Origin of the sequence: Paeniglutamicibacter psychrophenolicus (genome assembly GCF_017876575.1) — a bacterium.
GTDB classification, from domain to species: domain Bacteria; phylum Actinomycetota; class Actinomycetes; order Actinomycetales; family Micrococcaceae; genus Paeniglutamicibacter; species Paeniglutamicibacter psychrophenolicus.
Genome location: NZ_JAGIOE010000001.1, coordinates 4,225,234 through 4,282,904 on the forward strand (window position 1 = coordinate 4,225,234; position 57,671 = coordinate 4,282,904).

A 57,671-nucleotide genomic window follows, 5' to 3' on the forward strand; every position below is an offset into this window, starting at 1 on the left:
GGCTGCCCACGATGACCTGGCCGTCGCCCAGGGTGACCTTGACGGTGTCGCCGTCGCGTTCCACGGCCTCGGCGCGGGACTTGGCCACGACGTTGACGCCGTTGAGCTTGAAGGCCTCCTCGAGGACCTCGGCGGCGTCGGCGTCCTCGCCCGGAAGCACGCGGTCGCGCGAGGACACCAGGGTGACCTTGGTGCCCAAGAGGTTGTAGGCCGAGGCGAACTCGGCACCGGTGACACCGGAACCGATCACGATCAGGTGCTCGGGGATTTCCTTGAGGTTGTAGACCTGGGTCCAGTTGAAGATGCGTTCCCCGTCGGGAATCGCGGTGGGCAGCTCGCGCGGGTGGGCGCCAACGGAGACCAGCAGGGCGTCGGCCTCGATGGTCTCGGTGCTGCCGTCGGCGCGCTCGACCTCGACGGTGGAGGCGTCGAGCAGCCTGCCCTCGCCAATGACCACGCGCACCCCGACACGCTCCAGGCCCACGTGGATGTCCGAGGACTGCTCTCGGGCCAGCTCCAGCAGGCGGGAGTTCACCACGGAGAGGTCCGCGACCGTCTCGGTGTCCGCTCCGCCGACCTCGACGCCGAATTCGCGCGCCCCGGAGACCCGGCGCATGGCATCGGCCGTGGCCACCAGGGTCTTGGACGGGACGACGTCGGTCAGCACGGCGGAGCCGCCCATCCCCGCTCGTTCGACGATGGTGACCTGGGCGCCGAGCTGGGCGCCGACCATCGCGGCCTCGTAGCCACCGGGGCCACCGCCGAGAATTACCAGCCTGGGGGAATTGAAATCGCGTTGTGCACTCACGATCCCCCATTCTTCCCTACCGCGCGGTTAAGTGCACAACGCACACGCTGGGGCACGCACGGCAATCGGCATCGTGCGGGTCGGGCGCCGCGTGCCGGGGATCGGCCACCTGACAATGCGGGGTTCCGCCGGTAGGTTTAACCCTGTGATCAACAACGAATCCGCCCCCTTTGACCTGGCCACCGCCGCCGCCGCCAAGATCGCCGAACTCACCGGCGTCCCGACCCATGACATTGCCCTGGTGCTCGGCTCCGGCTGGGGCGAGGCGGCGAATCTGATCGGCGAGAGAACCCACCGCATCGACGCCACCGAACTGCCCGGCTTCCACGCCGCCGCGGTCCCCGGGCACGTGGGCACGATTTCCTCGGTGCTCACCAGTGGCGGCAAGCGCGTGCTGGTGCTCGGCGCCCGCACCCACTTCTACGAGGGCAAGGGCGTGCGCGCCGTGGTCCACGGGGTGCGCACCGCCGCCGCCGCGGGGGCCAAGACCCTGGTGCTGACCAACGGCTGCGGCGGGCTGAACCCGGCCTGGACCCCGGGCACCCCGGTGCTGATCGCCGACCACATCAACCTCACCGCCAGCTCCCCGCTGGAGGGTGCGACGTTCGTGGACCTGACCGACCTGTATTCCCCGCGCATCCGCGCCCTGGCCCGCGAGGTCGACCCGAGCCTCGATGAGGGCGTGTACGCGCAGTTCACCGGACCGCACTACGAGACCCCCGCCGAGGTGCGCTACGCCAAGGCCATCGGCGCCGATCTGGTGGGCATGTCCACCGCACTGGAGGCCATCGCCGCACGCCACGCGGGCATGGAGGTCTTCGGGATCTCGCTGGTCACCAACCTGGCCGCCGGCATCTCCGCCACCGCACTGAGCCACGAAGAGGTCATCGAGGCGGGCCAGGCCGCCGGCCCGCGGATCTCCGCCCTGCTCGCCGACATCGTCGCCAAGCTGTAGCCGCCCCCCGGGCACCCCGCACCCCAGAACCCGTCGCACAAAGGAAACCAACCACATGAGCAGCCCCGCACCGGATACCGCCTTGCTGGATCGTGCCGCCGCCTGGGCCCACCAGGATCCAGATGCCGCCACCGCCGCGCAGCTAAGGGCCCTGTGCGCGAAGGTTGCCGCCGGGGACCAGGGTGCACACGCCGAGCTGGCGGACCGCTTCGCGGGGAACCTGGCCTTCGGCACCGCGGGGCTGCGCGCGGAACTCGGCGCCGGGCCGAACCGGATGAACTCGATGGTGGTGCGCCGCACCGCCGCCGGCATCGGGCGCTTCCTGCTGGCCACCGCCGACGGCGCCTACATTCCGCGTGCGGTCATCGGCTACGACGCGAGGCACAACTCGGACGTCTTTGCCCGCGAGTCCGCCGCGGTGCTCACCGCCGCCGGGATCCAGGTGCAGCTGCTGCCCTCGGCCCTGCCCACCCCGGTGCTGGCCTGGGCCGTGCGCGAGCTGGGCACCGAGGCCGGGATCATGGTCACCGCCAGCCACAACCCGCCGGCCGACAACGGCTACAAGGTCTACCTGGGCGGTCGTGCCGAAACCGGGTGGGGGCAGGGCGCGCAGATCGTCGCTCCCGTGGATGCGCAGATCGCCGCGCGGATCAAGAACGACGAGCCCATGGCGGACATCGCGCTGGCCGCCGACGGGTGGGAGGTGCTGCCCGGCGCCGGGGAGCCCGGGGACGTGGAGGGCGCCTACCTGGAGGCCATCGCCTCCGTGGTCCCCCGGACCGGCGGCACGGCAAGCGACCCGCTGGCGGCGGCGCGTGAAAGCCTGAAGATCGTGCTGACGCCGATGCACGGGGTCGGCGGGCACACCATGGCCCAGGCCCTGGGGCAGGCGGGCTTCTCCCGGGTGCGCCTGGTCGCCGCGCAGGCCGAGCCCGACCCCGATTTCCCCACCGTCTCCTTCCCGAACCCGGAGGAACCCGGCGCCCTTGACCTCGCGCTCGCCCTGGCCGGGGCCATCGATGCCGACCTGGTCATCGCCAACGACCCCGATGCCGACCGCTGCGCCGCGGCCGTGAAGTTCGAGGGCACCGGCTGGCGGATGCTGCGCGGGGACGAGCTCGGCTGGCTGCTGGGCGACCGCGCCGCCGCGAACGCCGCGGCGGGCACGGTGCTGGCCAACTCCATCGTCTCCTCGCGCATGCTCGCCTCCATCGCCGCGGCCCACTCCCTGGCGCACGAGAACACGCTGACCGGGTTCAAGTGGATTTCCCGCGTGCCCGCCCTGGCCTTCGGCTACGAGGAGGCGCTGGGCTATTGCGTGGCCCCGGCCCTGGTGCGCGACAAGGACGGCATGTCCGCCGCGCTGCTGCTGGCCGACTACGCCGCCGAGCTCAAGGCCGCCGGGTCCTCGCTGCCGGTGGTGCTCGATGCCCTGGCGCTGGCCCACGGGCTGCACACCACCGACCAGCTCTCGGTGCGCGTGGCGGACCTGGGGTTGCTGGACACCATGATGGCCGCGTTGCGCTCGGCCCCGCCGGCCACCCTGGGCGGGGAAGAAGTCACCGGGTTCGAGGACCTGTCGCTGGGGGCGAACCTGCCGCCGACCGACGGGCTGCTCTTTGCCACCGCGGCCAACACCCGGGTGATCGTCCGCCCCTCGGGCACCGAGCCCAAGCTCAAGTGCTACCTTGAAACCATCACCCCCGTGGCCGGCCCCGCCGGGCTTCCGGCGGCCCGCGCCGCGGCCACCGAGTCGCTGGGTCGCATCAAGCAGGAACTTGCGGACCTGCTCCACGGCTGAGCCCCCGCTCCCCCACACCTTCCCCTTCCTTCATCACGACCAGGAGCCTGATACACACGCCATGAGCACCAACGACACCAATATCGCCTCGTACATCGACCACACGATCCTGAACGCCGACGCCACCGCCGCGGACATCGAGCGCATCTGCGCGGAGGCCGCCAAGTACCGGTTCTTCTCCGTGTGCGTGAACCCGATCTGGGTTGCCGCCGTGAGCGCCGCGCTTGCCGGTTCCGGGGTGCTGACCTGCTCGGTGATCGGCTTTCCGTTCGGCGCGACCCCCACCGCATCCAAGGTCTTCGAGGCCCGCGGGGCCATCGCCGACGGCGCCAACGAGATCGACATGGTCATCAACATCGCCGCGGCCAAGGCCGGGGACGAGGAGGCGCTGGTGGCAGACATTTCCGCCATTGCCGACGCCGTGCACGAGGGCGGGGCGATCCTGAAGGTCATCATCGAGACCTCGATGCTGGCCGACGACGAAAAGGTCCTGGCCTGCCGCGCCTCGGTGCGCGCGGGTGCCGACTTCGTGAAGACCTCCACGGGCTTTGGCGGCGGCGGCGCCACGCTCGAGGACGTGGCCTTGATGCGCGCAACCGTCGGCCCGGATCTGGGAGTCAAGGCCTCCGGCGGGGTCCGCTCGCTGGAAACCGCCCGTGCCATGATCGATGCCGGGGCCACGCGTCTTGGTTCCAGCTCGGGAGTTGCTATTGTGGAGGGTGAACAAGGCGCCGAGGGCTACTGATCACGTACCTTCGCACGCGCATTGAAACCAGATCATCTTAGGAGAATCGCTGTGTACTCGAACGGCAAGAACGTAGCCCACTCGGGCCAGGGCCGCTTGGCCGGAAACCTCATCGCCTTCGCGGTGTTCTTCATCCTGTTCCTTGGCTGCCTCTACTCGCTGTCGTTCTGGACGCTGGAAAACGCCTGGATCCCGGGCATCTCCTGCTTCGTGCTGGCCATCCTGGCCTTCGGCGTCCCGCAGCACATCCTGGGCATGTCGGACAAGAACCCGTCGAAGACCGCTTCGCAGCAGGACTAGTTTCCCGCACGGTTTTCCCCGAGGAGGCCGGAGCGCCACGCAGCATCAATACCCGCGCACCACCAGGTGCACGGGCGTTGGTGACAGCGGCGCCCCGGCCTCCTTTTTGCATGCGGCGCGCCGGTGCCGCCCGCGGGATCGGATTCCCGTGTTCCGGCAGCGTGGGGCAGCACCACCAGACTTCTACAGCTCGTAGAAAAACACTGGTGGGCGGGGGTATGATGAATCCAACAGGACCCTTGGGGCCCCGTTGGACCAGCCTTCCCCGATTGAGGAAATGAGCATTTCACCATGGAAAACACTGTTCGCAAGATCGTTGTCGGCATTGACGGTTCGGCGCAATCCATTTCCGCGCTGCGCTATGCTGCGTCCCTGGCAGCATCCCTGGGCCACGACCTGGTGGCCTTCTCCTCGTGGCTGCCGCGCATCGCGCTGGAGGACTACACCCCGGAGTGGGCACCGGAGCAGGACGCCCGCGACGCGCTGGAAAAGTCGATCGCCGAGGCCTTCGGCGAGGACATCCCGGCCAACCTGGAGCGCGAGGTCACCATGGGCCCGGCGGCCCCGAACCTGATCGAGGCCTCCAAGGACGCGGCCATGCTGGTGCTGGGCACGCGCGGACGCGGCGGCTTCAAGGGCCTGGTCATGGGTTCGGTGTCCAGCTCGCTGGCCGCCCACGCCAAGTGCCCGGTGCTGATCCACCACGGCGAAGCGGCCACCGCCTAGGAACCACTCCGCAGACCCATTCAGGCACCGATGCCGGGCGGCCGCCCCACCAGGGAGCGGGCCCGCCCGGCATCGGCGTGTCCGGCACCGGTCAGACCTTGGCGCGCGGCGCCTCGACCTCGAAGATGTTGGACAGCACGGACGAGACCCATTCAAGGATCTTCTCGTCCACCAGGTCCCGTCCCCCGACCGGGGAGGACTGCGGCTTCGGGATCGTGATGGCGTTCAGCGCCGGCTTGTCGGCGGCGCCCTTGTACATCCGGGCCAGGCGAAGCTGCCGCGAGTCGGGCAGGTTTGCAATGGCCGCGGGGGCGAACTTGATCGCGTTGCCCATCATCGCCACGTCGGTCAGGCCCAGGGCCCGGGCGCGGATGCGGATCCGGGCGACCTCCAGCAGGTTCACCACCGGGGCCGGCGGCTGCCCGTACCTGTCCACCAGCTCCGCCAGCACGTCGTCAAGCGCCGTGAAGTCGGTCGCCGCGGCGATCTTCCGGTAGGCCTCCAGGCGCAGCCGCTCACCGGGCACGTAGTCGTGCGGCAGGTGCGCATTGACCGGCAGCTCGATCTTCATCTCCGCGGTCTTCTCGTCGGCCTCGCCCTTGAAGTCGGCCACCGCCTCGCCGACCAGGCGCAGGTACAGGTCGAACCCGACCCCGGCGATGTGGCCCGACTGCTCCCCGCCGAGCAGGTTGCCCGCCCCGCGGATCTCCAGGTCCTTCATGGCCAGCTGGTAGCCCGAGCCCAGCTCGTTGTGCGCTGCGACCGCCTTGAGCCGCTCCAGGGCGACCTCGCCCAGCGGCTTCTCGGCGTTCCACAGGAAGTAGGCGTACGCGCGCTCCCGGCCGCGGCCCACGCGCCCGCGCAGCTGGTGGAGCTGGGACAGCCCGTAGTTGTCCGCCCGGTCCACGATCAGCGTGTTGGCGTTGGAGATGTCCAGGCCGGTCTCGATGATGGTGGTGGAGACCAAGACGTCGAACTTCTTCTCCCAGAAGTCCTGGATGATCTTCTCCAGCCGGGACTCGCTCATCTTGCCGTGGGCGACCTCCACGCGGGCCTCGGGCACCAGTTCGCGCAGCTCGGCGGCGACCTTGTCGATGGAGGAGACGCGGTTGTGCACGAAGAACACCTGGCCGTCGCGCATCAGCTCGCGGCGGATGGCAGCGGAGATCTGCTTGTCGGTGCGCGGGCCCACGTAGGTGAGCACCGGGTGGCGCTCCTCCGGCGGGGTCGCCAGCGTGGAGGTCTCGCGGATGCCGGTCAGGGACATCTCCAAGGTGCGCGGGATCGGGGTCGCGGACATCGAGAGCACGTCCACGTTGGTGCGCATCTTCTTGAGCTGTTCCTTGTGCTCGACGCCGAAGCGCTGCTCCTCGTCGACGACCACCAGCCCCAGGTCCTTGAACTGCACGGTGTCCGAGAGCAGCCGGTGGGTGCCGATGACCACGTCGACCGTGCCGTTCTTCAGCCCCTCGATGATGTCCTTGGACTCCTTCGCGGTCTGGAAGCGCGAGAGCGTCTTCACGCGCACCGGGAAACCGGAGTAGCGCTCGGTGAAGGTCTGCTGGTGTTGGGAGGCAAGCAGCGTGGTGGGCACCAGCACCGCGACCTGCTTGGAGTCCTGCACCGCCTTGAACGCGGCACGCACCGCGATCTCCGTCTTGCCGAAGCCCACGTCCCCGGAGACCAGCCGGTCCATCGGGATCTCGCGTTCCATGTCGGCCTTGACCTCGTTGATGGTGGTCAGCTGGTCCGGGGTCTCCACGTAGGCGAAGGCCTCTTCCAGCTCCGACTGCCAGGGCGTGTCGGAGGCGAAGGCGTGGCCGCGCGAGGCCATGCGCGCGGAGTAGAGCCGGATCAGGTCCCCGGCGATCTCCTTGACGGCCTTGCGCGCCTTGGACTTGGTGCTTGACCAGTCCGAGCCACCCATCTTGGACAGGGTCGGGGCCTCCCCGCCGACGTAGCGGGTGACCTGGTCCAGCTGGTCGGTGGGGACAAAGAGCTTGTCCCCCGGCGCCCCGCGCTTGGATGGCGCGTATTCCAGGACCAGGTATTCGCGCTTGGCATCTTTGCCGCCGGCGACCTTGCGGGCAATCAGCTCCACGAACCTGGCGATGCCGTGCTGTTCGTGGACGACGAAGTCGCCCTCGGTGAGCGTGAGCGGGTCCACGGCGTTGCGCCGCTTGGCCGCCAGCCGCTTGGCCCCGCGCGGGGCGTAGGCGCTGGAGCGGCCCAGGAGGTCCGCCTCGGTCAGGAAGCCGAGCTTCAGCGAATCCAGGGCGAACCCGCGCCCGGCCTCGGCGGTGGTGATTTCGATCAGCCCGCGGGTGGGCGCCTCGTCCAGCGAATTGATGCGGTGGGTGGGGATGTCGGCGTCGTGGAAGAGCTCGGCCAGGCGCTGGGCGGGGCCGGGGCCGTCGGTGGCCACCACGATGGACCAGTCGTCCTTGATGCGCCCGGAGATGAACTCGAGCATCTCGGCCACATCCCCCTGGTAGCCGCGCGGCTCGCGGGCGTTGATGCGGATCGAGTCGGCCTCGGGCAGCAGCTCCGCGTCGGATCCCAGCGAGGTCAGCGACCACCAGGACACCTCGGCTGCCTGCGCGTGCGTGCGGGTTGCGGCCAGGGAGGTGAAGTTCCCGGCTTCCAGTTCGTCCACCGCGGCCTGTGCCTGGGCCTGGGACAGGTCCAGGGGTGCCGCACCCCCGTCGGAGGCCGTGGCCCAGGCGGCGGCCAGGAATTCGGCGTTGGTGGCTTCCAGGTCGTGGGCCCGGGCCCGGACCCGTTCGGGTTCCATGACCACGGCGATTGATTCGGCCGGCAGCACCGAGAGCAGCGGGACCATGGCATCGACCAGCAGCGGGGCCAGGGACTCCATGCCTTCCACCGCGACGCCTCCGGCGATCTTGGCGAGCATGTCGCGTGCGGCGGGCATTTCGGTTTGCAGCTTCGCGGCCCGGGACATCACCGAGGGGGTGATCAGCAGCTCGCGGCAGGGAGGCGCCTGGATCCGGGTGGGTGCCTCGTGCTCCAGCGAGCGCTGGTCGGCGATGGAGAAGTAGCGCATGGCCTCGATCTCATCCCCGAAGAAGTCGATGCGCACCGGGTGGTTGGAGGTGGGTGGGAAGACATCGAGGATGCCGCCGCGCACGGCGAATTCGCCGCGGTGGGTGACCATGTCCACCCGCGCGTAGGCGGCGTCGGCCAGGGCACGGACCACGGCGGAGAACTCGTACTCGTCCCCCACCGCCAGCTGAACGGGTTCCAGCTTGCCCAGGCCCGCGACCAGCGGCTGGATGACGGCGCGGATGGGGGCGACGATGATCTGCAGGGACGGGTCCCGGGTTTCCAGCCGGCGCAGCACGTGCAGGCGCCGGCCGACGGTGTCCGAACGCGGGGAGAGCCGCTCGTGGGGCAGGGTTTCCCAGGAGGGGAACTCCGCCACGGCGTCGGCGGGCAGGAACCCGTGCAGCCCGGCCACCAGTTCCTCGGCCTCGCGCCCGGTGGCGGTCACCGCCAGCAGCAGGCCGCCGGCGACCTTGGTGCGCAGTGCCTCGACGGCCTCGGCGGTGATGACAGCGCGCATCCCGGCGGGGGCCGCGATCTCCAGTTCGTTGGCGCGGGCGGCGTAGGTCGTTGCAGCATTGGATCTGACGCGGGAAAAGGAGATGTCTTCTCGCAGGGCGGTGCGCAGGCCGTGAAGCGCCATCGACTGGGGTCCTTTCCGAAGACCGGGTACGCGCACAACACAAGTACCCGAGATCCATGCCGGGTCCCGGGGTGCGCCTTTCAAGCGTACCGCCGCGCGCGCCCATGCCCGGTACGCTGGTGGGGTTGCAAGAACATTTGGTTCGGCCAATCTATTTTACGGAGTTTTGCCCCCATGGCCCTTAACGCCACCACTGATTTGATCCACGCACCCGAAGCCGTCATTGCCACGCTGGCAGACCGCGACTTCGCCGAGCACCTGACCGGTTTGGTCGGCGGCACGCTGAAGAGCTTCGAGGTCGCCGGCGACACCGCCGCGGCATTCACCCTGACCACGGTGCGCACCGTGCCGACCGACCGGGCCCCGGAAATCGCCCGCAAGTTCGTCGGCCAGACCGTGGACATCACCCAGGTCGAGTCCTGGTCCGCCCCGTCCGCGGACGGCTCGCGCGAGGCCACCTTGAAGGTCACTGTCGGTTCGCTTCCGGTCTCGGTCGCCGGCACCGAGTCGCTGAAGGCCACCGATGCGGGCTCCGCCCTGGGCGTGGAGGCCACCGTGTCCTCCTCCATCCCGTTCGTGGGCGGCAAGATCGCCTCGGCCGCCGAGCCGTTCATCTCCAAGGCGCTGGCGCTGCAGGGCGCCAAGGTGTCCTCCTGGATCGAACGCGTCTAGGGATCGGCCCGGACCAATCCGCCGATTTCTTCGGCGGGCTGGTTCAGTCACCCGGGACCGGTGCGTGCGTGCCCGTCAGGGCACGTCAGGCACCGGTCCTGTCGTCTTTTACGACTTCCCCGGCGATGCAGCCGGAGGCCGGGGGCACCCGGTTTTCGAGGTCATGCGGTTGCCTCGGTGTGCATCGGGACACGTTTAGGCGTTAGTGTAGTTCTTGGTGTGCCGGGAAGTCTGGTCGGCGATAACTTCAGCGTCCCCGAAATGAAACGAAGTAGACCATGAGCCAAACCCCCACACCCACGCCGAAATCCAAGACGGTTTTTGGCCCCGGCAGTTACGCCGAGTCCCTGCGCATCGGGGAGATCCTCCGCAAGGAGACCGTTGGCGGACTCGTACTGATCATCGGTGCCGTCGTTGCGCTGATCTGGGCCAACTCCCCCGCATCCGACAGCTACTTTGCCCTGCGCGACTTCACCATCGGTTTCCAGGCCTTCGGCATCGACCTGAACCTCTCCCTCGGCCACTGGGCCGCAGACGGCCTGCTGGCGGTGTTCTTCTTCCTGGTCGGCTTGGAGCTGAAAAAGGAATTCGTCGCCGGGGACCTGCGCGACATGAAACGTGCCATCGTCCCGGTGACGGCGGCCTTCGGCGGAGTGCTGGTCCCGGCCCTGATCTTTGCCGCCCTGAATGCTTCCACCGGCGGGGAAACCCTGCGCGGCTGGGCCATCCCCACCGCCACCGACATCGCCTTTGCGGTTGCGGTGCTTGCGGTCATCGGGTCGAACCTGCCCTCCCCGCTGCGCATCTTCCTGCTGACGCTCGCGGTGGTCGATGACCTGATTGCCATTGTCATCATCGCCTTCGTCTTCACCGATGACCTGCGCCCGCCGTACCTCCTGATGGCGATCGCGCCCATCGGCCTCTACGCATTCCTCACGCACATGTGGCCGAGGTTCTTTGCCGCGAACCTCTGGGCACCTTGGGTCATCCTGTTGCCGCTGGGCATCGCGAGCTGGGCTCTGGTCTTCGGCTCGGGCATTCACTCGACCATTGCCGGCGTTGTCCTGGGCTTCTGTGTCCCGGTGCTGCGCAAGAACAAGCACGAAATCGACAAGCCCGGCTTGGCCGAGCAATTCGAGCACCGCTTCCGCCCGCTCTCCAGCGGTTTCTGTGTCCCGGTCTTTGCGTTCTTCTCGGCTGGCGTGGCCGTCGGTGGCGCCGAGGGCTTCGCCTCGGCCCTGGGCGACCCGGTGCTCTGGGGCATCGTCTTCGGACTGGTCTTCGGCAAGCCCATTGGCATCCTGGGCGCCACCTGGCTGGTGACCCGGTCGTCGAAGGCAAACCTGGATCCCGACACCAAGTGGGGCGACCTCTTGGGCGTGACGTTCCTTGCCGGAATCGGCTTCACCGTCTCGCTGCTGGTCTCGGAACTGTCCTTCGGCTTGGCTTCGCCACACTACGACCACGCCAAGGTCGCGATCCTGACAGGTTCCCTGCTGGCCGCGATCCTCGGCACAATCTGGCTGCGGCCACGCGACCGCCGCTACCGCCTGGTGAACGAACGCGCCGCCAGGGACGAGAACAAGGACGGCATCCCGGATGTTTTCCAGGCTCCGGAGAACAACGCCTAGCCCGACTCAGCACTAACAAGGGCCGGGTTGGCGGGCCACAGGATCTCCTGCGGCCCGCCAACCCGGCCCTTTGCCATACGGGGGTGCGCGTCCTAGACAATATGTAAGTGAGGCCGAAACCTCCGCTTCAAGCTTTCGTGGTTTGCCATGCGTTCGGGTCTTGGCCTTGCAGCCAAACCGCTGTGGAATGGTAGTGCCACATTGAAGGTTGGAGGTCCCGGCTATGTCCGAGCGTACCTATATCGGGCTCGATGTCCATGCCCGCAGCATCGTGGGATGCGCCCTGAACATCGACACCGGCGAATTGACCCGTTCACGTTTCGAGGACGACCTGCTGGGCACCGCGGAATGGGTACGGGGATTCGGCCCCGGGGTCCGGGTCGTCTACGAGGCCGGTCCCACCGGCTTCGGGCTGGCCCGGCACTTCCGGGCTGCCGGCATCGACTGCGTGATCGCCGCACCCTCGAAACTGCTGCGGGCCCCCGGAGACAAAATCAAGACGGATCGGCGCGACGCCAAAATTTTGGCGACCATGCTGGCGCTGGGCGAGGTCACCGAGGTCACGATCCCGGACCCCGGGCAGGAGGCCCTGCGGGACCTCTCCCGCGCCCGGCATGTCGCCTCGGCCGACAATGCGCATGCCAAGCAGCGGGTCAATGCGATCCTGCTGCGCCACGGCATCCTCTTCCAAGGCGGCAAGTCCCGCTGGACCCGGGAACACCTGAGGTGGCTGCACCAGCAGCACTTCGAGGACCCGGCGCTCGAGTTCGCCTTCCAGGAATCCCTGGCGCAGGAGGAGTCCATGTCCGTGCGGCTGAAGCGGATCGACAAGGAGGTGGCCCGCGTCGCCGCGGACTGCCGCTACACCGAGATCATCAATGCCCTGGCGTGCCTGCGCGGCATCAGCACCGTGGGTGCCTTCGGGCTGGCCACCGAGATCGGGGACTGGACCCGCTTCAACGGGGCCACCATCGGCTCCTATCTGGGCCTGGTTCCCTCGGAGCATTCCTCGGGCGAGACCCGCACCCAGGGGCGCATCACCAAGGCCGGAAACGCCTACGCCCGCCTCCTGCTGATCGAGGCCGCAACCGTGCACAAGCGCCCGTACCGCAGGCCCGGGATCCTGGAGCTGCGCCAGCTCGAGCTGGTGTCCCCGGCCACCGCCGCCCGCGCCCGGCAGGGCAACCAACGGCTCCATGCCCGCGCCGCGGCCCTCGAGGAACGCCACAAGATGCCGGCGAAGGCCAGGACCGCCATCGCCCGCGAACTTGCCGGCTGGTGCTGGTCCCTGGCCGCACCCCTGCAGGAAGGCCGCCCCATGGCAGGACGGTGACCCCAAGACGTGCCCCGGCGCGCGCACCCGGACGAGGCAACATGCGGAGCCAACACGAGAACCGACTATGGGCAGGCCCCCAAGCCGACGCCCGATCCTAGACGACGTCACGCTCCACTCGAATTCCTTGTCATGCGGTACCCAACCCGCGTTTGTCAGTCTGACCATGCCGTCGACCATGACCTGCCGAACCGGGCCCGACGCCACCGCCGGGGCATGGGAAAGGCGGCTCCCGGAAGCCAATGTCCCGGGAGCCGCCCACCTCTGTCACTTGACAAACCTTCTTACATATCAGTCGTTGGCGGCCAGCAGGGCGGCCTCGGCGGCCACCCAGGAGAGCATGGCGCACTTGACCCGGGCGGGGAACTTGGAGACCCCGGCAAAGGCCGCACCGTCTCCCAGGATCTCCTCGTCACCGGCACGGGATCCGCGCGAGCGCATGAGCTCGCGGAACTCGTCCAGGATGCCCATGAATTCGTCCCGTTCGATGCCTTCGGCCATCTCGCTGAGCACCGAGGCAGAGGCCATCGAGATCGAACAGCCGTCGCCCTCCCAGGAAACGTTCTTTACGATGGTGCCCTCAAGCTGGACGCGGAGGCGGATGTGGTCCCCGCACACCGGGTTGTGCTGCATGGATTCGCCGCTGGCCACGCCCTCGGGCGCCTCGACCAACCCGGCGCCGTGCCGGGCCTTGGCATGGTCCAGGATGATTTGTTGGTACAGCTGGTCCAGATCGCTCATTTGCCGACTCCGAAGTATCCGCGCACATCGGACACCGCGTTGAGCAGGCGGTCGATGTCGCTGGTGGTGTTGTAAAGGTAGGTGCTGGCCCGGGTGCTGGAGACGACGCCCAGCGCGCGGTGCAGCGGTTGGGCGCAGTGGTGCCCGACCCGCACGGCCACGCCGCGCGAGTCCAGGAACTGGCCCACGTCGTGCGGGTGCACGCCTTCGATCACAAAGGGCGCGGTGCCGATCCGGGCCGCCCCCGGGGCCGGGCCCAGGACGCGCACGCCGGGGATGGTTCCCAGCCCGGTGAGCATGCGCTCGCCCAGCAGTTCCTCCCAGGCGGCGATGCGGTCCATGCCGACCTCTTGCAGGTAGGAAACGGCGGTGGCCAGCGCGTGGGCCTGCGAGATCCGTTGGGTGCCGGCCTCGAAGCGCATCGGGGCCGGCAGGTATTCGGCCTTCTCCATGGTCACCGAGGTGATCATGGAGCCTCCCGTGAGGAAGGGCGGCATGGCGTCCAGCAGCCCGGCGCGGCCGTACAGCCCGCCGATCCCGGTGGGGCCGAGCATCTTGTGCCCGGAGAACGCCATGAAGTCCACGTCGAGCTTCTTGACGTCCACCGGCAGGTGCGGGACCGACTGGCAGCCGTCAAGGACGGTCAGCGCCCCGACGCTGCGGGCCAGGGCCACCAGCGCGGGGACATCGGTCACGGTGCCCAGGACGTTGGAGACGTGGGTGAAGGCGAGCACCTTGGTGGCCGGGGTGATGATCTTCCCGGCCAGGTCCATGCGCAGGGCGCCGGATTCGTCGACGGGAATGTACTTCAGGGTGGCACCGGTGCGCAGGGCCAGTTCCTGCCACGGGATCAGGTTTGCGTGGTGCTCGAGCTCGGTGACGACGATCTCATCCCCTGCCCCCAGGGCAAAGGCCCGGGCTGCTTCTCCCCCGAGGCCGGCGCTGGCGTTGCCAAAGGAATAGGTGATGAGGTTCAGTGCCTCGGTGGCGTTGGAGGTCCAGATGACCTCGTTGTCCTTGGCGCCGATGAAGCCGGCAACATCCGTGCGGGCCTGCTCGAAGATGTCGGTGGCCTCTACGGCCAGGGAGTGGGCCCCGCGGTGGACCGCAGCATTGAAGTTCTCGTAGAAGTGCTGTTCGGCTTCGTATACGCAACTTGGTTTTTGCGAGGTGGCCCCGGAATCCAGGTATGTCAGCGGAACACCGTTGACGCTGCGCCCCAGGATGGGGAAGTCGGCCCGCAGGCGGGAGACCTCCACGTCATCCAGGTGCCGGGGAAGGGTATCTTGCGTCGTGGGCGAAGCACTGGACACGTTGGGATCCTCCGAAGGTTGTTCCATGCCGGATGTGCCCGCGGGTGCATCCCCGCCCATCGGGCGGAGGTCTTCACGGGCCGCATCTTGATTACGGCATCATTTGCTTCGCTAATTCTCCCACGTCCGGGCCCTCAAGGCATATAAGTGGACCCTTACCACCGCACAATGGGCCCGTTTCAGGGCACAAAAAAGAGGTCGGCAGCGGGTGGGGGGTGGCCCAGTCTCGGAGGCCTCCCGCTGCCGACCCCTCGTCTTGGGGCCGAAACGGCACTAGAACAGTGTATGAGTCGCAAGATCGTTGAACAAATCGCGGAAATCACGCAAGATGCTTCACCAAGCGATTCACGTTCCCATTACGCAACATTGAACTTGCGCTGCGCCATCTCCAGGCCGTGGTTCACCAATTCCTCCACTGCGTCCGCCGCAGTGTCGGTCAGGAACGGAAGGTCCTTCTTTTCATCCTTCGAGAAGTCCTTCAACACGTAGTCCGCGGTTTCCATGCGGCCCGGGGGCCGCCCCACACCCACGCGCACCCGCAGGTAGTCCTTGGTGCCCAGGGCCTTGGAGATGTCGCGCAGCCCGTTGTGTCCGCCCTCGCCCCCGCCGAGCTTGAGCTTGACGGTGTCGAAGGGGATGTCGATCTCGTCGTGCACGGCAATGACGTGGGCGGGGTCGATGCCGAAGAACTTGGCAAGGTTGGCCACGGGGCCGCCCGAGAGGTTCATGTAGGTCATCGGCTTTGCCAGGACGAGACGGGGTCCGCCGATTCCCATGCGGCCCTCGAGGATCTGGGCGCGGGAAGCGTGCGTCTTGAACTTTCCCCCGATTCGGGAGGCCAGTTCGTCGAGGACCATTTGGCCAACATTGTGCCTGTTATGCGCGTAGCCGGGCCCGGGGTTGCCGAGCCCGGCTACAAGCCAGGTTTCTCTAGTCATGCGAGAACCAATATGAGGATGATTACTCGGCGGAAGCTGCCGACGCTGCATCCTCTTCGGACTCGACTGCTGCGGCGTCGATGGTTGCAACGACGACGTCGGCTTCGATGGCCAGTGCGGTGCCCTCCGGGAGGATCAGGTCCGAGGCGAGGACCTGGGTGCCTGCCGGCAGGCCGGCGATGTTGGCAACAACGTGCTCCGGCAGAGCAACGGCTTCTGCTTCAACGGCGATGACCGGGTGGTCAAGCGACAGGGAGGAACCGGCGGTCAGGTCGCCCTGGATGAGGACGGAAACCTCAACGATGACCTTTTCGCCCTTCTTGACGATCAGCAGGTCAAGGTGGTCGACGGTCTGGCGCAGTGCGTGGCGCTGGATGTCCTTCACCAGGGTGATGGTGTCTTCGCCCTCGACGGAGATGTTCAGCAGTGCGTTGGCGCCACGAACGGCAAGGGTGGTTGCTGCCGACGGGAGCAGGACGCGGACCGGGTCGGTGCCGTGGCCGTAGATGACTGCCGGGATCTTGCCGGCGCGGCGTGCCTGGCGTGCGGCACCCTTACCGAAGTCGGTGCGCAGTTCGCCGTCAAGCTTGATGGTGTTAGCCATGGTGTTCTCCTTGTGGAAGATGATTGATTGTTTCCTGCCCCGCTCGGGCCTAGAAGCATCATCATCCGATTCCTGCGAAGGAGAAGGACGCTAAGTGCGTTTCTAGCCTCGTCGATAACGGACCTCCATTTGCATGAAGTTCCCTCGCCTGGGCACAAGTAAATATTTTAGCAGGAGCCGGGCCCCTGACAGAAATTGGCCGCTCGCAGTCGCGCCGGGCCGCCAACGGCAGCGGGCCCCTGCGCCGCTCCGGGAAGGGAGCGGCACAGGGGCCCGGGGACAACTTGCCGTGCATGACGGCAAGGGGATGCTGGTTAGGCGTCGCCGTCAAAGAGGCTGGTGACCGAACCGTCCTCGAAGACTTCCTTGATGGCGCGGGCCAGCAGGGGTGCGATCGAAAGCACGGTCAGGGTCTCGAATCGCTTGGATTCCGGGATCGGCAGGGTGTTGGTGACCACGACCTCGCGGGCGCCGGACTCGGCCAGGCGCTGCGGGGCGGGGTCGGAGAACACCGCGTGCGTGGCGGCAATGATGACGTCCTTGGCGCCGGCGTCCTTGAGGACCTTCACGGCGCCGGCAATGGTTCCGCCGGTGTCGATCATGTCGTCGATGAGCACGCAGGTGCGGTCCTTGACCTGGCCCACGACGGTCTTGGAGACCGCCTGGTTCGGGACGGTCAGGTCGCGGGACTTGTGCACGAAGGCCAGCGGGGCGCCGCCGAGGCGCTCGGCCCACTGCTCGGCCACGCGGACGCGTCCGGTGTCCGGGGAAACCACGGTGACCGGGTCATCGCCGACGACTCCGCGGATGTAGTCCGCCAGCAGCGGGATGGCGAACAGGTGGTCGACCGGGCCGTCAAAGAAGCCCTGGATCTGTGCGGTGTGCAGGTCAACGCTCATGATGCGGTCAGCGCCGGCGACCTTGAACATGTCGGCGACCAGGCGCGCGGAGATCGGCTCGCGGCCGCGGCCCTTCTTGTCCTGGCGTGCGTAGGGGTAGAACGGGGCCACCACGGTGATGCGCCGGGCGGAGGCACGCTTCATGGAGTCGACCATGATCAGTTGTTCCATGAGCCAGTTGTTCAGCGGGGCCGGGTGGGCCTGGATGACAAAGATTTCCTTGCCACGGACGGATTCGCCGGAACGGACGTAGATCTCCCCGTTGGCAAAGTCGTAGGCACTGATCGGGAGCAGCTCGGTACCCAGCTCCGCGGCCACCTCTTCGGCAAGCTCCGGGTGGGCACGCCCGGAAGCCAGCACCAGCTTCTTATCGACGTTATAGCTTAGTTCGCTCATGGGATCGCTTTCTCACTCAAACGGGGATCGGAAATGATGTGGAGGGTTACTTGACCTGGTCCGCGGATTCGGCGGCTGCGCCGGAATCCAGTGCGGACCTGAATGCGGCCTCCGCTGCGGCGGAACCGGGGCGCTTGGTGATCGTCCAGCCTTCCGTGTTGCGTTGCGGGGCCACGGTAAGGGCAAGGGCCCCGGCCGGAACGTTCTTGCGGACGATGGCGCCGGCCCCCGTGTAGGCGCCGTCCCCGATGGTGACCGGGGCGACAAACACGGTGTTGGAGGCGGTGCGCACGTGCGATCCGATGACGGTGCGGTGCTTGTTGACGCCGTCGTAGTTGGCGGTGATGTTGCCACAGCCGATGTTGGTGTATTCACCGATTTCGGCATCCCCGGCATAGCCCAGGTGCGAGAGCTTGGACCCACGGCCGACCGTGATGTTCTTGGTCTCGTAGAAGGCGCCGATCTTGGCGTCGGGGCCAAGGTTGGTCTTGGGCCGCAGGTAGGCGAAGGGGCCAACCGACGAGCCTTCGGAAATGGACGAGTCGGTGACGTCCGAGCGAACGATCTTGGCCCCGCGGCCGACATGCGTGTTGACCAGGGTGGTGTCCGGACCGATGACCGCGTCGGTGCCGATCGCGGTGCTGCCGTGAAGCTGGGTCCCCGGCTTGATGGTCACGTCGTTGGACAGGGCCACGTCGACGTCGATCCAGGTGCTGTCCGGATCAATGATGCTCACCCCGGCGCGCATCCACTTCTCCAGGATGCGGCGGTTCATTTCCTTGCCGAGCGCGGCGAGCTGGACGCGGTCGTTGGCGCCCTCGACCTGCCAAGCATCCTCGGTCACGACGGCTGCGACGCGGCCCCCGGTGGACCGGGCAATGCCCAGCACGTCTGTCAGGTACATTTCGCCCTGCGCATTGTCGGTGGTGACCTCGGCCAGTGCGGAGCGCAGCACCTGCGCGTCGAAGGCGTAGATGCCGGAGTTCACTTCGCGGATGGCACGTTCGGCGTCGCTGGCATCCTTGTGTTCGCGGATGCCGGTGACGGTCCCGTCCTCGGCGCGCAGGATGCGGCCGTAGCCGGTGGCATCCTCGAGCAGCGCCGTGAGTACCGTGACGGCGTTGCCCTCGCGGTCGTGGGCGGCAACGAGTTCGCCAAGGAGTTCGGTGGTCAGCAGCGGGACGTCGCCGTAGGTGACCACCACGGTGCCTTCGAGCGCCGGATCCAGCTTCTCCAGGCCCTGCTGCACGGCTCGGCCGGTGCCGGGGATTTCGTCCTGGTCGGCAATGATGACATCGGGCTGGATCTGCAGGAGGTGCTCAACGACGCGTTCGCGCTCAAAGCGGACCACGGCAACGAGAGTTTGGGGCTGGAGTCCCTCTGCCGCGGCCAGCGCGTGCCCCACCATGGAACGGCCACCGAGTTCGTGCAGGATCTTGGGTTTTGCCGATTTCATTCGGGTTCCCGCCCCTGCGGCAAGAACGATGACAGCGGCTGGTGCGTTGGCGTGAACGCTCAAGATTGGTACTCCCTGTACATTGGCTAGCCGGACCGGCCGGGCCAGGCCTCACCATTCTATCCCGGGAAAAGTCCCGGAAATTCAATGGGTGATGTGTTCCGCCCATAGGATTCGAACCTATACTCCACAGCTCCAAAGGCTGGGGTGCTGCCATTACACCAGGGCGGAATGTGCGTTGAGCTCGCCTCACCGGCACAGTGAACTATTCTGCCACGACTGGGGCCATGGATGCGACTTGGACAAAGGCGCGTGTCAGTCCCCCGGTCACAGCCCTGCGGCTAGGCCCTGTTTATGCCATACCTGTGGTTACCATGATCACTATGAGCCCCACCGCACGCCCTCGCACGCGCATGACCGGAGTACAGCGCCGGTTGCAGCTGATCGACATTTCACGCCACCTCTTCTCCCTGCGAGGTGTCGACGGGACCACGATCGAGGAAATTGCCCGGGCAGCCGGCGTGTCAAAACCCGTGGTTTACGAGCACTTCGGCTCCAAGGAAGCGCTCTACATGGAAGTGGTCACCAACGAATACCGGGAACTGCTGGCCCGGATCACGGAGTCGCTCTCCGGCGAGGAGGATTCCTCGCGCGTGCTCCTGGAAAAGGCTGCACTCGCGATGCTGACCTACATCGAGGAATGCACGGAGGGTTTCCGCATCCTGGTGCGCGACGCCCCGCCGTCACAGCCCGAAGGCACGTATTCCACGCTGTTGACCAAGGTCACCGAACAGGTCGAGCACATCCTGGCCGACGAATTCACCCACCGGGGATTCAGTGCCGAGGACGGCTCGATCTACGCACAGATGCTCGTGGGCATGGTCGCCATGACGGCGCAATGGTGGCTGGATGCCAGGCACCCCGACAAGCGCACCGTCGCCGCCCACGTGGTGAACCTTGCCTGGTACGGCTTGACCGGCCTGCGCAAGGAACCGGGTTTGCGCGATGGGAATACCGAGCACGTGGGCGAGCGGACCGAACAAAACTAAGCAGCATCATTCCCCCTTAGCCCTTGCACCCCGGCTACGTTCTGGCCCATGGTTGGAAAGAGGCAGCTGAGTCCTGCAGCGAATCAGATTTTTGGGGGGAATGGAAATGATTCATGTTGAGCCAAGCGCCGATGTCGCATCGGACGCATCTCTGGGTGCCGGAACCAATATTTGGCATCTGGCCCAGGTGCGCGAAAACGCCGTTCTGGGTGTCGAATGCAATGTTGGCCGCGGTGCATACATCGGGCCCGGTGTTCGCCTGGGAGACCGGTGCAAGATCCAGAATTATGCCCTGGTTTATGAACCCGCGGTCCTGGCCGACGGGGTTTTCATCGGCCCCGCGGTCGTACTGACCAACGACTTGTTCCCCCGCGCCATCAACCCGGACGGATCCTTGAAGTCGGGTGACGACTGGGACATGGTGGGCGTGAGCATCGAGACCGGGGCATCCATCGGCGCCCGGGCGGTGTGCATCGCACCGCTTCGGATCGGGAAGTGGGCGACCATCGCCGCGGGTGCCGTCGTCACCAAGGACGTTCCCGACTACGCAATCGTCGCCGGAGTCCCCGCCAAGCGGGTGGGCTGGGTCGGCGAAGCGGGCCATCCCCTGGCCCTTGCCGACGGCCACTGGACGTGTCCCGTGACCAATGCCCGCTACCTGGAATCCGACGGCCGGCTGCAACCGGCATGAAGTGGCTGGCCCGCTCTCGGAGATGGGTCGGCTTCCTGCTCCTGGCATATCTGCTCGGGGTGGTCATCGTTGTGTTCATCGTCCGGATTGGTGACTTCAGGTTGCCGGAGCTTGTGTCCGGGGTCCTGCTCACCCTGCAGCAGCACGGTTTCGGCGCCGGGGTGCGATTCGGCCATGTCGAGGCCGCCGCAAATGTGCTCTTCTTCGTGCCACTGGGGGCACTGCTCCCGTTGTGGTTCAAAAATCGGCGCTGGCTCACTTCGTGGCTCGTCTGTGTCGGCGTCTCGTTGATCGTTGAAGCGTTCCAATTCGTCTTTCTCAGCGATCGGGTCGGTTCGGTGAGAGATGTCATCTGCAACGGACTCGGGGCTGCCCTGGGCGTGGTACTTACGTGGTTCCTGACTGAAAGTAGAGTACGCATCGGCCCAAAGCCACCTGTTCCCTCCCCCTGACAACGCATAGATTGGACTAAATGGGGAGGATCGGTACCGGGTACCGGTCTCGTGTGAACTGCCTTGGGGGGCGCAATGCAACAGGTCGATCTCGTCGGTGTCATCGTTGACCTTTTGGACCTTGATGATGCGTTGGATCGGGTCACCGAACGGGCACGTTCCTCCGAACGGGTAGATGCCGGCCATCGCCCGCTGTCGGTGGTGTCGGCCAATCTGGATCACATCGCGCAATTCGGCCGTCTCGGGCGCTGGTATGACACATTGGATTACTCGCTGGGCATGCCGGTCTCGGGTTCGGCCACTTCGGTGCGGCACGGGACCAACGGAGATGACTGGCTTGTTCTGCTTGACGGAGCACCGCTGGTTGCCGAGGCAACGCGGCTGACCGGAAAGACCTGGCCCCGGCTCGCGGGCAGCGACATCATCGGCCCGCTTCTGGACCGGGCGGAGAGCGAAGGGTTAAGCGTCGGCTTCCTGGGTGGGTCCTATGTGGTTCAGCGGGTGCTCTCCCGCACCGTCACCAGAAACCGCCCCAATCTCAAGGTCAGCGGCTATTGGGCACCGGACCGCAAGGATCTCGTGGATCACCAGGCCTCGCTTGGGTTGGCTGAGTCCATCAGGTCGTCGCACACGCAGATACTGGTTGTCGGGCTGGGCAAACCGCGCCAAGAGCTTTGGATGGCCAAATACGGTCTTGCCACCGGGGCAAACGTCTTGTTGGCTTTTGGCGCCGTCGTGGATTTCCTTGCCGGAAGCATTCAACGCGCACCCAATTGGGCAAGTGCAAACGGCTTGGAGTGGGCATGGCGCTTGGCACTTGAACCCAGGCGGCTGGCACGCCGCTACCTAGTGGACGATCCACCCAGTCTTCTGCGGCTGAAGAAAGAGAGTCGGCTCCTGCCCGCGCCGAAACCCGCACTTCAACCTTCCTCGGACTCCCCGGAACACAGCCTCAAGGATCTGCTCCCGATGTCCCGGGAGACGGAGACTCCCGGACGATTTGCCGCATCCGGCCAACACGCCGATGTTGCGGTCCTTGCCGTCACCTACAACAACGAAGACACCGTCGAGGACCTGGTGTCGAGTCTCCGGGAGCAAGCCAATGGCCTGAGCCTCCGCGTCGTGGTCGCCGACAACGGCTCGAACGACGCGACGCTCGAGCTGCTCTCCATGCATGACGACGTCATGGCCGTTTCCACGGGAGGAAACCTCGGTTATGCCGGTGGCCTCAACGCCGTGATGCGGCATGCCGGGGACTGCGAGGCCGTTCTGGTTCTCAACCCGGATCTCCGCGTCGAACCCAATGCGATCGCTCTGCTCATGGATCGCATGCGCCGCTCTGGTGCCGGGATCGTCGTGCCCCAGCTACTGGAATCGGACGGGTCGACCTACGTGTCGCTGCGCAGGGAACCCAGCATCGCGACGGCAGTGGGTGATGCGCTTTGCGGAGCCAGGTTCACCGGCAGGCCGGGCTGGGCATCCGAGCTGGACTACGATGCCGAGAGCTACCAGCATCCCCACCGCATTGACTGGGCCACCGGGGCCGCGCTGCTCATCGAGTCCTCGCTGGCCAAGCGGCTGGGTGCGTGGGATGAACAGTTCTTCCTGTATTCCGAAGAGGTCGACTATTTCCGGCGTGCCCGCGAAGGCGGTGCGAGCATCTGGTACGAACCCGCGGCGCGCATGACGCACCACATGGGTGGCTCCGGCTCCTCAGCATCCTTGAACGCGTTGATGTCCATCAACCGCATCCGCTATGTCCGCAAGTATCACGGGAAGAACTACGCCAGCGGTTTCCGTTCGGCGGTCCTGCTGGCCGAAGCGTTGCGCGTCTACAAGCCCAGCCGGCGCGGAATCCTGAGAACCTTGCTTGATGAGAACAGCTGGGCCGACCTGCCTCGGCCAAGCGCCGGCGCCCAGCAATCACCCAGCGCCGATTTCCCCTCCGGGACCGTCATCATCCCGGCACACAACGAGGCCACCGTCATCGCACGCACCCTGGAGTGCCTGGCCGAACTGGCATCGACCGAGGCGGTGGAAGTCATTGTCGCCTGCAACGGGTGCTCCGACGAAACGTTCCGGATTGCTTCGTCCTTCCCGGGTGTCAGGGTCATCGAGGTCGATGCCGCGTCAAAGGTTGCAGCATTGAACGAAGCGGATGAGATGGCCACCAGGTGGCCTCGCGTATATCTGGATGCCGACATCGAGATGACTCCAACCGCATTGAAAATGGTCTTGGACCGGCTCGCGAACAGCGACGTCCTTGCCGCTCGGCCTGCATTTGAATACGACGATTCGCAGGCAGCCGCCCCGGTGAAATCCTTCTACAGGGCACGACGCAGGATTCCCGCCACGAATCAGGCCCTGTGGGGAGCCGGAGTCTACGGGTTGACCGAGGCAGGACACGCGAGATTTGGAAAGTTCCCGGATTTGACGGCCGATGACCTCTTCGTCGACCAGCAGTTCGAGCCGTGGGAGAAGGCGATACTCAACACTCCCCCGGTTCGTGTGGTGACACCCCGTACTGTCGAAAGCCTGTTTGCAATCTTGCAGCGCAATTACCGGGGGCAGCAGGAGTTTGTGCGTCAGCAGGCGGATGCAAAGAATTCCGTTGGACCGGTGCCCACGACTTTCCTGGGCAGCGGAGACACCGGGTCGAGGAGAACGGTGCGCCAGCTCATTGGCTCCGTTCGCGGGCCCGTGAGCGCATTCGACGCCTTGGTCTATGCGTCGTTCGTGGTGCGCGCCAGGCACAAGCAGAAGCGTGCATCTTTGGTCTCCCCCGGCTCCATGTGGGAGCGCGACGAAAGCAGCCGGGCGGTCTAGAACCCTGGCTCCAGGAGCCCAGCCCAGCTGTCGCCGACGGACGGCAAACGTAGTTGTTGTTGTCCAGTGGTATGGCCACGCTCGATCACGGCCGCCTTGGCGACGATCAGTCACGTTGCGCTGGCGATGACTCCGCGATCTATCCGCTCGTGGTGGGCCTTGAGGACCAACCGTCGCCGGGCTTGTTGGTTGCCGCTACTACGTGGCCAAATTAAGTGACGAACCCATTTCCTGGTCGTCGCAGCTCTCCTCCCACCGGCAGACCAGAACCAAGCCAGCCCTAAATTTTTCCAAGGCGGTTGCAAGGGCGCTCAGAGCATTGCCGCCTCCAGCTCACCAGGCCGAGCCACGATTGCCCAAACACCTCGAATCTGAACACCTATTCATGCAGTTGCATCCTTCGGAAGCAATCGCTTAGCCGGTCCTATCAGGCTGCTTATCAAATCGACGCTTCAACCGCAGCAGCGGTTTCTCTACGTAGGTAAAGGAGATTGCGGGAATGATGAAGCAGACGGCCAGTTTCGCGGCAACGCCCGGCAAACTGGAACCCATGAAGGTCATAACCGCAATCAGCGGAAGATTCCAAAGATATATCCCATATGAACGCTGCCCAATCCAAACCATAGGCCTGGTGGATAACAGTCGACTGAACAACCCATATTCCTGTTGATCCAAATGCAATATAAATATAGCCGTCATGACTCCAATCATGATGTTCCCACCGTAATTGTAAAAATCAAAATTCAGCAAATTCTTGATCAACTCATAGCCAACAAGAAACAAGATGGCAAACCATGCGACTAGCGAAGGAACTCTGCTACCCGCCTTCGACACCAGGATCGCGGCGCCACACCCGATCAGAAGCTGAGCAGATCGCGTGTCCGGGGCATAGTGCAGCCGCTCTACACTCCAATCGAAGACGACGAAGGCGACCAAGGGATAGGTGGTGGCGATCAGGATCAGCAAAACCACTGACGCTTTAAAGAACTTGGAAAAACGAAAGAGTAGAACCAGAACCAACGGCCAAACAAAGTAGAAGTGCTCCTCCACGGATAAGGACCAAGTTGGTAGCATGGCACCCAAATCCGCTATCGAAAATGCCGTAAACCAACTCGACGAATACGTAACGGCAGCAAATATTCCAAAAAGAGTTTCATCGTGCTGCGGAAGGCCAGGAATCAGGGAATATACAACCAAGAGAACCACGCACGCGAGAAAAAGAGCGGGGAACAGTCGAAGGGCCCTGCGCATGTAGAATCTTTTGAATGAAAACTTCTTATTAACCTTCAACTCTTTCATAATTATTCTGGTTATCAAGAATCCGCTCAAAACGAAGAAAATATCTACGCCAATGAACCCACCTGGCAGAAGCTCCGGACGCGCATGAAACACCATAACGCTCATGACTGCGATGGCACGCAACCCGTCAAGTTGTGGCTGATAACCCGTGGTTGAGCGAATCAATGCTTCGTCTTGCGCGCTGCTCCGCGTCATGATGCTCTTCCTTTGTTTTACCGACCGTCTATGATGGCTGGTTGCTTTTGCGCTCTGCCTTGTTCAGTTTTTCGTAGTGGTTCTTTCCTGCAATCGCACTGCACCAACAGTGCTTCGTTTTGCCCTGATCCTGCGGATTTGGCGAAGCACACGATCAGAGATAATGGCACCGGACACAGCGACTCCCACACCCAGCACCCCAATGACACCCAAGGCGTATTTAGTCCTCACATTCACATAGGTCACCGACGGCGTCGAGGGGCTCCGCTCCGTGGCAATCTGTGATTTCTTCCATACGCCTGACTCGTCCTGCGGCCCCTTTGCCGTGGCCGTGATGTCTTCGGTGATCGAATCCGCGGTGGTGAGCACGACTTCCGGGTTCTCCTTGACGATCTCCACGGTAAGGGTGGGACTGTTGAAGTTCGTTTGCCACTGACCGCCGGCACTGGGCAGGTAAACGGCCACTGCATCTCTTAGTCCTGTGCCATAGAGCGGGGCACGGGTGGGAAGGATGGGTGCATTGGGATGTTTTCCCTCGTACATTCTTTGGATGAGGGCGGCATAGTGGACAGTCGAGAACGCTTCGGTTCGCAGTGCGTTGCCCTCGGTTGCACCGTTCGGGGCTTGGAAATCGATATTGAACTTCGTGTAATAGACCCCGGGGACCTTCATGGCAAGCTGCGCAGCGGGAGCCACCAGGGCCAGTAAGAGGATCGCCACGTACCATCGACGCCTCAGTGCACCGCTTACCCGGCTCAGGCCCGTGTGCTCGTCGGTACCGTGGCCGTGGTTCGCGGGGTCGGCAAGTTCAGGTGAAACTTCCTGGCTGATATTCCAATGCGCTCCGCATAGCCCAAGCATCAGGAAGAGCATGCCCACCGACTGCGGAAAATGGAATGCGTCAAAGAATGCGCACAGCAGCGAGCCTGCCAATACCGCCCCGCAGAGGGCAGGTCCCAGGGCACCGATCAAGGGATCGGGTTTACGCCGTCGCATGAAGGTGGTCAGCATGGCAACGCCGATCAACCCGAGAAACGCCAGAAGCCCCACGATCCCGACCTCGATCAGGAGTCCGATGTACTGGTTGTCGAAGATCCTGTACTCGGGGCTCATGGTTCCTAACCCACGGCCGAAAAATGGGGATGCTTCCACGTATCCCCCGACGACTGCGAAGCTGTCCGTACGCGAGTCAACACTGGGATCTGAACCTGAGAACATCCCGATAATGGTGCCGCTGAGACCCGGGACCAAGAAGTAGAGCACGACGGAACCTGCGAGACCGGCCCATACGGCCATCCGTCGCACATTCTTTTCCCAGGTTGGAACAAGGATCACCAAAACAGCCACGATGCCCAAGAGGGCCGAGCGAGTAACGGACAGGAATGCAGCCATTAATATTGCGGCCACGGGGAACCAGCGAGCAATTACCGATCTCTTAGTTTCACGAATGGCCAGGGTGAGCGCGATCGGAAGAACCATCGACAGCACGGCCGCATATTCTAGGGCATGGCGGGCGGTGGATTCCGGTCGTACAAATCCGCCCCTGGAGTCAACACCGCCGCTTCCCCCTGAAGAAAGCCCTGGGATCGAAACGGAGTCCACGATGTTCAGGCCCGTGAAGAACTGTATTAGGCCCAGCGTCGCGTAGCAGCCCCCAAAAAAAGCAATTCTTCTGAGCAGAACCAAGAACCGCTCCCGATCCGCAATCCCGTCATTCGTCACCAGAAGCACGCCAGCGAACGATGCCATGTTGATCAGGTTCATGTTTGAGGAATTGCCATCAACGAAAGGCAACGCGTGCAGGGCGCCGACGACGTAGCTGGCTAGAACGCAGCCAATGAAGACAAACATCATGATGCGGACCGGCTGGACCCGCCTAAATTCGTTGGGCCGCAGTTGTCGAATGTGGTGCCAGACCCACCAGAGAAGCATCACGAGGGCAAAAAGCGATGACACAGATCCGGCGGCGCCCAGGGCCGCGATTCCGCGGTCGGAGGGAATCGCAAGCAGGAGAAACAGATAAATGGACAAGACCGTCGTGGCATCGGGGGACTGATATGTCCCTGACCCGGCGGGCCTCCTGGCTTCCGAGGTCTTCATGGTGGACGTCAAGTTCCTACGTCTGCTGCTGGCGGGTCGGATTCGCCTCTGTCATTCAGCCCATGGGGCGGCCTCAAAGATCCTTTCCTCTTGCCATCCACGTTCTTGATCTCGATCTTGCCGATATTCTCGTCCCCGACGGGTGACAGACGCGTAAACGTTTCTGCTTCAGCGGACTTTGCTTCCTTTTTGGCCTTGCGCCGGTTGATCAAGCGGTCGAGAAAGCCTGTTCCCAGCAATGACAGGCTTGCCCCGCCCGCTGCGACAATCATCGTCATCTGTAACTGTTTCTTGGCAACCTTGGTTGGCTCGTGGTCGGATGAAAGCTCCATGACGGTAATCAATGATGGTTTCGGGACCTGAAGTTCTTTCTGCAGGGTCGCCAGCGTCTTGGGCACCAAGGAAATAGACTCGGCAAGAAGTTCCATGGTGTCATCGGCGTCGTCGGCGGAGACCTTGATTGCAATGATCGGCCCGGACGTCGTGGCATCCTTGGCAATCGATAGCTCGGCCCCCGGAAACTTGTCCGTCAAGGACGCAGATTCGGACGGGGACGCTACTTTGACTTGCAAGACACCCAACGCCTGGTCCAAACCACCAAGGTAGAGGTATGGGTTCTCTCCGACAGTCACTGCCACCTTGGGAGGGATCAACACCATGCTGGCATTTGCCTCATATGTTGGTGAGATCATTCCGAAGACCAAAAAAGTGGCCACACCGGTCACGATCAAGCCAACCAACAGAAAATACCAGCGTTTTAAGCTGCTCAAAATTAGGTCTCGCACAAACATCAGTTAGCCCCCAAGCACTGTGCCATCACTATAATCCACCCTAACTTGCCCGTTTGGTCATTGCACTAGCTCCAGACTCATCATTTTCGAATTAGTGCCCTCATTGGCAAGGAGGTCTTGATCTTGTCCAAGGCTTCCTTGCCGCCAATGAGCAGCGCTATCTTCTTTGCCAAGCCACGTCCCCATTCCCGAAGGTATCGCATGGGTATCCCCACAAGGTTCTCCTTGAGCATCTCCAGTGGTTTGGGTTCGGCTATTTCGGCAAGCCCTCCGGCGAAGCTACTGCGGTAACTCCCTGCTGATACAAGTCGTCCACGGACCCTGTTGCTGACGTTCCCCGAATGAATTACCTGCAACCATCCAGGCCCGCCGGCAAGCTCCTTGACCTGCATGTGTTCGTGAAGCAAGTTGTGCCAGTCAACCCAGCACGTCTTGGGGTCGCTCCATCCCTCGCTGACGGAGCAAAACGCATTGTCCGCGTCGTTCCTCAGATACAGATTCGCATCATGTTGAATCAACCCCACCGGTATATAGACGGCGGTTCTCGTTTCATCCACGATGGAGGCCTGCAACCGTTCGATGAAGTCCATAGACAGGCCATCATCGTTGTCGAGGTTGGTGGTCAACAAGATATTTGTGTCGGGACTTCGTGTGCTTCGGACATCCGATATCAGGTCTTCGGGCGAGACCTCGTCCCGGTAGATGGGGATGAAAGTGCCGGATGCACTCAACTCTGAGACTCGCTTCTTGAGCCAGTCCGGTGACTGCGTATCAAAGTAGATAATCCATGAAAAGTTCTGGTTCGTTTGCAATTTCACGCTCGGAAGGCAGTATTTCTCGAAAAGGATCTGTCGGTCCCGAAGCCAGCCTTCCTTGGCCCGGATGAGACTTTCCACCCCGGCTGTGGGGAGGTTGAATCGTGTGAGGATCACGTGATCAATCTTGTTGTTCATAGTTTCACCTTGTAGATGTGATAGGCGGATTCCCCTTTGAACGTGTCGGTGAACCGTCCGTCTGAGTCCACCTCCAGATTCCTGGATTCGAAGAGGACTTCGACGTTTCGATCCGAAACCCCCTCGGGCAATGTGAATTGTCTCTTGCCGGGCTGGCTGCCGGGGCTGAGCATGGAAAAAATGTAAGCATCACCGTTGCTGACTTTCAGCATCGTGTCGAGATCCTTTCCAAACCCGAATTCCAGGCTTTGCGTGTTGATCACTGGTGCCAATCGATGAATCTCGTTGTTCACCTGCTTGGCGGCATCCACCTGGGCGGCCCCACAGAAATTGGGCAGAACCTGATCAAGCCGAAAGACATTACTGCCCTTGCAGGGCCCGGCAAAGCTCTGGTTGAAATAGAGGATCCCGCGGGCCTCATGAATGATGGAATTCATGACGGCCCCGCGCAATTGATCGGGCTGGATGTAGTTTGTGAATGCGGCTTCATTGTCGGTTCCCCCCATATTCTCAATGAACTGCCACAGCGGCTGAAGCTTCCCGTCGACAGCATCGCGCATGCGCAATGCATCCATGGTCTTGCCGTAGCTGGATGAACTTCGACAGGACGCCGCGTCAACCGGAACCAAAGACACATCCCGATAGGGCTCGTTTGAACAATGAGGGATCGAGTACCAGTATTTGTCGACGGAAACCGCGTCGGTGTAATCGTTGATGTATTTCTCCGAGGCGTCCCTCGGCAAGTCGTTTTCAAGGACCATGTAGGTGAAATTGGCATAGGTAAAAAGCCCATCGGGCACCTGATCCTTGATCTCTTGGAGATGGGCGCGGCCTTCTTTCGGTTCAAACCGACCGTCGACCTCGTCGTCCAGAATGTAACCCACCCAGCTCTTGGTCTCCGCGGTAAAGGTTTCGTTGAGGGCGCGCCCGATCCAGAAAACACCCGCCTCATCCAGCAGGGATGCGTCCAACGTGTCAGGCATCCCGATGTAGGTGTTGATTCCCAGCGATTTGTCGAATTGGACTTCCTTTTCATCTGAAACCCCGTTGTACCAAGCCACGATCGGAAAGAAACTTGGATCGGTCCATCCGCCCGCCTTGGCCTTGGGAAATTGGTTCCAATATGCGGGCCCCCCTTCCCAGGCGACCAACGGCAGACCCAAGGCACCAAACTCCGGGGCCTTGGCCTCGGTGGGGTAATCGCGAACCGAAAAGGTGCAGGCAGTCAACACCAGGCCAAGCAAGACGCCAAGAACCGCGCCACGAAGCGCATGTCCACGGGTTGCAGTTGCGTATGGATTCCGAACGGATCTCATGTGCTTCCGCCCGCGATGAGCGCCAGCAGTTCCCGTGCCCGAGCGTCCCAGGTATGTTGGTTGGCGAAATCCCGGCGTTCCTGCGCATCCGAGAACCTGTATTCGGTGTCGATGGCATTTCTGACACTTCGAACAAACTCTTCGGGCGACCGGACGACCTTGATCAAATGGCTGCCCAGCCAGCGGACGGCGGGAAGGTCCGTGGCGATCACCGGCAAACCGGCGGCAAGGTAATCCAAGGTCTTGATCGGGAAACTGGATCGATTGAAATCGTTATCCGCATACGGAGTGATCCCTACGGAGAATTCCTCAATCTCCTGGCACAGCAAAGCCTCGGGCATTTCGCCGCGCCACACGACATTCTTGGATTCCAGGAACCTGTCAAGCCGCCCACTGGTATCGGGGCTTCGGTCACGGCGAGGCCCAATGACTTCCACTCGGACGCCGCTGTCGGCGAGCGCTTCAAGGTAGTCCATGTCGAGCCGCTCATTGAGCTGTCCCACCAAGCCGGCTACCGGGCGGCGCGCGGAAGCCCTCTCCTCGGAACGCATACCCTGCGCGGCACACCCATTGGGAAGGACCACGACCTTCTTGGCGCTTTGTCGTTCAAGGAGCTCGGCCAGATAGGGCGATACCGCACTGATCACATCCGCGTCGTGCACATTGGCGTCCAGGGTTTTCCTGACGGCATTTTTCGACAACCCCATCAGCTCCGCCCCCGCTTCCCAATCATCGGTGACGTGCAAGATGTTGATTCCCGGTACGGTCCGCGGGAACCTTTCGCGTGGAGACAAGACGATTTTCGCGACGGATTCAATATTGAGTTCTGTCAGGGCAAGGCGGATTGCGCGTGCCTGAAGCGACGTGGCAACAGACCGAATGACCACGCGGGTGAACCCGGGTGGAACAACAACCCGCAGGCGCAGCAAATCGGGTCGCAGCCCGTCGATCTCGAATCCGGGAAACAGAGCCGGCTTTCCTTCCGAGGCAGGTCCGGCGAACGGTACCGGCGGATCCACCCACAGCACGCGCGTTCGCTTGGCCAGCGCTTCCGCCAGCCGATGATCGGTGCCGCGAGTGTCCTCCCAACGGCTTCCGGCAATGACGACAACCATTGCCGGGTTTTCCGCGTTCACGCCCTCACCTCTGTCCTGGCACCGGCGGGCCCTGCGGTTACCGGGGTTGCATTGAAGTCATCGCGGCTGACTTTTCCACCGAACCTTGCTGCGGAGCGTTGAAGGTTGTACCTGGCAAACCCCATCGTGGCCCGAATCATTGACTCCCAATAGTCTCCGAGGCGTATTTGTCTTTCCAACGCGGCACGGTAGAAACGGACCTGCCGTTCCGCCCCGGCCTCAAGCGAAAATCGCTCACGGACGGTGGCGAGCGAAAAGTTCGCGCACTCCGCGCGCACCTCGTCGTCCTCCAGCAACGTGGACAGCCTGTCGAACAGTCTCTGTTCACCACCGGCGGCACCAGTACCGACGCCATACCAGCCTTGCCATAGGAATTCGGGCAGTGTTTCCACTCGCAACGTCTCCCAGTAGCCCTTTTCCCCCTGCACGATCAACGGCTTTCGGAACGCCATGGCCCGAAGTGCTGACCCTCCCATGCCCAGGACCACGTCGGCCACTTGGTAGGCGGGGCGGGGGTCCTCGAGCTGTCCGGTGAGCACGATCATGTCCTTGCCCATTCGTTTGTTGGCCCGGTGGACAGCCTCGCGCACCTCATCACCGGCAGGTCCATCGCCGACGATCAGCAGCTGCAGCGGGCGTGCCTCGTTGCAGCGTTCCACGACAGCGATGGCAGCCAGGATTCCCTCCAGCTTCATTTCGTGGGCCAGCCGGGACACGATCGAGATGACGGGCACGCGCGGGTCAAGCTTCCACGTGGCTGCGAAGGCATCGGTTCCGACATCGATTTCCGGTGTGTTCAGTATTGTGTCAACCGGCGGTTCCATGAGACCGACAAGCGACCGCTTGGAGTCTCGTTCGACGGCGGCTATTTGTTCGGTTCCCACCATCAGCGGGACGTGTCTCGGGATGAAGGGTGCCACCGACATCGAAAGGACCGTGGAAACTGCCTTTGCCCGGTGCTTGTATCCCAGGGCCAACGTCGTTTCCAGTGCCGGGGGCCACTCGTAGCCATGGACGATGTCGATCCCGCGTTCCGCAACCAGCCGGCGCAAAGCACCGACGATCGAGGGGGTTGGACGGATCCTGGCCCGCGGGGCCTCAACGAATTCCAGCCCCAGCTCGGCCACCCGTTCCCTGAGTACACCGTCGTGTCCGAAGACGATCACCTCGTGCCCCAACTTCTTGACTTGGGCGGCGAGTTCGATGGCATTGAGCTGGCTTCCACCCATATTCATGTCGTGTGGATATACCAGGATCTTCATGATGCCTTCTCCTGGCTCGTGGACAGCCCACCGATGGATTTCAAGAACCTCAAGTCGTTCCGTCGCAAATACAACAGCACGGAAATCAGGCCGATCGCCATGGATCCGCTGAGCGGCAGGGATATCCAGGGGTTCAGGATCACGTTGGAAATCATCCAGGCAAAGGCCCCTGATCCGATACCCGCCAGGAACGGGACGGAAAGGCTGCGCAAGACGGTTCCAACACCGATGCCGATCTTGCGCAGTTGCCACAGATAAAGCGGCAGGACCACCACGACGCTGACCACGGCCTGGGCCATCGCCACGCCCGCCAGCCCGCCGAAATGCGCGCCCAGGAGCAATGCCGGTATCAGGACCGCCAGGCTGCAGCACTGGATCAGGAAGACCACGCCGGTGCGACCCAGCACCACGATGTAGTCATAGATCAGCTCATTGAAGATCTTGCACAGGGCAGCAATCACCAGCCAGGAGAGGGCCGCGGCCGCGGGCAGCCAGACCTCTCCGTAGACGAGCCTGACCAACGGGCGCGAGGCACCTGCGATGGCGAAGAACGCCGGGATGGTCGCCGCTCCCACCACGCCGAAAAGCACAATCACCGACTGCCTCATGCGGGCCGGGTCACCCTGCACCGAGGCGAATGCCGCAGGGGCAACCCGGCGCAATGGTTGCGACACGATGCTGACCGGCCAGCTCGACAGGTTGAACGCCAAGACGTAGAAGCCCAGGACCGTCGCGCCCAAGATGGATCCTGCCACCAGCTGGTCGGTGTATCCGACGGCGAAGACAATGATGCTGGTTCCCGCCAGCGGCAGGCCGAAGCGCATCAGGGGCATGGCGAATTCCCTGGACCAGCCCAGGCGGTAGGGCAGCGGGGAGGCCTTGATGAACATGGCCCCGGACAGGAGGGCGCCCAGCAACCTGCCGATGGCCAGTGCCATGGCACCCATCCCCGTCAGGGCCAGGCCCAGGGCCACCAATGCCCCGACCCACACGTTGACCTGGTCGATCCCCATGCGCGTGCGTTCGCGGAAGTTGCGCTGCAGCAGCGCCGCGGGGCCGGCAACCGCCCCATTGACCAAGACGCTGAGGATCAAGATCCTGACCACGCCGGTGGCCTCGGGGTTTCCCATGAGGGCGGTGAAGGCCGGAGCACCGATCCATCCGAGCGCAGCAATGATGCTGCTGGAAACCACTGAGATCGTGTTCACCGTCGGTGCGATCTGCGCCGGGTCGGTGGGCCAGCGCACGATCGCCAGGCTCACACCGAGCTCGTTGAAGCTCAGCACCGCCATGAGCGCAACCAGGGCCACGGCGAACGTGCCGAATTGCTCGGGCCCCAGAACACGAGCCAACACGATCCCGATGCCCAGCGTGCCGAACCTCGAGGCGATGGTGTTCACCAGGCTCCACCCGAAGGCGCTCGAGGCCCCTGGCACCGAGTCTTGGAGCTTGCGCTGGTTGGTGGCGGTCATCTCAGCCCAGTGCCTTGGCCAGCTCGTTGACGACGTGTTCCTGGATCTCGGCCGTGATGTGCGGGTACAGCGGCAGCGACAGGATGCGGGTTGCCGCGAGCTCAGAGACGGGGAAGCTGCCCGCCGGCCGGCCAAGCGACGCGAATGCCTTGGTCAGGTGCAGCGGGTAGGGATAGTGGATCCCCGCCCCGATGCCCGCCTCGTTCAGCGTCTTCAGCACCCGGTCGCGCTCGGGAACCCGGATGACATACAGGTGCCAGACATCCTCGTTGCCCGGGGCGCTGCGCGGAACCACGACTCCCGGAAGCTTGTGCAGCAGTTCGGCATACCGTTCGGCGGCAAGCCTGCGCTGCGCATTCCAGCCTGCAAGCCTTGTGAGCTTGGCGTTGAGCACCACGGCCTGGACGGTGTCCATGCGGGCGTTGAAGCCCACGACATCGTGCTCGTACTTGGCCGCGCTTCCGTGCGCCCCGAGGATCCGTGCGCGTTCGGCGAGCGCCGGGTCATTGGTGATCACGGCCCCTGCGTCGCCGGCCGCCCCGAGGTTCTTGCCCGGGTAGAAGCTGGTCCCCGCGGCAAGGCCGATGGTTCCGGCTGCCCGCCCATGCCGTCTCGCGCCCTGTGCCTGGGCGGCATCTTCGATGATGGCCAGGTCGTGGGCTGCGGCGACGGGCTCAAGCGTTTCGATGAAGGCGCTCTGGCCGTAGAGGTGGACCGGCATGATGGCCCGGGTCCGCTCGGTGACGGCGTCCGCGACGGCGGCCGGGTCGATGAGCAGGTACTCGGGGTCGACATCGACGAGCACCGGAACGGCACCGATGCGGCAGACGGCCTCGGCTGTGGCAATGAACGTGTTGGCCGGCAGGATGACCTCGTCCCCTGCCTCGATGCCGGCGGCCCGCAACGCGAGCTCCAGGGCATCGGTGCCGTTACTGGCCCCGAGGCAGTGTCGTGCCCCGAGGAAGTCCGCGTAGGCGCGTTCGAAGTCCGCCACCTGGTGTCCGCCGATGAACGAGGTGTTGCCAAAGACCTCGGCAAGCCCCTGGGTGACTTCGTCGTTGATTTCCGCTTGCTGCGCCCGCAGGTCCACCAGTGGGATGCTGCGCGTGGCTGGTTCGGTGTTCATAGGTCCACCCCGCTGTGGCTCCATTTTTCGCGTTCGGTCGGTGCCCCGGATTTCATCGCCGTGCGGAACCGGGACACCTCGAAGGCCGAGCGCAGCAGGGAGCGGGCACGCGTGCCCGCCGAGGTGCTGCCGCGATGGGCCAGCAGGTCGAAATAGATCTTGGCCAGTTCGTTGGCGCTGCGATCCAGGCTGTAACGGGACTCGACCAAGGTGCGGCCGAAGGCACCCAGCCGAACGCGCAGATCGGGATCGGCAAACAGGGCCAGCAGTGCGGCTTCGAGGTCCGCGACCCCGCGACCCCCGTACCCGAACCATCCCTCGGACAGGAAATGCTCGGCGTTTTCCTCGGTGAGGGTCTTCCAGTAGCCGGCTTCCCCCTGCACGATCAGTGCCTTTGCGTGGGCCATGCCCTTGATGGCCGAGGTGCCCATGCCCAGGACGATGTCGGCGGCGGCGTAGGCGGGGCGCGGATCCTCCAGGTAGCCAAGCGCATCAACGACGATGCGCCCGTGCGCCTTGTTGATCTCCCAGGCACGTTCCCGCACCTGTTCCATGCCGTCCCCGTCTCCGGCGATCAGCAGGCGCACCGGGTGTTCTTCCGCCAGGCGGTCGACCAACGCGATGGCGCTGAGGATGCCCTGGAGTTTTTCCAGCTCGGTGCTCAGCATGGAGACGACCGAGACGACCAGTTCCCCGTCCGCGATGCCAAGCTGCCGCCGGGCCCCGGCCGCGTCGACGGTGGTGTTGGCTTGCACGTCCACGGGTGGTTCCAGCAGGAACGCGGTGCGCTGCTGCCAGGCCAATTCGCTGGCCATTGCCGGGGTCCCCACGATGATGGGCAGGTGCCGGGGCAGGAATTCGGGCACATGCATGGACATGACCGAGGCCACCACGGGGGTGCTGTTGCGGATTCCCGCCGAGAAGCTTGCCGCGAGGCTGGGTCCCCATTCGTAGGCGTGGACCACGTCGATGCGGTGTTCGTCGATCAGCCGGTTCAGTTCGAGGCGCCATTGCTTGGCGTTCCCGGTCCCGGGTGCCTCGGCATAGGGGATCCCCAGGTCCCGGACCATGGACACCAGCACCCCGTCAGGGGCATAGATGACCACCTCATGGCCAAGCTCCCTGACCTTTCCGGCCAGTTCGATGGCATTGAGCTGGGAACCTCCCATGCCCATGTGGTGTGGGCAAACCAGGATCTTCATGACTATCGCTCCCCCGCGGTCTCGGCCAGCGCATGGCGCTGCATGCTTGACGTGTTGAATGGTGCCGGGCCCAGCCGGTGCGCCGGATTCCCGGCCCAGGTGCAGTTGGCCGGCTGGTCCTGGAGCAGCACGGCGCCCATGCCCAGGACCGCACCATCACCGACCTCCAGGTCCTGCCGCACACTGGCGTTCATCCCCAGGTAGGCGGCGGCCCCGATGCAGGTTCCCCCGCCCAGGACGACGCCTGCGGCCAGGGTTGCATAGTCTCCCAGGTGGTTGTCGTGGGTCAGTACCACCCGGGGCATCAGCACCACATGCGCCCCGACGGTGACATCGCAGGTCAATACGCATCCGGGCAGGACGATACTGCCGGGGCCCAGCGAGCACCCGACGCCCACGCTGGCGCTGCGGCTCACGTGGCCGGCGTATCGTTCCGGCCCGACTCCCAGTGTCCGCAGCCGGTGCACGATGCCGCGGCGAACCTGGCCATTGCCGGCACACACCAGCAGCAGTTCGCTGCGTTCCGCGGCCAGGGCGATGCCGCCCAGCACCCGGACCCCGGCCACCAGGTGGCCGTGCAGTGCAGTGAAGTCATCGAGCATGCCGACCACCTCGTGGTCGCCCGTGTCTGTGATGGATGAAGCGGTCTCCCGCGCCAGTCCCCCGGCGGCCAGCAGCAAGATCCGAGACATGGCCTACTCCTTGGGGTTTGCCAGCGCGTCGATGACGCGTTGCTGGTCGGTGTCGGAGAGTTGGTGGTACAGGGGCAGGATCAGCGTGTTTCGGGTCAGCCGGTCCGTCACCGGCAGTCCGCCGCTGGCCACGTGGGCGTAGGCGGGTTGCTGGTGCGCGGCCATGATGCCGCGTCGGGCGGAAATCCCGAGCCTGCCCAGGTGTTCGAGCAGTCCCTCGCGATCCAGCGGGTATTCGGGCAGCACCTCGAGCCAGCAGGACTGGAAGTTGGAAGTTCCGTGTTCCGGGTCCCGCACCAGTTCCAACCCGGCGATCACCTCCAGCGCGTCCCGGTACCGTTGCACCAGTTCGCGGCGGCGGGCCACCATCGCATCCAGCTTGCCCAGCTGCACCAGGCCCATGGCCGCCTGCAGGTCGGTCATGCGGTAGTTGTATCCGATCTCCGCATAGCTTTCGGCCGGGGCGACGAGTGCAGAGTGGCGTTCGGCGGCTGAGACTCCCATGGCATGTTCACGCAGGGTCCGGGCGCGGGCGGCCCACGCCTCGTTGTTGGTGGTGAGCATCCCGCCCTCGCCGGTGGTCAGCAGCTTCCGGGGGTGGAAGGACCAGGCGCTGACATCCGCCCCGCGACCCACCGGTTCACCGCGGTAGGTGGATCCCGCGGCGCAGGCGGCGTCTTCGATGAGTTTCAACCCGTGGCTGTCGCACCAGTGGCGGATGGGCGACAAATCGACAGGAATCCCGCCCTGGTCGACGACGATGACGGCGGTCGTCGCCACGGTCAGCCCCCGCTCGAGGGTTTCAACGGTGACGTTTCCGGTGCCGGGCTCCACGTCGACGAAGACGGGGTGCGCACCGACATAGGTCGGCGCGTTGGCCGTGGCGATGAAGGAGAAGGATGGAACCAGGACGTCGTCACCGGCCTTCACCCCGGCCACGAGCAAGGCCAGGTGCAGCGCGGTGGTGCAACTTGAGGTGGCTACCGCATGTGCCGCCATCTGGTGCTTGGCAAACGCCGCTTCGAAGGCTGCGGTCCTCGGGCCCTGGGCCACCCAACCCGAGGCCACGACCTCCGCGATGGCCTGGGCTTCCTCCTCGCCCAGCCATGGCTTCATGACATTGATGCGTTCAAGGGTTGCCGGCGCGGCGACCGACGGGACGGTGTTCATTTCAGCCCCGCCCCCGTCTTGGATCCGGCCAGGCGGCCAGCAGCGACTTCCTCGCGCAGCGGTTCCCACCAGGTAACGAGCCTGCGCAGGCCTTCCTCGAGCCCCACCTTGGCGGTGAACCCGAGATCGCGTTGCGCCGCCGAGGTGTCGGCCAAACGGCGGGCAACCCCGTTGACGGCGCGTTCGGGCCCGTGCTCCACTTCCAGGTCAGACCCCATGACCTTCAGCAGCGCCTCTGCGAGCCCCAGCAGGCTGGTCTCGGTGCCGCTGGCGATGTTGTAGGTGCCCTCGTTGATGCCGCTGGCGGCAGCCAGGAGGTTGGCGCGGGCAATGTCCCGGGTGAACACGAAGTCCATGGTTTGGTCCCCGGTGCCGAAGATCAGCGGCGGCAGCCCGTCGGCGATGCGTTCCATCCAGCGAACCAGCACCTCGGTGTAGGCGCCGTGCACGTCCATGCGCGGCCCGTAGACGTTGAAGTAGCGCAGGGCGACGTAGTTGGTGCCGTACATGGCCCGGAAGGCGCGCAGCATCCCTTCGTTGAAGGTCTTTGCGGCCCCGTAGAAGGTGTCGTTGTTGTAGGGGTGGTGGCGCTCGGTGGTGGGGAAGTTCTCGGCCTGGCCATAGACCGAGGCGCTGGAAGCCACGACGAGCTTGGGCACCCTGGCCCGCGCCGCTGCCTCCAGGACGTTGAATGTCCCATCGACAAGCACCTCCAGGGCCAGGCGCGGCTCTTCGGCGCATTGCGTGATGCGGATGGCTGCTTGGTGCAAGACGACGTTCTTGCCCTCCACCAGGTCGCCCACCAGCTTCGTGTCGGCCAGGTCCCCCTCCACGAGGGTGCAACGTCCCGTGGCCAGTGCCCCGGCCAGGTTGCTGCGTCGGCCGCGGACCAGGTTGTCCAGCACATCCACGTGCCCGGCCCCGGCGGCCAGCAGCTGGTCGACGATTTCCGAGCCGATGGTTCCCGCGCCCCCGGTGACCAGGTATTTCCCGCCTGCCAGGACGGCCGTGTCAATTGCCCGGCCGCCGGTGATGTCCTCGTTCATGATGCCCCCAGTTTTTCTTGTTCTGTCCTTGTGTTATTTGGCCTCTTCAAGGCGCATCGCTTCTCCTTGCACCCGAGCTCGGCGCCCGCCCTTTGCAAGGCTGCGGCTAGTGGCTTCCAGGACCGAAAGGACCCGCATCGCCGCCCGGCCGTCGGTCGGCGATGCCAGGCCTTGGCTGATGCTGGAGTGGAACTGCTTCACCATCGCCCCCAATGGCTCGAATTCCTCAAGCGCCGGGGACCAGGTGTCGCCCAGGCGATAGGAGATGGAGGCGTTGCGCCGGTGGGCGCTGTCCTCGTTGGTCAGTTCCTGGGCCTGCAGGTCAACGCCGCGGTCGTAGATGCTCAGGCGCTGTTGCGGATTCAGGTCGTCCCACACCAAGGTCCGCTTGGACCCGCCGACGACCATCCGCCGGATCTTGGTCGGGCTGAGCCAGTTCACGTGGATGTGTGCCAGTCCGCCGCCGGGCAGCGGCAGGGACAGGTACCCCACGCAGGCCTTCCCGGCCCCGAGCGGGTCGGCCGACTGCGCCGTCACCGTCAAGGGACTAAGCCCCTCGGGAAGGATGAAGTCCAGGATGGACAGGTCATGCGGCGCCAGGTCCCAGAACACGTCGACGTCGGGCTGGATCAGCCCCAGGTTGATGCGGACCGAATCGATGTAGAGGATCTCCCCCAGGTCCCCGTCGGCAATGAGCTGACGCATCTTCATCACCGCGGGGGTGTAGCAATACGTGTGGTCGGCCATCAGCACGAGCCCGCGGTCGTGTGCGGTGTCGACCATTTCCTGGCCGGCGGTCCCGCGATCGGCCAAGGGCTTTTCCACCAGTACATGCTTTCCGGCCATCAGTGCGGCCATGGCAATGGCCGAGTGGGTGCGGGCGGGAGTGGCGATGGCTACGGCGTCGAGTGCATGTTCCTCGAGCAGTTCGGTGACATCCGGAACCACCGCGGGGTGGCCCACCTTGGCGGACAGTGCCGTGGCACGTTCGGTGTCCAGGTCGCAGATCGCCACCAGGTTCCACAACGGCGAGGCGGAAAGGTTGCGGGCCAGATTCGGTCCCCAGTATCCGGCCCCAATGACCGCGATGTTCAACGGCTGACCCATGTTCGACATTTAGTATGCACCTTCCGGTTTGATCATGACCTTCACGGTCCGCCACATGATCATGAGGTCCCCGGTCACCGACCAGTTCTCCACGTAGTACAAATCGAGGCGGATGCTTTCATCCATTGGCAGGTCCGAACGTCCGCGGGTCTGCCATAATCCCGTGACGCCTGGCTTGATGTACAGGCGCCGTTCGGTGGCTCCCTCGTACTGGGCCACTTCGCTCGCCAACGGCGGACGGGGGCCCACCAAGGACATGTCGCCCTTGAGGACGTTGAACAGCTGGGGCAATTCATCGAGAGAATACTTGCGCATCCATCTGCCCGCGCCGGTGATCCTCGGGTCGGCCTTGTGCTTGAAGAGGTAGCCGTGGCCCTCGTTTTCGCCTTGGAGGCTTTCCAGTTGGTCCTCGGCATCAACCACCATCGAGCGGAACTTGTACATCTTGAACGGTTCCCCGCTGCGGCCAACCCGATACTGGGAGAAGAAGGCCGGGCCTTCGCTGTCTTTCCTGACGGTGATTGCCAGGACGGCCAGGACCGGGGCGAGCAGGATCAGCGCGGTCCCCGACAAGACGATGTCCATGGCGCGTTTGACCACGTGGTGCCCGCCGTCGAAGTTGGGCAGGTCCACATGCATCAGTGGCAGGCCCTCGACCGGGCGCATCCTGATGCGGGGGCCTGCGACATTCGTCAGGCTCGAGACCAGGATGATCTGGGTGCGTGATTCTTCCAAACGCCATCCCAGCTTGCGGATCTCTTCGTTGCCGGCACGCAGCGAACCGGCGACGATGACGGCATCGGCCCCCGTGCTGGCCACCACGTTTTCCAGGTTGGCCAGGCCCGCGCGTTGCAGGTAGGCCGCACCGTGCCCGGGCACCACCTCTTCGTCATAAACCGCGCCTACGACCTTGTAGGCCGCACCGGAGTGCTGGGCGAGCCGTTCGGTGACATATCGGATATCCGGTATCTGGCCGACGACCACCACGTGGGACAGGAAGTGCCCGGACTTGGTGCTTTGCCGCGTCAGCCATTGGCGCCAGAGCCACCGTTCCAGCAGCAGCGCCATCAGCCCGACGGGGTAGACGGCCATAAGGATCCAGCGGTTCTCCAGCGAATTGGTGAGGATGATGGCCATGGCGGTCCAGCCTGCGGAGACTGCAGTGGCATCGACAACACGCTTGTATTCCATGGCGCCTGCGCCGATGCGCTGCAATGATCGGGTGCGGTAGAGCGCAAGCAGAAGCATCCAGAACATGGCCGCGACGGCTATCTCCAGCATCCCGGTGCTCGCGACTCCGGGAAAGGCCATCGAACCGATGGCGGATACCAACACGATGGTTGCTACATCCGTTGCGGTTAGTCGCCACGTGAATCTGCGTCGCCACGCCCTGGCGGGTGCTTCGACCGTAATCGCCTCGGTGCGGGCGCGCACGTTGGCGCGCACCGGCCACCAACGCGAGGCCGCATCGAATGACTCGTTGATGTTGGTCATGTGAGTGGTCCTTCGCCATGAAACGGGCTCATGGAAATTGCACGCACACGCGAACAGAATGCGCTGTACATTGTTCCCCAAGTCCCCAAGTTTTGTCCTACAGGTTGTAGTAATTCCCCAATGTCGATCTGTGTCGAGCTTAGTTCTGGCTCGTTCCGGGTACACGCGTAAACGACTACTCGAATCGGTTCCAGGAGGAGCCAAGTAGACACTCGGGTCTTACGTGCGTACCGATCCCGAAGGTTCATACCTGTGGATCCCGGACAAGGAAAAACCCCGGCAGAACGCACCGGGGTGGTTTTTGCGGAAGGAGCCGGCGGTTGCTGGGGGGTCGATCACGCTCGAAAGCGGATCGCCAACCGCCGACTCCAGTCCTCATGATCAAGTGGTGCCCCTCTCTTGGGGACCACTTGCCCCCTTGCCCTGTTCCGGCTCTGGAACCATGTTCCAGGCGGGGGCACCTGACAAGGTCTCTGCCGGGAACAGAATTCCTCGGGGTAACTCAAATACTAGGCAGGAGCCGTCGCCGGCTCACGCGTACGCCCTACCTGATTGTCGGCTGGCCACTACGCGGATTCCGGCTCACGGCTACTCGGTGAAATTCGTGCCTTGGCCACGGCGGTGCCGGCAGCGAGGCGAGGACGGAAAATTAGGCATCCGCTGCACCCAGTTCTTCCCGACCGCTGATGCCGAGCTTGGCAAAAACCCGATACAAATGACCTTCCACGGTCCGCTGGGACACCGTCAGTTTTCGAGCAATCTCCCTGTTGCTCTTTCCTTCCCGCACCAACGAGATGATTTCTTCCTCGCGTCTGGTCAAGCTCCGCTCATGCAACGCCGGTCGCAGCGGTCCCCAGGCCGTCCCACCCAGTTCCTGGATCCACATGGCCAAACGACGAAGAACGAGCCCACGCCGGCGTTCATTGCCTTCTGTGGCAAGCCCATGCAGGGATGATGCCAACAGTTCCGCACCCAATCCCGTTTCGCCCACCGAGTAGAGCTCCTCGGCCAACCGGTCGACCTCTTCGGCCCCTGCCAAGGACGTGAGCTCGAGCGCCGCCGAAAGGGCACTGCTTCTTTGCGAAACGCCCTTGACGCTCAACTGCCGCAGCCGTTCGCACCCGTTGGGTCCGTCGGCGGAAAGCTGCATTTGCCAGCGCATCAGCAGCAATTGGTGCTCGGTGTGCTCATGCCGTTCTTCCCTGGCACGAGCAATGAGTTGGTTCAGTCGGTCCGTGTTGGCCGGGGTCGAATCCAGGGCCAGATAGCCTTCGGCGAGGAGCTTCGCATCCACGTTTTCAAGCCCGTGGTAACCACTTCGCAGTGAGGTTTCCCGGTATTCGGGTGTCTTCCGGTCCTCGGCCTCGTGAAGCTGCGCGTATTCGAAAGCCTCCAGGGCTTCGGCCAATTCGTACAGCTGGTCCGGGTCGTTGATGGCGAGCTCCGCGCGAGCTTCGGACAGCAGCCGTCCGGCGCGTAGCCAGCGTCCCTGCTGAACGGCGGCGAAGCCTGCCCAAAGATGCAAGGTGCCGCTCCAGTGCATCTGCAGGCTCGGATGGGCGCCCTCCCGATACGACGCAATTATTCCCACGGCATCGTAATCCCCCACGGCGATCAATGCCCGCAGGGCGGTAGTCATGAATTGGTAGCCGTCCATCGACTCTGCTTCCGAGTTTGCCCGAATCATGTCCAGGGCCTCAAGTGCGGCATCGGCCGCTTCAACGAACCGGCCCAGGCCCAAAAGCACCCGGCAGCGCACGTCGCGGCAGTTCAGGAATTCCACGCTCCCGGCGATGCTCCGTCGTTCGCAGTCCAGGGCATGGTCCAGGACGGCTGAAAGATCTTCCCGTGCCCGGAACTCCAGCCAGAGGTTCAGGACCTCGATCCCGAACCGGGACTTTTCGAGGGCCCCCGCTTCCTGCCTCGATCCACCGGAGGCAATGGTCTCGGTGCGCTGCGCCCAATCACCGACCAGCGAGCCGATATCGTTGGTGGAATCGCCTTCTTGCCACAGTGAGCTTGCCTCCACCGATTTGAGCTCGCTGATCAAGGCAAGGTCCGTTGTCTGTGTCAGGGCGTGCCTGATGGTTTCCGTCAGTAGCTGGTGTTGTCCCATGCCCAGCATGGAACGCGCGGCGAGAAGGGCCAGGAAAGGGTCCTCTTCCCAAACCCCCGTGAGCTGGCAGAGTTCCCAGGCCTCGATGAAGTCCATGTTCCTGTTGGCAAGGTCGATGGCGTCCACGAATCTCTCGTAGGAGACGATCTCACCGCTTTCGCAGGCCCACAGCAACGTCTTCGGGGAGGTGACCAGTTCGGAGACCTGGGCCGAAAAGCGCTTCCACAAGGCTGCGCTGCGCCCCGGCGGGACAAGATCGCGCAACGCGCGCGAGTAAATCGGCGCAGATATTTCGATTCTTGAATCATCGACATAGCGGACAAGGCCTGTGCCCACGAGCCTCCCCACGTCGGTGCCCGAAAATTGCTGAAGCGTCTTCGCCTCGGCGGGTCCCCCCAGTGCCAGGATTTCCAGTGCCTCGGCATCATCAGCGTTAAGTCGCTTTTGGATTTCCGACACCACGGAACTCAGATGAACCCGATCGCTCACCTGCGGTCCGGTCAGCACCAACCAGTCGGTCGACTCCACGACGAGCCCCTGTTCGATCCCTGCCCGAAGGAACGCATCAATCAGCATCGGGTTTCCACCGCATATTGAGGCAATCGCCCTGGCCGAAGTGCTGGTGGGTGGCTTTCCGAAGACCCGTTGCACGTGCTCGGCCACTTCACTGGGTGTAAGTGCACTCAGTGAAAGGTGACCCAGCCTGGCGCCAAGCTGGGTACTTGCCACCACCGTTTCAATGTGACCATCTCCCACGGCCAACAGAATGAGTTTGATGGTTCCGGCCAAGGCCAATTGCGAGAGCACGAAGGCGCTCGCGGCGTCGAGGAATTGGGCTTCTTCAACGACAACCAATTGCTTGGAACCCGCAGTCGATTCGAGGCGCAGCGTCAGGTAGCGCAGTAGCGCCAGCTCCCCCAGAGGTGCATCGAATTCTATGAGCAAAGGCGAAAGTGCGCCAAAGGCGCCTTCACCCAGTATGGGGGAACACAGCAAATGCACCGCATCCGCGAGTTCATCTCCCAATACTTCCTGGAGCAGCTGCCTCTTTCTGCTTCCGATCGGCCCGGAAATGACAACGCCCGTGGATTCCGTTCGGTCCAGCAAATCGCGCAGTTCCTGACGGAGATCGCGCGCAGGAGATTGGTCGGATTCAAATCCAGGAATTCTCATGGGGCAACTCGGTCCTCGACCCGCAATGTCGCGACGAGGGTGCTCAGTTCCCTCCGTCCTCCCAATGCCAGCTTGGAATATATTTGATAGAGGTGCCCTTCGACGGTGCGAATGGAAACACCAGCGTCGCGCGCGATTTGCTGGTTGTTCAGACCTTGGGCCGCGGCACTCGCGACAAACTTTTCCCGCTTGGTCAGGACCTCCAGCACGGGGTTGTCCTGCATCATGCGTTCCACGTCTTCGGTGCCCGTACGCACCGCATTTCCCTTTCGGCGCTGCTTCAGCCAGCCGGCAACGGCCAATTTCCCCGCGACCGATATGTCGGCAAGGATCTGGTTGGACCGGGGCAAGGCAAAAATTGACAGGTCGTCGCCGACCAGCAGGTCCAGCGCATCAAGAACGCGCTGCTCCCGGTTCCCGTTGCTTCCCGTGAGCAGCAGTTCTAGCGCTTTTTCCAGGGGTGACCGGTCTTCGGCATGCACGTGGCCGGCGGCGGGCCAGTCGACCGTTGCGCCATGATGCAGCGCGACCAAGGTGTCCATTGTTTCGCGCCTTTTGGGCGATCGCGGCGGCAAGTCAATGAGGGAAGCCCGCGCGGCACTGGCATCAGCGGAGGCCAAGAGCTCACTGAACCACCAGCGAGCGCCACTCCAACGCTCCTGGAAGTCGAGGGCATTGCTGGAAGCCGGCTCGTCCTTGGTGCGCAAGTGGAAAAGCATCGATTTCACAAGCCAACGGTCATAGCCCGCGTCGTCCCGTTCAATTTGTGCAAGCACCGATTCCAATACCTGTCGGTCGTTCCCGGGCCTATCACCAACGACATTCAAGATGCAGTTGACCATGGCGAGGATTTCGAAGATCGCGGGGGGGATATTGTCCAGGAATTCGTTGACAATGCATTTGAGATATGTTTTTGCCCGCTGCATCTCCCCGCAAATCAGACACTGCCGAAGTTGTCCCAGCAGCAGGCCAAGGTTCCGGGTGAAACCTTCCGGGCTGCTGGAAAGTTCATCCACCAAGCGAGACTCCCCGGCGATGAAGTCGTGGAAATTCCCTTCGACAGGCACTGCTTCCGTGTTCAACTCATGGCTGTCGATGCGCGGCTCCGGATGAAGAACTCCCGCAAGGAGCGGGGAACTGAGCACCACCAGTTGTCGCTGTCCCCGATGCCGCTGGGCAAAACCCCAGCCGATGAGGTGGTCCAGGTCCATGAGTTCGTCGTTCACCAGTCCACGGATGTGCATGGGTTGCTCAACTGCGATCCGCGCCAATAGGTTCCTCTGCGACACGGTCAGAATCGCAATTTGCGAAAGTGCCATGGACTCCAATTGCCCATCCCTGGGCCAAGGCCCTGGACCCAGCACCAAATATCCCTCATGGAGAAGAAGCTTTCCACAGGCAATCGCGTCTTGACCCAAGGCATGCAACCAACCTGGATTTCCTTGGCTCTGGTGCCACACGGCCGCCGTGACCATGGGCGTGGGAATGGCGTCGAATTCCTTCTGCAGGGCCGCATGGACTTCGTCAATGCGAAGCGCCCCGAGCCGGATTTCGCGGTGTCCACGACCACTGCTGACGGGTGCGAACTCAGGCGGCAGGAACTCGGCCTGTTCGGCCATGACAACCAGGAGAATGCTTCTGTTGTGGGTCATCTGGGCGAGAACCGCCCGGGACGGAGCATCCAATAGTTGAGGATATTGGACCACGACCACCGGACGCTGGCCGTGGATGGTGGCGTGCTTCGAAATCACCCGCATGACACTGGTCGGGCTTATTTCTTCGTTGGACCCCAGCTGGGCAAGCAGGAAAGCCAATGCCCCATAGGTCAGGTGCTGCGCATACGGCGTCCCGATGACGTGGATTGGCTCGGCCAGGCCGACAACCATTCGCTGGACCGCGCTCACCATGGTCGCCCGATCATCGCCGTGCTCCCCAAGGAATACGATCGAGTTGGTTTTGGCATCACCAAGTGCCGACTGCAGCTCCCTCAGGCACTGCCTTCGTGGTGAGTCCCCAAGTAGTTCGGCAAAAACCGATTGTCCAGACACCTCGGCATTATTCGAAATTTCTGCATGCCAAGAGAGTTCCATCATGCTGTTCACCCGTTCCCCAATTCCGGTTAAACCTGCCATGGACCTTCCCCAAGTAAGTCCATGACAGCCCTGTCGCCATCCTACGGCGCTTCGCTCGGCCACGCACCAGTAGCGAATACACTTAGTCCACTCGTTCGCTTTGCCCGCGGTACTTAAGTATTCCTCCCCCCAATGTCGGACTCCACGCCGGAGCCGGAAGTCGCGTCCAGAAAAATCTGGATCAGTGCTTCGCGGGACGCCACGTTGAGCCGCTGGTATATCTGGTACAGGTGGCCCTCAACGGTCCGAATTTTCAGCTGCAACCTGTCAGATATCTCGCGGTTGCTGGCGCCGGTGGCAGCTTCAGCGACGATCATCCGCTGTCGCCGAGTGAGCAAGGAAAGCACACTGCTTGCCGAGCTCCTGGCGGACACACCCATGGGTGCGCCAGCGCTCTCCGGCGCTGTCTTCCGTGGTGCCGAAGTGATGCCGGATCCGGATCGAGCGAACATTACCTCAATTGAATCGGCAAATGAGGGATGGCCCAACCCGCGAAGTGCACTGAGTACTTCCCGTTGCAACTCCCTGTTGCTTCCCTCAAAGCTTTGCACCAATGCGGCAACAAGCTCCGCCACCGGGCCATCGATTCGTTGCGCACATTCAAGCAGTTGCGTGTCACCTTCTCGGTGGCCCATTCTTAGCAACGACATGCGCTGGGCAAGCTCAAGGCCGAGGTCGCCGTGCGCGGCGCTCGCGGTTGCGCCGGCAAGCAGACCGGCAATTGCCTCGTCCACATGGCCAAGGTGGAAGAGCGCATCGGCTCGCAACATGGCAACCGTCTGGCCGGACTCCCAAGCGGCGACAGCGGGCATGACGTCCAGCTCAGCGAGGAAGCGCTCGGCAGTTTCCCGATCCAGGTATGAGGCCGCCACTGCAGCCGCGGCAATCGCCAACGGCAAGTACCCTGCGGTATCTATCGTTCGCAATTGTTCGATCTCGACGGTTATCAGCTCCAACGCCTCTCGAGGGCGCCCGCCCAACACGCTGTTGAGCGAAGAGTACAGGCCATTGATATCGGTGATCCGTGGAGACTCCTCGCCGCCAACCCACGCCGCATCAATGAGCTCGACGGCACTTTTCCATTCGCCGCAGAGCAGGTACAGGTCGACGAGATGCAGCTTGACGCTTTGTCCAACGGCCGGAGGGAGCGACTCCTGTCGCAGCGAAAAAAGCAGTTCACGTCCGCGTCTGACACCTTCCCTGACCTCGCCACGGCGCACCGAGTGCAGGTTCTGGAAGCACTGCCACCTGAGCTGGTCCTGCTTCCCCAGCAGCGGGTGGATGTAAGCTGCCCCGTCGAGGGCAAGTCGTTCACCCAGGCGGAAGCTGGTTTCGGCTTCCAAGAGATCAAGTTTTCCTCGCAGTGCCAGAAAATCCGTCCGGTTTCCCGGCTCGCTGGAGTACCGCGCATCAATATCGGCTCGGGCGCGCGCCACACCCTGTCGGAAGGCGTCGCTTGGTGAACCGAGCCGCAGCGAGTCGAGCGCCATCGACGCCAGTTCCAGGCGGATCAGGTCGACCGGGCTGTGTACATGTTCCGGAACTCCGGGAGCCGACAGCCCCGTCCCCGGCTCATGACGCAAAAGAGAGAGCATTTCCCGGGCCCGTTCACGTTGGCCACCGCGGACCGCCGCCTCCAGTGCCAACAGCCGCGCGTCTAGCGGAGGGTCGTCGAGCGCCGCCAGTATTTGGAGGCACAGCTCGACTTGTCCCTCGGCGTAGGCCTGCTCTGCGGCTTGCATCCGGAGCCGGGCGCCGGAGTCGATCCCGGCGGCCTGTTCCCATTTCAGAAGGACCAGGGGTGTCAGAACCCCGTCTGCCCCCGGTGTGTTCCGCATTTGCTCTAGGAGTTCCAGTGCGATGCCAGGCGCAGTGTCCTCGGCAATGCACTGGCCACTCAGTCCCCCGCGCAGCCGCACCTTGCGCGCATACTTCCCGCGAATCTCGAGTATGCCCTCGGAAAAGATTGAATCCACGGCCTGCCCGGGGTTGAGCGCAACCAGGAGGCTGAGGGGGATCTCCTCGGAGAATGCCAAGAAGCGCAGTACCCGTTGTTCCGGCGTCGAGAGTCTTCTGAGCTTTTGAACCACCAGACCGCGGCTGCGCGGTCCCGGCGGACCGGCAACGCCATGGACCACCCAGGATTTTTCCGCGAATTCAAGATAACCCTGTTCGCGCCAGTCGTGGGCAACTGCAGCGAGCATGTGTATCTGCCCCGCCGAGGCACACCACAATTGGTAGGTGGCCGTCCGGCTGATCTCAGCCCCCAAGGCCTTGGCCAGCAGATCATGGGTCATGCCCAAGGTCAGGGGATACAGCCTGACCGGTTGCAGGTCGACGGTGGAGCCAAGGTCATTGCCTGTCCCGGGCTCCGCCGAGTCTTGCCCATCGGCGATGCATAGCAGCGAGATGCTGCTCGCCAACGTCAGCGATGACAGGAATGAAATGCTTGATGCTCCAAGCCGCAAGCCGGCGGGGATGAAGATCATCACATGCCGCTCACCGGCCCTCGCATCCAGGAGCGCCTTGACCACGCCGAGTTCCCGGTACCGCGATTCTTCGCCCAGTCCCTCCAACCGACGCAGTTTGCCGGCGAGCTCCATGGAGGTCTGGTGGCGTTCGGGATGCTCGAGGTCGATAATGAACGCCCTGTCCTGTAGCTTCCGCATCACGGCCTTGGCAAGGGTCCGCTTTCCGACTCCGCTGGGTCCCTCAAGCAAAGCTCCGGGACCATTGAGTACCGCCCCAATGGTCTCTTCCAGCAATTCGTAATGCGCGAAAACATCCCAATCAAAATCATGATCCGGCATTGTCGCCTGATCATGATTCGGTGGTGATGCTGATGTCGCGGTCCCCAAACCGTTGATCTGCACTGCCCAATCACCTTTGCTCCCGTGGATTAGTCTGTCATGGCAGGGATCGGATTGGTAGAGCGCGTCCCCCAGATCGGCGGCGAGATCTCACTGGGGAATATCCCGCCCCCTTTAGTGGGACCGAGGCTGGCCAAACCGGCAGGACCTCGGTTACCGGTAGGACGCTACGTAAGTTCCGCTGGACGCATCAAAGATTGCGTACTCGACACCCTTTACCGTTTCGACGACAAAATCGACCGCTTCGCCCTTGTTCCGGATCGTGGTTAATGCACCTTCAAGGGAGTTTGTCGGCAGCATCGATTTGAGCATTCCGTGGGTACTCGGGTCGACGTCCAACGTGAACGACAATTCACCTTCCAGCCAATTCGTGGGCTCGAGGCTCGAGGCATTCCGGGCATCGGTCCAGTCCAGGAGTTGCTTGGCCGACACCATTGGAATGGAATTCCGGATGGCGATCTCTATCAGTTCGGCATCAAAACCTGTACTGAAATCAAAGTGGGTGCCGAATGCTCCGTAGAATCCCTCGGAGCCGGTAGCCCTGTCCAAGAGGAGTTCCACCGCCTCGGGATGCCCCGCAAAGACCTCATCCACCAGATGTGTTTCTTGTTGGTACACATTGATGAGAGCGCCGTTCGAGTCGCTGAAACGCATCGGCAGACCGGAGCCGGTCATGAAGCCTGCACGCTCACGGATCCAGGCACCGGGCCAGTAATAGTAATTCATGTCCATTCGAATGCCCCAGCTTCGTTCAATGCTGGCTTGCGTTGACCACTCGCTCCAGGCGATGCAATGCAACCTGTTCCCTGTCTGGGGTGGAAGGTTACGGTACTTTCTCCGGAATTCGCCCATGGATTGCGAGAAGGCCAACGTCAGGGATTTGGCATCCCAGTCTTCACATCCGGTGGAGACATGGGCACCGATATCGAACCCGAGGTCGGTGTAGCTCTTGGCGGCATCGGGAGCGAGCCCCGATTCCGGATACAGCCACGACGTTGCCCGAAAGCACTCCCACTGGTCCACGTAACAACCGTCCGGACTGAGTTCATTCAGGCGACTAAACATTGTGGCTGTTCCATTGTCCGTTCCATGGTCGTCCGCAGACATGACCAAGACAGCCTTGGAGAAATTCGGGAAGTACCAGAATTTGGGCATCGGTCCATTGTCTTGGTTCATGTAGCCGATCAAGTTGGAAAGTAACCGCAGGTGTTCGTCGGCCTGGGGAATATGGGCCTTCGCTAGATCCAGGTAGTCTCGATCGCCGGCACCAAAAAACAGGTCGTTCGGGCGGATGGGCGCAATACCGTCACGTTCCATGCCTGCCCACGCGGGATTCCCTTGCCGTGTAAGAACCGTGGACTTGGCGAGGTTGAATGCGTATGTTGCCACGTTTCCGTGCCCGTTTGTTCCCGGTTTCAACGTGACTGCCGGCGATCTCGGCGATCCAGACGCGGTGCTGCTCAGCGTAGCAATGGCCCGCGTTTCTTTCTCCAGCTCCAACCGGGACGACTCTCCGTGAAATTGAATGGAATCGGCGACGATGCCTTTACCCGGTGCTTTCGACGTGTCGACTTGAAGATATCCGTCGGAAATCTCCGTGCCGTGGTTTTTCACGCCCGCGAGCTCAGCGATAGGTCCCACCGGTTCCATGGCGATGAGGTTGCCGTTATTTTTCTTAACCCACTCGGAGATTGTTCCAGCTGCGACCGAGCCCACGGAACCAGCGCTCAAGATCACCAGCTCGTGGGCTTCCAGGATCTGTGGTGTTAGCTTATCGATGGAGATGGTTTCGAAGTTGTTCAATCCTTCCACACGAAGTATCTCGGCATATTGCGAAGCAAATTCACTGGCTTCATCAATGACCAGCAGGATCGATCCGCCCGGGCCAAATTCGAGGGACGTTTTTTCGGGTACGGAAAAAGTCCATGTGTTCAAATTGCTTCGGCTGTTGTCGGTTGCGGCGTTGCCCTGCACCGAGGCCACATATTTTCCAGGGACCAATCTCTTCGCGGGCTCAAAAATAATGGATCTGCGATCGACGCCGAATTCGAGTTGGCCATTGACAGAGTTCCCCCGCTGGTCGCGTAGCAGCAGACCCAGCCGGCTGGAGTCTTCGTTGATTGGTCGATCCAACCATGCGACCACCGCGGCCTCACGCGAAACGGATTTTGCGCCGTCACGCGGAAAAAGAGAAACGATTTGAGCTTCCTTGGGCACGTGCTTGTAGCCCATGGTGCTAGCAATAAATACCAGCAACCCCAAGAATGCGATTGTTAACAGCACTACTCGATTCGTGTTTCCACGCAAACGACTCATGACGTAATTTCCCCAAATTCACGACGAGCCCCGTCCCCCCATTGGTCCGAGTCTGATCGAGATTACCGACATGAATAACATTTATCAACACTGCGTGTTGACTCATGAAAAGTGCTCGTGAAATGGTGCCGGTCTTTTGCGAGCAACTTGACGGCAGTGCGCGTTTCGAGGGAACAGTCGGATCGGAGGCAGCGGCCCGGCTTCGAACTGGTGTCCGTCCGGGCCCGATGCCTCCGCCGGCCGTCCGGGGACTACTCCCCGAGCGTCTCCGCGGCCTCAAGCCAGGCCATCTCCAGCTCGTCCTTCTCGCTCTGGGCGCCCTGCAGGGTGGCGTTGAGCGTGGCGACCTGGTCGAACTTCATCGCCTCGGATGCCACTGCCATCTCGGTGTGGAGCTTCTTGATCAGGGTTTCGAGCTTGCCCATCTGGCGCTCGACGCGGTTCAGTTCCTTGCGTGCCTCGCGCTTTTCGGCCTCGGTCGGTCCGGCTGCCTCCGGGGTTGCGGCGGGACCGGTTTTGTCCGTGGGGGCCCCGGTGTTGCCGGTGCCGTGCACCCCGGCGCGCAGTTCCAGGTACTGGTCCACGCCGCCGGGCAGCCCGCGCAGCTTGCCGTCGCCCAGCAGTGCCAGCTGGTGGTCGGTGACGCGCTCGAGCAGGTAGCGGTCGTGGCTGACCACCACGAGGGTTCCGGGCCAGCCGTCGAGCATGTCCTCGATGGCGGCCAGGGTGTCGGTGTCCAGGTCGTTGGTGGGCTCATCGAGCATCAGCACGTTGGGCTCGCCGATGAGCAGGCGCAGCAGCTGCAGCCGGCGGCGCTCGCCGCCCGAGAGCTCCTTGACCGTGGTCCACTGCTTGTCGGTGCCGAATCCCAGCTGTTCGGCGAGCTGCCCGGCCGAGACCTCCTTGCCGCCGACCTCGAAGGACATCCGTTCGGCCTTGATGACCTCGATCAGGCGCATGTCCTTGATCTCGTCGAGCTCCTTGACCTCCTGGGTGAGGATCGCGGTCTTCACGGTCTTGCCGCGCTTGATCACCCCGGAGGTGGGTTCGATCTGCCCGTTGAGCAATTGCAGCAGCGTGGATTTTCCGGCGCCGTTGACGCCCACGATGCCCAGGCGTTCGCCCGGGGCCAGGCGCAGGGTGATGTTGTTGAACAGCGGCTTGCCGGTTCCGAAGTCCAGCGAGACGTTTTCCAGGTCAAGGACGTCCTTGCCCAGGCGCGCGGTGGCCATCTTGTTCAGTTCCACGGTGTCGCGGGCGGCCGGCACGTCGGCGATGAGCGTGTTGGCGGCCTCGATGCGGAACTTGGGCTTGGCGGTGCGGGCCGGGGCGCCGCGGCGCAGCCAGGCCAGTTCCTTCTTGACCAGTTGCTGGCGCTTGTTCTCCACCACGGCGGCGGTCTTGTCGCGCTCGGCCCGGGCCAGCACGTAGGCGGCGTAGCCGCCGTCGAACGGATCCACGGTGCCGTCGTGCACTTCCCAGGTCCGCGTGCAGATCTCGTCCAGGAACCAGCGGTCGTGGGTGACCACGAGCAGGCCGTTGGAGTTGGCGCGCCAGCGGTTCTTCAGGTGCTTGGCCAGCCAGGCCACGCCCTCGACGTCCAGGTGGTTGGTGGGCTCGTCGAGCATGATGACCTCGTGGTCGCCGATGAGCAGCTTGGCCAGGGCGACGCGGCGCTTCTGGCCGCCGGAGAGCGAGTTGACCTCTGCGTGCCAGTCGACCTCGCCGACCAGCCCGCCCATGACCTCGCGCACCAGCGGGTTCGAGGCCCACTCGTGGTCCGCTGCCTCCCCCACGATGGCCTCTCCGACGCTCAGCGCCCCGTCGAGCACGTCGGTCTGGTCCAGGTAGGCCACCCGCACGTCGCCGCGCTTGGTCACCCGGCCTTCGTCGGGGCCCATGCGGCCGGCCAACAGGCGCATCAGCGTGGACTTGCCATCTCCGTTGCGTCCGACCATGCCGATGCGGTCCCCGTCCTCGAGTCCCAGCGAGAGCGAGTCAAGGACGGTACGGGTGCCGAAGGACATCGAGACGTTTTCGGCGCCGAGCAGGTGGGCCACGGTGTGGTGCTCCTTTTGTTAAGGGGTTTCGATGACGGAGGGCAGGATGCTGGCGCCGGGGACCGGGCCGTGGACGGACAGCGTTGCCACGCCCGCCTCATCCGAAAGCTGGGTGATGATTTGGGCTGCGTGCTCCGGGTTGCGGGCCAGCAGTGCCAGGGTGGGGCCGGAGCCGGAAACCAGTGCGTGCAGCGCGCCGGCGGCCTCGCCCAGGTCGCGCACCACGCCAAGCTCGGGGGCCAGGGCCAGGGCGGCGCGGGTCATGTCGTTGGCCAGCAGCGGCGCCAGGGCGTCCAGGTCCCCGTCAAGCAGCGCCCCGACCATGGCCGGGTCGACCTCGCTCGGGGTGGTGACCTCCTCGTTGGCGCGCAGCCGGTCGAGCATGCCGTAGACCCTGGGGGTGGACAGCCCGTAGGAGGCAGGGACCAGCACCCAGTCGGTGCGGGTGCGCAGCAGCAGCGGGGCCAGCTCGTCGCCGACGCCCAGGCCGACGGCGGCGCCCCCATGCATCGCGAAGGGCACATCCGCGCCCAGGCGTGCGCCCAGGCGGGAAAGTTCCTCGCGGTTCAGCCCGGTGCCCCAGAGCGCATTGCAGGCCACCAGCGTGGCCGCGGCGTCGGCCGAGCCCCCGCCCATGCCCCCGGCGATCGGCACGCGCTTGGTGATGCACAAATCCACCCCGGCGTAGTGCCCGGTGTGTTCGCGCAGCATCATTGCGGCCTTGACCACCAGGTTGTCGGGGCCCAGCGGGAAGGATTCGGGGTCCGCGACCGCGGTGGAATCGGGGTGCAGCGAGACCTGGATTTCCTCGTCGGTGCGTGCGGTGGCCGAGACATCCTCGTAGAGCGAGACGGCCAGGTACAGGCTGGCCACCGAATGGTAGCCGTCTTCGCGGGGCGGGCCGACCCTGAAATAGCAGTTGATCTTTCCCGGGGCACGGGCAACGACTGTCTGGGTCATGGGGTGCCGGGTACGGATGCGACCTTGGCCTCGGCAATCGCGGCGAATTCGGCGATGCCGAGCTTTTCGCCGCGGGCCTGCGGGTCGACGCCCGCGGCCAGCAGCGCGGCCTCGGCCAGGGCCGGGGAGCCGGCCCAACCGGCCAGCGCGGCGCGCAGCGTCTTGCGGCGCTGGGCGAAGGCCGCATCGATGACGGCGAAGACCTCTTGGCGGGTGGCGGTGGTCTGTGGCGGGTTGCCGCGTTCGAAGCCGACCAGCCCGGAGTTGATCTTGGGGGCGGGCCAGAACACGTTCATGCCAATGACGCCGGCCTTGCGCATGGTGCCGTACCAGGCGCCCTTGACCGAGGGCACGCCGTAGGTCTTGTTGCCCGGGCCCGCGGCCATGCGGTCGGCGACCTCGTCCTGGACCATGACCAGTCCGTGTCGCAGCGAGGGGAAGTGCTCGAGCAGGTGCAGCACCACGGGCACCGCGACGTTGTAGGGCAGGTTGGCCACCAGCGCTGTGGGTGCGTGGGGCAGCTCTGTGACCTTCATGGCATCGGAGAGGATCACCGTGAGGTTCTCCGCCTTCTCCGGACGCATCTCGGTCACGGTCTGCGGCAGCCGGGCGGCAAGCTTCGGGTCGATTTCCACCGCGACGACGCGGGCCGCGGCATCCAGCAGGCCCAGGGTCAGCGAGCCGAGGCCCGGCCCGACCTCGAGCACCGTCTCGGTGGGGTCCAGCTTGGCGGTGGCCACGATGCGCCGGATGGTGTTTCCGTCGATGACGAAGTTCTGCCCCAGCGTCTTGGTGGGGCGCACGTCGAGTTCGCCGGCGAGGCGGCGGATCTCGGTGGCGCCGAGCAGTGGTGGCGGGGTCGATTCTACGGAAGTCACTGTTCAATCTTAGTTCAGGGCCCGGCGCCCGCGGACCGGGGCGTTTGCCCGGGCGGGCCAGGGGTCGATTGGGGGAAATGGCCAATGGGCCCCGCCAGGTGTTGGCGGAACCCATTGGTCAAGGTGTTCTTGTGTGCATCGGCGCAACCGGTGCCCCGGACCCGAGGGCCCCGGGTGTTAGCGCAGGCCCAGCTTGCTGGAGCAGGCCGGCCAGTGGCCCCAGCCGCCGCTGCGGCGCAGCACCTCGGCGGTGGCGACCTGCTCGGCGGGGGTGGCCTGGTGAGGCAGGGCGGCGTACTTGCCGCCACCGGCCCCGCGCCAGCTGCTGGCGGAGAACTGCAGTCCGCCGTAGTAGCCGTTGCCGGAGTTGATGGACCAGTTGCCGCCGGACTCGCACTTGGCCAGTGCTGACCAGGTGGCCGAAACGCTGCCGGGGGTGCTGGTGGACTTGGGCTTCGGCTTGGGCTTGGTGCCCACGGAAACTTCTGCGTCAACGGCCTTGGTGGTGAGCTTGTCGGCCTCGAGCTTGCGGTCGGTTTCCTTGCCGTCGCGCAGCGTCACGGTGTAGGTGAGGGTGCGTTCGCCGTCCTTGCCCTTGACCAGGGTCTTCTTGGAGCCAACCAGTGCGTCGGAGTCCTTGGTGGTGTCGGTGCCGTGGGCAACGACCTTGGTCTTGGTGACGGTCTTGGTCTCGACGCGCACGATCTTGAGCTTCATCTCGTCGGTGACGGCGTCGGTGGCCTTGGCGTTGAGTTCGTCGTCC

At 63.8% G+C, this 57,671-nt stretch carries 43 protein-coding genes and 1 tRNA gene (2 of these 44 only partly in view); 12 read left to right on the forward strand and 32 right to left on the reverse strand.

The genetic code is table 11. The annotated features are described in order from the left end of the window. Nucleotides 1-808: the 5' portion of an NAD(P)H-quinone dehydrogenase gene (locus JOF46_RS19065; RefSeq protein WP_209910158.1), read on the reverse strand. Its footprint begins 599 nt before the window's first position; the window shows 808 of its 1,407 coding nt (coding positions 1-808); its start codon is at nt 806-808; the stop codon falls past the left edge of the window. Nucleotides 809-923: 115 nt separating this feature from the next. On the opposite strand from JOF46_RS19065, the gene JOF46_RS19070 reads away from it, so the two are divergent. The 5 genes from JOF46_RS19070 to JOF46_RS19090 all read left to right on the forward strand — a co-directional run bounded on the left by JOF46_RS19070 (nt 924) and on the right by JOF46_RS19090 (nt 5,335). Continuing rightward, complete coding sequence (locus JOF46_RS19070; protein WP_209912063.1) at nt 924-1,763, forward strand: purine-nucleoside phosphorylase; 840 nt, start codon at nt 924-926, stop codon at nt 1,761-1,763. 55 nt (nt 1,764-1,818) lie between these two features. Beyond that, complete coding sequence (locus JOF46_RS19075) at nt 1,819-3,564, forward strand: phospho-sugar mutase (protein ID WP_209910160.1); 1,746 nt, start codon at nt 1,819-1,821, stop codon at nt 3,562-3,564. Nucleotides 3,565-3,625: 61 nt separating this feature from the next. Then, nucleotides 3,626-4,309: a deoxyribose-phosphate aldolase gene (gene deoC, locus JOF46_RS19080; RefSeq protein WP_209910163.1), complete on the forward strand. Its 684-nt coding sequence runs from the start codon at nt 3,626-3,628 to the stop codon at nt 4,307-4,309. 51 nt (nt 4,310-4,360) lie between these two features. After that, nucleotides 4,361-4,609 (forward strand): hypothetical protein, encoded by a 249-nt coding sequence (locus JOF46_RS19085; RefSeq protein WP_209910164.1) that lies wholly within the window; start codon nt 4,361-4,363, stop codon nt 4,607-4,609. Between the two features lie 291 nt (nt 4,610-4,900). Beyond that, on the forward strand, nt 4,901-5,335 hold the full coding sequence (locus JOF46_RS19090) for a universal stress protein (RefSeq protein WP_209910167.1): 435 nt from the start codon (nt 4,901-4,903) through the stop codon (nt 5,333-5,335). Nucleotides 5,336-5,426: 91 nt separating this feature from the next. On the opposite strand, the gene mfd is transcribed toward JOF46_RS19090, so the two are convergent. Then, nucleotides 5,427-9,041, reverse strand: coding sequence for a transcription-repair coupling factor (gene mfd, locus JOF46_RS19095; RefSeq protein WP_209910169.1), 3,615 nt, complete (start codon nt 9,039-9,041; stop codon nt 5,427-5,429). A 174-nt stretch (nt 9,042-9,215) separates the two neighbouring features. Between mfd and JOF46_RS19100 the strand changes: the two genes are divergently transcribed. The 3 genes from JOF46_RS19100 to JOF46_RS19110 all read left to right on the forward strand — a co-directional run bounded on the left by JOF46_RS19100 (nt 9,216) and on the right by JOF46_RS19110 (nt 12,677). Further along, nucleotides 9,216-9,713: a DUF2505 domain-containing protein gene (locus JOF46_RS19100; RefSeq protein WP_209910171.1), complete on the forward strand. Its 498-nt coding sequence runs from the start codon at nt 9,216-9,218 to the stop codon at nt 9,711-9,713. 278 nt (nt 9,714-9,991) lie between these two features. After that, on the forward strand, nt 9,992-11,344 hold the full coding sequence (gene nhaA / locus JOF46_RS19105; protein WP_209910173.1) for a Na+/H+ antiporter NhaA: 1,353 nt from the start codon (nt 9,992-9,994) through the stop codon (nt 11,342-11,344). A 223-nt stretch (nt 11,345-11,567) separates the two neighbouring features. Beyond that, a complete protein-coding gene (locus JOF46_RS19110) occupies nt 11,568-12,677 on the forward strand; it encodes an IS110 family RNA-guided transposase (protein WP_209908689.1) in 1,110 nt (369 codons plus the stop codon). A gap of 291 nt (nt 12,678-12,968) precedes the next feature. On the opposite strand, the gene sufU is transcribed toward JOF46_RS19110, so the two are convergent. The 7 genes from sufU to JOF46_RS19145 all read right to left on the reverse strand — a co-directional run bounded on the left by sufU (nt 12,969) and on the right by JOF46_RS19145 (nt 19,255). Beyond that, nucleotides 12,969-13,418: a Fe-S cluster assembly sulfur transfer protein SufU gene (gene sufU / locus JOF46_RS19115; protein ID WP_209910175.1), complete on the reverse strand. Its 450-nt coding sequence runs from the start codon at nt 13,416-13,418 to the stop codon at nt 12,969-12,971. Then, nucleotides 13,415-14,758, reverse strand: coding sequence for a SufS family cysteine desulfurase (locus JOF46_RS19120; protein WP_425355071.1), 1,344 nt, complete (start codon nt 14,756-14,758; stop codon nt 13,415-13,417). The genes sufU and JOF46_RS19120 overlap by 4 nt, the downstream gene beginning before the upstream one ends. Nucleotides 14,759-15,087: 329 nt before the next feature. After that, complete coding sequence (gene pth, locus JOF46_RS19125; protein WP_209910179.1) at nt 15,088-15,669, reverse strand: aminoacyl-tRNA hydrolase; 582 nt, start codon at nt 15,667-15,669, stop codon at nt 15,088-15,090. Between the two features lie 22 nt (nt 15,670-15,691). After that, a complete protein-coding gene (locus tag JOF46_RS19130; RefSeq protein ID WP_209910181.1) occupies nt 15,692-16,273 on the reverse strand; it encodes a 50S ribosomal protein L25/general stress protein Ctc in 582 nt (193 codons plus the stop codon). Nucleotides 16,274-16,587: 314 nt separating this feature from the next. After that, nucleotides 16,588-17,568, reverse strand: a complete 981-nt coding sequence (locus JOF46_RS19135; protein WP_113761453.1) for a ribose-phosphate diphosphokinase — start codon at nt 17,566-17,568, stop codon at nt 16,588-16,590. A 46-nt stretch (nt 17,569-17,614) separates the two neighbouring features. Then, complete coding sequence (gene glmU / locus JOF46_RS19140) at nt 17,615-19,087, reverse strand: bifunctional UDP-N-acetylglucosamine diphosphorylase/glucosamine-1-phosphate N-acetyltransferase GlmU (RefSeq protein WP_209910183.1); 1,473 nt, start codon at nt 19,085-19,087, stop codon at nt 17,615-17,617. Between the two features lie 96 nt (nt 19,088-19,183). Then, nucleotides 19,184-19,255: transfer RNA gene (locus JOF46_RS19145), tRNA-Gln, on the reverse strand. 182 nt (nt 19,256-19,437) lie between these two features. Here JOF46_RS19145 and JOF46_RS19150 point away from each other — a divergent pair. The 4 genes from JOF46_RS19150 to JOF46_RS19165 all read left to right on the forward strand — a co-directional run bounded on the left by JOF46_RS19150 (nt 19,438) and on the right by JOF46_RS19165 (nt 24,042). Continuing rightward, nucleotides 19,438-20,073 carry a TetR/AcrR family transcriptional regulator gene (locus JOF46_RS19150; protein ID WP_209910185.1) on the forward strand — a complete coding sequence of 212 codons (636 nt, stop codon included), beginning with the start codon at nt 19,438-19,440 and terminating at the stop codon, nt 20,071-20,073. A 106-nt stretch (nt 20,074-20,179) separates the two neighbouring features. Then, nucleotides 20,180-20,764, forward strand: coding sequence for an acyltransferase (locus JOF46_RS19155; protein WP_209910188.1), 585 nt, complete (start codon nt 20,180-20,182; stop codon nt 20,762-20,764). Then, nucleotides 20,761-21,216, forward strand: coding sequence for a VanZ family protein (locus JOF46_RS19160; RefSeq protein WP_209910191.1), 456 nt, complete (start codon nt 20,761-20,763; stop codon nt 21,214-21,216). The genes JOF46_RS19155 and JOF46_RS19160 overlap by 4 nt, the downstream gene beginning before the upstream one ends. 75 nt (nt 21,217-21,291) lie before the next feature. Further along, the gene (locus tag JOF46_RS19165; protein ID WP_209910194.1) at nt 21,292-24,042 is read left to right on the forward strand and encodes a WecB/TagA/CpsF family glycosyltransferase; all 2,751 of its coding nucleotides are present in this window, start codon (nt 21,292-21,294) and stop codon (nt 24,040-24,042) included. A gap of 414 nt (nt 24,043-24,456) precedes the next feature. Here JOF46_RS19165 and JOF46_RS19170 read toward each other — a convergent pair whose 3' ends face one another. The 23 genes from JOF46_RS19170 to JOF46_RS22620 all read right to left on the reverse strand — a co-directional run. After that, nucleotides 24,457-25,536 (reverse strand): acyltransferase family protein, encoded by a 1,080-nt coding sequence (locus JOF46_RS19170; RefSeq protein WP_209910195.1) that lies wholly within the window; start codon nt 25,534-25,536, stop codon nt 24,457-24,459. A gap of 63 nt (nt 25,537-25,599) precedes the next feature. After that, nucleotides 25,600-27,636, reverse strand: coding sequence for an O-antigen ligase family protein (locus JOF46_RS19175; protein WP_209910198.1), 2,037 nt, complete (start codon nt 27,634-27,636; stop codon nt 25,600-25,602). An 8-nt stretch (nt 27,637-27,644) separates the two neighbouring features. After that, nucleotides 27,645-28,406 carry a hypothetical protein gene (locus tag JOF46_RS19180; RefSeq protein ID WP_209910201.1) on the reverse strand — a complete coding sequence of 254 codons (762 nt, stop codon included), beginning with the start codon at nt 28,404-28,406 and terminating at the stop codon, nt 27,645-27,647. Nucleotides 28,407-28,507: 101 nt separating this feature from the next. Next, entirely contained in the window at nt 28,508-29,380 is an 873-nt protein-coding gene (locus JOF46_RS19185) for a glycosyltransferase (RefSeq protein ID WP_209910203.1), read from the reverse strand. Further along, nucleotides 29,377-30,624, reverse strand: coding sequence for a hypothetical protein (locus JOF46_RS19190; protein WP_209910206.1), 1,248 nt, complete (start codon nt 30,622-30,624; stop codon nt 29,377-29,379). The genes JOF46_RS19185 and JOF46_RS19190 overlap by 4 nt, the downstream gene beginning before the upstream one ends. A 68-nt stretch (nt 30,625-30,692) precedes the next feature. Further along, nucleotides 30,693-31,832 carry a glycosyltransferase family protein gene (locus JOF46_RS22785; RefSeq protein ID WP_209910209.1) on the reverse strand — a complete coding sequence of 380 codons (1,140 nt, stop codon included), beginning with the start codon at nt 31,830-31,832 and terminating at the stop codon, nt 30,693-30,695. After that, nucleotides 31,829-33,094 (reverse strand): glycosyltransferase, encoded by a 1,266-nt coding sequence (locus JOF46_RS19200; protein ID WP_209910212.1) that lies wholly within the window; start codon nt 33,092-33,094, stop codon nt 31,829-31,831. Before JOF46_RS19200 ends, JOF46_RS22785 begins: the two co-directional genes overlap by 4 nt. After that, nucleotides 33,091-34,566, reverse strand: a complete 1,476-nt coding sequence (locus JOF46_RS19205) for an oligosaccharide flippase family protein (protein WP_245348195.1) — start codon at nt 34,564-34,566, stop codon at nt 33,091-33,093. Before JOF46_RS19205 ends, JOF46_RS19200 begins: the two co-directional genes overlap by 4 nt. A 1-nt stretch (nt 34,567) precedes the next feature. After that, a complete protein-coding gene (locus tag JOF46_RS19210) occupies nt 34,568-35,692 on the reverse strand; it encodes a DegT/DnrJ/EryC1/StrS family aminotransferase (protein WP_209910215.1) in 1,125 nt (374 codons plus the stop codon). Continuing rightward, nucleotides 35,689-36,894, reverse strand: a complete 1,206-nt coding sequence (locus tag JOF46_RS19215; RefSeq protein ID WP_209910218.1) for a glycosyltransferase — start codon at nt 36,892-36,894, stop codon at nt 35,689-35,691. The genes JOF46_RS19210 and JOF46_RS19215 overlap by 4 nt, the downstream gene beginning before the upstream one ends. Before the next feature lie 2 nt (nt 36,895-36,896). Beyond that, nucleotides 36,897-37,586, reverse strand: a complete 690-nt coding sequence (locus JOF46_RS19220; RefSeq protein ID WP_209910221.1) for a NeuD/PglB/VioB family sugar acetyltransferase — start codon at nt 37,584-37,586, stop codon at nt 36,897-36,899. Between the two features lie 3 nt (nt 37,587-37,589). Continuing rightward, on the reverse strand, nt 37,590-38,756 hold the full coding sequence (locus tag JOF46_RS19225; RefSeq protein WP_245348196.1) for a DegT/DnrJ/EryC1/StrS family aminotransferase: 1,167 nt from the start codon (nt 38,754-38,756) through the stop codon (nt 37,590-37,592). Beyond that, nucleotides 38,753-39,802 carry an NAD-dependent epimerase/dehydratase family protein gene (locus JOF46_RS19230; RefSeq protein WP_209910224.1) on the reverse strand — a complete coding sequence of 350 codons (1,050 nt, stop codon included), beginning with the start codon at nt 39,800-39,802 and terminating at the stop codon, nt 38,753-38,755. Before JOF46_RS19230 ends, JOF46_RS19225 begins: the two co-directional genes overlap by 4 nt. Before the next feature lie 33 nt (nt 39,803-39,835). Further along, on the reverse strand, nt 39,836-40,909 hold the full coding sequence (locus JOF46_RS19235) for a Gfo/Idh/MocA family protein (RefSeq protein WP_209912068.1): 1,074 nt from the start codon (nt 40,907-40,909) through the stop codon (nt 39,836-39,838). Between the two features lie 9 nt (nt 40,910-40,918). Next, nucleotides 40,919-42,403 (reverse strand): sugar transferase, encoded by a 1,485-nt coding sequence (locus JOF46_RS19240; RefSeq protein WP_209910226.1) that lies wholly within the window; start codon nt 42,401-42,403, stop codon nt 40,919-40,921. Between the two features lie 649 nt (nt 42,404-43,052). Beyond that, nucleotides 43,053-45,692 (reverse strand): helix-turn-helix transcriptional regulator, encoded by a 2,640-nt coding sequence (locus JOF46_RS19245; RefSeq protein ID WP_209910229.1) that lies wholly within the window; start codon nt 45,690-45,692, stop codon nt 43,053-43,055. Then, nucleotides 45,689-47,785 carry a helix-turn-helix transcriptional regulator gene (locus JOF46_RS19250; protein ID WP_209910232.1) on the reverse strand — a complete coding sequence of 699 codons (2,097 nt, stop codon included), beginning with the start codon at nt 47,783-47,785 and terminating at the stop codon, nt 45,689-45,691. The genes JOF46_RS19245 and JOF46_RS19250 overlap by 4 nt, the downstream gene beginning before the upstream one ends. Before the next feature lie 152 nt (nt 47,786-47,937). Beyond that, nucleotides 47,938-50,697 carry a helix-turn-helix transcriptional regulator gene (locus tag JOF46_RS19255; RefSeq protein ID WP_342592511.1) on the reverse strand — a complete coding sequence of 920 codons (2,760 nt, stop codon included), beginning with the start codon at nt 50,695-50,697 and terminating at the stop codon, nt 47,938-47,940. Nucleotides 50,698-50,847: 150 nt separating this feature from the next. Continuing rightward, entirely contained in the window at nt 50,848-52,977 is a 2,130-nt protein-coding gene (locus JOF46_RS19260; RefSeq protein ID WP_209910235.1) for an Ig-like domain-containing domain, read from the reverse strand. A gap of 284 nt (nt 52,978-53,261) precedes the next feature. After that, the gene (locus tag JOF46_RS19265; protein WP_209910238.1) at nt 53,262-55,070 is read right to left on the reverse strand and encodes an ABC-F family ATP-binding cassette domain-containing protein; all 1,809 of its coding nucleotides are present in this window, start codon (nt 55,068-55,070) and stop codon (nt 53,262-53,264) included. An 18-nt stretch (nt 55,071-55,088) separates the two neighbouring features. Then, entirely contained in the window at nt 55,089-56,030 is a 942-nt protein-coding gene (locus tag JOF46_RS19270; protein ID WP_209910240.1) for a 4-(cytidine 5'-diphospho)-2-C-methyl-D-erythritol kinase, read from the reverse strand. After that, complete coding sequence (rsmA, locus tag JOF46_RS19275) at nt 56,027-56,908, reverse strand: 16S rRNA (adenine(1518)-N(6)/adenine(1519)-N(6))-dimethyltransferase RsmA (RefSeq protein ID WP_209910243.1); 882 nt, start codon at nt 56,906-56,908, stop codon at nt 56,027-56,029. The genes JOF46_RS19270 and rsmA overlap by 4 nt, the downstream gene beginning before the upstream one ends. A 177-nt stretch (nt 56,909-57,085) precedes the next feature. Beyond that, a protein-coding gene (locus JOF46_RS22620; RefSeq protein WP_342592512.1) for a resuscitation-promoting factor crosses the window boundary here: on the reverse strand, nt 57,086-57,671 show its 3' portion. It continues 512 nt past the right edge of the window; the window shows 586 of its 1,098 coding nt (coding positions 513-1,098); the start codon falls outside the window, past its right edge; it ends in the stop codon at nt 57,086-57,088.

Bases quoted from the DNA above. Each gene is read 5' to 3' on its own strand.
- JOF46_RS19070 (WP_209912063.1), top strand. From the start codon at position 924: ATGCGGGGTTCCGCCGGTAGGTTTAACCCTGTGATCAACAACGAATCC.
- JOF46_RS19075 (WP_209910160.1), top strand. From the start codon at position 1,819: ATGAGCAGCCCCGCACCGGATACCGCCTTGCTGGATCGTGCCGCCGCC.
- deoC (WP_209910163.1), top strand. From the start codon at position 3,626: ATGAGCACCAACGACACCAATATCGCCTCGTACATCGACCACACGATC.
- JOF46_RS19090 (WP_209910167.1), top strand. From the start codon at position 4,901: ATGGAAAACACTGTTCGCAAGATCGTTGTCGGCATTGACGGTTCGGCG.
- mfd (WP_209910169.1), bottom strand. From the start codon at position 9,041: ATGGCGCTTCACGGCCTGCGCACCGCCCTGCGAGAAGACATCTCCTTT.
- JOF46_RS19100 (WP_209910171.1), top strand. From the start codon at position 9,216: ATGGCCCTTAACGCCACCACTGATTTGATCCACGCACCCGAAGCCGTC.
- nhaA (WP_209910173.1), top strand. From the start codon at position 9,992: ATGAGCCAAACCCCCACACCCACGCCGAAATCCAAGACGGTTTTTGGC.
- JOF46_RS19110 (WP_209908689.1), top strand. From the start codon at position 11,568: ATGTCCGAGCGTACCTATATCGGGCTCGATGTCCATGCCCGCAGCATC.
- sufU (WP_209910175.1), bottom strand. From the start codon at position 13,418: ATGAGCGATCTGGACCAGCTGTACCAACAAATCATCCTGGACCATGCC.
- JOF46_RS19120 (WP_425355071.1), bottom strand. From the start codon at position 14,758: ATGGAACAACCTTCGGAGGATCCCAACGTGTCCAGTGCTTCGCCCACG.
- pth (WP_209910179.1), bottom strand. From the start codon at position 15,669: ATGACTAGAGAAACCTGGCTTGTAGCCGGGCTCGGCAACCCCGGGCCC.
- JOF46_RS19130 (WP_209910181.1), bottom strand. From the start codon at position 16,273: ATGGCTAACACCATCAAGCTTGACGGCGAACTGCGCACCGACTTCGGT.
- JOF46_RS19135 (WP_113761453.1), bottom strand. From the start codon at position 17,568: ATGAGCGAACTAAGCTATAACGTCGATAAGAAGCTGGTGCTGGCTTCC.
- JOF46_RS19150 (WP_209910185.1), top strand. From the start codon at position 19,438: ATGACCGGAGTACAGCGCCGGTTGCAGCTGATCGACATTTCACGCCAC.
- JOF46_RS19155 (WP_209910188.1), top strand. From the start codon at position 20,180: ATGATTCATGTTGAGCCAAGCGCCGATGTCGCATCGGACGCATCTCTG.
- JOF46_RS19160 (WP_209910191.1), top strand. From the start codon at position 20,761: ATGAAGTGGCTGGCCCGCTCTCGGAGATGGGTCGGCTTCCTGCTCCTG.
- JOF46_RS19165 (WP_209910194.1), top strand. From the start codon at position 21,292: ATGCAACAGGTCGATCTCGTCGGTGTCATCGTTGACCTTTTGGACCTT.
- JOF46_RS19170 (WP_209910195.1), bottom strand. From the start codon at position 25,536: ATGACGCGGAGCAGCGCGCAAGACGAAGCATTGATTCGCTCAACCACG.
- JOF46_RS19175 (WP_209910198.1), bottom strand. From the start codon at position 27,636: ATGAAGACCTCGGAAGCCAGGAGGCCCGCCGGGTCAGGGACATATCAG.
- JOF46_RS19185 (WP_209910203.1), bottom strand. From the start codon at position 29,380: ATGAACAACAAGATTGATCACGTGATCCTCACACGATTCAACCTCCCC.
- JOF46_RS19200 (WP_209910212.1), bottom strand. From the start codon at position 33,094: ATGAAGATCCTGGTATATCCACACGACATGAATATGGGTGGAAGCCAG.
- JOF46_RS19205 (WP_245348195.1), bottom strand. From the start codon at position 34,566: ATGACCGCCACCAACCAGCGCAAGCTCCAAGACTCGGTGCCAGGGGCC.
- JOF46_RS19210 (WP_209910215.1), bottom strand. From the start codon at position 35,692: ATGAACACCGAACCAGCCACGCGCAGCATCCCACTGGTGGACCTGCGG.
- JOF46_RS19215 (WP_209910218.1), bottom strand. From the start codon at position 36,894: ATGAAGATCCTGGTTTGCCCACACCACATGGGCATGGGAGGTTCCCAG.
- JOF46_RS19220 (WP_209910221.1), bottom strand. From the start codon at position 37,586: ATGTCTCGGATCTTGCTGCTGGCCGCCGGGGGACTGGCGCGGGAGACC.
- JOF46_RS19225 (WP_245348196.1), bottom strand. From the start codon at position 38,756: ATGAACACCGTCCCGTCGGTCGCCGCGCCGGCAACCCTTGAACGCATC.
- JOF46_RS19230 (WP_209910224.1), bottom strand. From the start codon at position 39,802: ATGAACGAGGACATCACCGGCGGCCGGGCAATTGACACGGCCGTCCTG.
- JOF46_RS19235 (WP_209912068.1), bottom strand. From the start codon at position 40,909: ATGGGTCAGCCGTTGAACATCGCGGTCATTGGGGCCGGATACTGGGGA.
- JOF46_RS19240 (WP_209910226.1), bottom strand. From the start codon at position 42,403: ATGACCAACATCAACGAGTCATTCGATGCGGCCTCGCGTTGGTGGCCG.
- JOF46_RS19245 (WP_209910229.1), bottom strand. From the start codon at position 45,692: ATGAGAATTCCTGGATTTGAATCCGACCAATCTCCTGCGCGCGATCTC.
- JOF46_RS19250 (WP_209910232.1), bottom strand. From the start codon at position 47,785: ATGATGGAACTCTCTTGGCATGCAGAAATTTCGAATAATGCCGAGGTG.
- JOF46_RS19270 (WP_209910240.1), bottom strand. From the start codon at position 56,030: ATGACCCAGACAGTCGTTGCCCGTGCCCCGGGAAAGATCAACTGCTAT.